Source organism: Phytobacter sp. MRY16-398 (genome assembly GCF_003925915.1).
GTDB classification, from domain to species: Bacteria; Pseudomonadota; Gammaproteobacteria; order Enterobacterales; family Enterobacteriaceae; genus Phytobacter; species Phytobacter diazotrophicus.
Genome location: NZ_AP018756.1, coordinates 1,953,302 through 2,009,369, shown reverse-complemented (window position 1 = coordinate 2,009,369; position 56,068 = coordinate 1,953,302). Strand labels below are relative to the sequence as shown.

Sequence of the window (56,068 nt, the reverse complement as noted above, 5' to 3'; positions counted from 1 at the left end):
GCTGTCGGCGCTCATCGGGAAATGGGTACAGCGGATTTCCGTCTGCTCGCCCAGATATTCCCGCACAATGGAAAGCGCCAGACTGTCGCCTCCTTTGCGCCCCGCCGGGGCATAGAGCACATCGAGTTTGCCGAGAATGCGCGCAGCACGAACGGTGAGAAGGTCGCTGGCGCCGGGGCCAATCCCTAATGCGTAGAGTCTGCCGCTCATGCCGCCACCTCCAGAGACTGGCTCAGCGCCTGATGCAGGTGCGCGACAAACATCGCGCGGATAGCCGGGTTTTCGCCCAGCCCCTGCAACCACGGCGTTGCGGCAATCCCGACCCGCTCAAACTGCGTTTTCCACGAGTCTTCTTCATCAGAGGCCATATCGTTAATGGCATGATCGCCTGCTACCAGCATTAGCGGCATCAGGTGTACCGCGCTGATCCCTTCGCGGCGCAGACTGTCGATCAGCACATCTACCTCCGGATAACTTTCCACCGCACCGACACGCGCCGGGAAACGGTGCGCCGCCATCATATGATCGAGACAGGCGTAAGCGGCGAAGGCGTGATGGCTGGCGCCGTGGCCCATAAACACCACTTTTTCACCGTCTGCCAGTACCGGCATCTGGCGGGCCAGCGCCTGCATCAGATGCATGTAGTCGTCGTGGCTGCTGAGCAGCGGTGCGCCGATCACCATGCGTTTGAACAGATGCCGCAGGGTTTGTACCTCACGAACAATTTTTTCGTATTCGTCACCGTTAATGATGTGCAAAGACTGGATCGCCACATCCTGATAGCCCAGGTCGGCCAGTTTTTGCAGTGCCTGCAAGGGGGTGTCGATGTGCAGGTTGTCGCGGCGTTTGAGCTTGCGAATGATCATTCCCGAGGTAAATGCCCGAAACAGCGTGCGATCGGGGCAACTGGCGGCCAGTTCCCGTTCACAGGCCACAATGTTCTTTTCACAGGTGTCGTGATAGCTGGTGCCGAAACTCACCACCAGAAGCGCTTTTTTCATGTTCTTTTCCTCACTGAGTAGCAAGCCAGCGCAGCAGTCGCTGCGAAAACGCATCCAGGCTTTCCAGTAGCTCCTCACCCGAAACCGCAGGCTGCGGGCGTGTAATAACAATGCAGGGGATCCCCGCGTCCAGACACGGCTGAACTTTTTCCTGATAGCCGCCTTCCGCACCGGAGGCTTTGGTGATCATCACGTCAGCGCGGCACTGTCGGTAGAAGGCGGCGTTGAACTCTGCGCTAAACGGCCCGCACATGGCGTAGATCTCGCCAACACCAAAACCGTTCTCGGCGCACTGCGCTATCACATCGGCAACCGGCAGCACCCGTGCCAGCAGGGTCTTCTCACCAAGCCCCGCACGCCAGAGCGCCAGGTCTTTACTGCCAGTGGTCAACAACACGCGCTGCCCGAGTCCGCGCGCGACTTTACAGGCTTCATCAATCGAGGCGACCTTGTGCAACAGGGGATGTTCCAGCTCCGGCAGTTGTTCGGGACGCTGGTAACGGCTCAACAGCACTTGTGCCTGCCGACAGGCCCCGGCAATGTTCTGGCTGACTACCTCGGCATAAGGGTGTGACGCATCCACCACCCAGCGGGTCTGGTTATCGGTAAGCCAGCGCAGCATGGCGTCAGGATCCATCCGCCCACAGCGCACCTCGCCGCGAATATCGCCCGCCAGATGCTGTCCGGTGGGGGTTGCCACCGACAGGGTGTAGCGCACCCCGGCGGCATCGAGTTGCTGGCAAATGGCCCGCGCATCGCTAGTCCCGCCGATTACCAGTACGTCGCCTGGCCTCACAGCTCGTAGCCTCGCGGTGTAATCATCAAGCCATCCGCTACGTAGGTGGCCTTGTTGCCGACAATCACCAGGCTGGTCATGTCGACCGGTTCAAAGTCCATCTCGCCGAGGGTGGTTAGCCACTTCTCTTCTTTTTTACGTCCGGCGGATTTCACAATCCCCACCGGGGTTTGCGGGCTTTTGCTGGCCGCCAGCAGTTCAAATGCGCGCGCAAGATGCCCTTCGCGGCCTCGGCTACGTGGGTTGTAGAAGCAGATAACAAAGTCAGCTTCCCCGGCGGCGACAATCCGTTTTTCAATGACCGGCCACGGGGTCAGTAAGTCGCTCAGGCTGATATGGCAGAAGTCATGCATCAGCGGTGCGCCGAGTAACGCCGCCGCGGCAATACTGGCGGTCATTCCGGGGATCAGACGCACTTCCACGTCCAGTTTCTGTTTACTGACCAGCTCAAGAACCAGCCCCGCCATGCCGTAAATCCCGGCATCACCGCTGCTGATAAGCGCCACATTATGCCCGGCCTGCGCCAGTTCAATCGCCGCCTGGCAACGCTCAATCTCTTTGCACATGCCGGTTTTGATCACCTGCTTGTCGCCCGTGAACGCTTTCACCAGATGGGTGTAGGTCTTGTACCCCACCACGATTTCCGCAGCCTGCAAGGCTTCGATCGCCTCCATGGTCATCATTGCCTGTGAGCCAGGGCCAATCCCGATAACGGTTAACATCAGTGTGAAACTCCCAAAGTAATAGTGACGCCCTGCTCACGCAGAGTCTCGCCAACCAGTTGCCCACGACTCATCAGCCAGGCTGCGGGTCCGGATACGCTTCCCACGCCGGTGGTCTGACGCACAAAGTCAGAGGCAGGGAAACGATGCTCATGCTGACGCAGGGCATCAGCGGTAAAAATTTCAAACGGCACATGCAGGCTTTCTGCCAGTTGCGTGAGCGCTTTCTCATGCTCTTTCAATGTGATGCTTCCTATCGCGCGCAGTGCCAGCGGGTCGAAAGCGTGTACCTGCAACTGTTGCTTAAGCAGCCCTGATACCACCGCAAACGGGGTATCGCGACGACAACCGATTCCTGCCACCACACGGCGGGGAACCAGTTTGTAGACCGGCACCGGGAGTTCGGGCAGCGCAGCGTGCACGGTCACACAGATCAGCGCCGTCAGCCCGGGCAGATCATCAAGAGATGTCACCGGAATAAACCCGCGCGTGTCGCAGCGTTCGACTTCTTCGCGCAAGGCGTCTTCACACCACAGGCCGATGCGTTCGCCGCTGACCAGCCAGTGGTTGATTGTCTTTACTGCTGCACGCAGATCCTCCATGCGCGCATCCAGTTGACAGGCCAGCGTATCGAGCGCTGCCAGTTCGTTAACATCCGTTGCCGTGGTGATCACCGGGTCTGCGCCCAGCACGCCCGCAAGATAGCGGGCCAGCGCATTTGCCCCACCAAAATGGCCAGAAAGCAGGCTGATGACGTGCTGTCCGCGCTCATCGATAACAATCACCGCCGGGTCGCTGAATTTGTCATTCACCAACGGGGCCAGCACGCGTACCGCAATCCCCGTCGCGCCGATAAATACCAGCGCGGAATGTTGGGTGAAGGCATCACGCAACGCAGGGGCAAAGCCGCCGTCGAAAGGTACAAACCCCTCTTCCAGCAATTTCTCACTGGTGTAGCAGGTCATGGGCAGCGCCAGTTTCAGCCGGTTCGCCAGGGCAACACCGCCTGGCGTCAGGCAGAACAGCGCAATGGATTCAGGCTTTACGGTATTCATGGCTAAAGTCCGCCGCATAAAGACGTGAGTAGTGGTACTCCTCGCCAAGAAATGCGCCAACGAGGATCAGTGCGGTTTTACGAATACCGGCATCGCGAACCTTGTCAGCAATGTCCGCAAGGGTCCCGCGCACCGTCTGGCTTTCCGGCCAGGTGGCTTTATAAATGACTGCCACGGGCGTGGTTGCCGGATAACCGCCTTCGATCAGACGCTCAGCAACCCGATTGATGCGTTGTACGGAGAGATAAATCGCCATTGAGGTCTGGTGGCTGGCAAAGGATTCCAGTTGTTCCAGCGGCGGGACCGGAGTACGCCCTTCGAGGCGAGTGATGATCAAACTCTGCGACACCTCCGGCACGGTGTATTCCACACCCAGCTCTGCCGCCGCCCCGAGGAAAGCACTCACGCCGGGAACGACCTTCCACTGAATACCACGCTCAGTCAGCACTTCTCCTTGTTCACGCACGGAGCCATAAAGGGAGACATCACCGGTTTGCAGGCGCACCACCACTTTGCCCGCTTTCACACCGGCTTCCATCAGGTCGATGATCTGCTCCAGGTGCAGTTCGGCGCTGTCGTGGCACTCGGCGCCCGGCGGGCAGTATTCGAGCAGTTCGGTATTAATGAGCGAGCCCGCGTAAATGACAACCTGTGCCTGCTGCAACAGGCGGTATCCTTTCAGGGTGATAAGCTCGCGGTCACCGGGGCCAGCACCGACAAACCAGACGGTTTGCGTATCAAATTGTTCAGCCATGAGACTCTTCCTTCTCGCAGGAAATCACAAAAACAGGGTTATTCGGTTTGAAGTAGTGGCCGCTGCCCAGCGCATGAAGAAGCGAAACCTGAATTTGCTGGCAGTCCAGCGCGGCGACCTGGCAGGTAGCGAGGTGGCTCAGCGCGCTGCTGAGGTTCTCCTGCAGAATAAAGGTCATCACCAGGCGGCCACCGGGGAGCAGTTGGGCCAAAGACCAGTCAATCAGTTGGGTCAGGTTGCCACCGCTGCCGCCCATAAAGACCGCGTCGGCGGGCTGTTCGACAAATAACGGCGCCACGCCCGGGACAATGGTGATATTGCGACAGCCAAAGTGCTGGCAGTTCTCTTCCAGCAGCCCCAGCGCCGCCGGATTGCGTTCAATGGCGGTCACCTGCAACTGCGGGTGGCAGACGGCAGCCTCAATCGAGACGCTGCCTGTGCCTGCGCCGATATCAATAAAATGGCGGGCAGCGGATAAGTTCAGCCGCGAGAGCGCCAGCGCGCGGACCACTTCTTTGGTCATCGGGACACTTTCACCGCGCAAAAACAGTTCATCTTTCATTGAGGATCACCACGACATTCATCTCATACTGCGCCTGGACATCACGGACGGGCAGCCAGTGAATGCGTTCGTTGTCCATCGCCAGATTTTCGCCAATCACCAGCCAGCGCTCTCCCGCACCGCGCGCCACCAGGGCGGCGGCAATTTCCCGCGGGCCACAGCGGGCATCAGTCACCATCGCGGTTTTAGGGGAACGGGCCAGGGCGTCAAAATCCACATCGCGCCCGTGGGAGCTGGTCAGCCAGATATCATTCATATCGATGCCGGTCTTCGCGCACAGATACTGCACAGCGCTGATGCCCGGAATAATGCGCACCTGTTCTATGCCGAACTCGGCCACCAGACGTTTGCCAATGCCGTAAAACAGCGGATCGCCGGATGCCAGCACCACGACGCGCTGATGCATCCGCTGCGCAATCCAGCGTATTAATCCGGGGATGTCGGCATCCAGCGCACGGCGTTCGCCAGCAAAATCAGGGAACTGCTCAAGATGGCGTTTACCGCCGACCAGGACATCCGCCTGCGCGACGGCATCCAGCGCCATGGGGGTCATTAAGGCCAGTGAGGCAGGCCCCATGCCTGCGACGGTCAACATTGCAAATCCTCCACAATGTCCTGGAACGGGCGGTTCGTGCCGAGGATGTGGTTATCAAACGAAAACATAATGGCGTCGCACTGGGGGGGATTTTTGGTAAAGCGCAGGTTCTGCATGACGCGCTGGCAGATACGCTGCGCCAGTTGGTTGTACAGATGGCCGAATCCCGCCGCGTCGATGTGCTCCATCGCCGCTTCGGTGGTGTCACACTCGCTGACTTTTTGCAACAACTCATGGGGTGCGCCAAGCAGCGCCAGATGCGCCACCAGCGTTTCCATGCGCGCATCGGCGATATGGCTGTGGGTGTGGAAAATCCCGGCGGCGATTTTTACCAGCTTGCCCGGATGACCAATCAGCACAATTTGCCGGAAACCGAGGCGAACAGCCTCTTCAATCATGTAGCCTACGAAGTTGCTCATGGTGACTACGATGTCGCTGGAAAGCCCCATTTGCTCGCGGACAAAGCGCTCCCCGTGATTGCCTGGCACCAGTACAACCCGCTCCAGCCCCGCTTCGCGTTTGATTTCCAGTTCCAGAGAAAGCGAGCGTTTCCAGCTCTCTTCGGACATCGGCGTGACGATACCCGTGGTGCCGATAATCGAGATACCGCCAAGTATGCCCAGCCGGCTGTTGTAGGTTTTTTGCGCCCGTTCTTCCCCTTCGGGCGCGAAAATTTCCACGTCGGCGCCACGCGAAGGACCGATCACTTCGCGTACAGCGGCTTCGATGGTCTGGCGCGGTGTGCGGTTAATGGCGGCGCTGCCAACCGGCAGTCCAATCCCTTTGCGGGTCACGGTGCCTACGCCTTCGCCGCCGGACAGCACAATCTCGCCGCCATCATTCAGCGTGACACGCGCAAAAATCAGCATGCCGTGGGTGGCATCTACATCATCGCCGCCGTCTTTACGGATAGCGGCAATCCCTTGCTGGCCTTCAATATGCGGCGATTCAACGTTAAGACGCAGCGTGACGCCAGAGGGCGTGACAATCGACACCTGATGGATAATGTGCTGGCGCAGGACCATCAGCGCAGCGACTTTTGCCGCCGCCGTTGCGCAGGAACCGGTGGTATAACCTTTGCGTAGCGCTTTGCCGTTGTGCCACACCGGGGCGTCGAATGTCTCTTCGCTCATTACGCCTCCCGCATGAAATATAAAAAGGCGTTAACGATCGCCGCCGCCACATTGCTGCCGCCTTTACGCCCCAGCGCGGCAATGCCCGGCAACCCGCTTTCCACCAGTGCATCTTTCGATTCTGCCGCACCGACAAACCCGACCGGGACACCAACCACGCCACGCACCTGAGCGTTTTGCTCCAGTAAGCGGAACAGCGCGGTGGGGGCATTACCGAAGACGAAAATTTTTTCGCCCTCTTCGCTGAGCGCCAGATCCACCGCCGCCATCGAGCGGGTGATCCCCGCCTCTTTTGCTTTGCGCACCACGCGCGGGTCGCTGATGTAGCACTTCACCTCGCCGCCAAATTTTGCCAGCAAAGTTTTGTTTATCCCGGAAAGGGCCATGGTGGTGTCGGTATAAAGCGTACAGCCGCTGCGAATCGCGCTGCCGAGGCTTTCAAGGGCATCCGGGGAAAACCACAGGATGTCCAGCCAGTCGAAATCGGCGGTGGTGTGGATCACTCGTTTGATGATGGCTTCGTGCAGAGGGCTGGCAAAACGGTAATCAGGCCGCGTTTCACGAATGATATCGCCAATAATGACAAAACTTTTGTCTTCAATGGCCTGGGGTTGCTGCAAATAATCCATTGTTTTCATCAGATTGCTGCTCCTGCGAGCGTAACATGCGTAAGCGCAAATACGGCCAGTGCCAGGGTGGAGGCTACCCACATCAGGCGTATGGTTTGCGTAATATCGTCAACGGTGATGGCGCGAGTCTCATCGCCAATCCAGGGTTTTTCGACGCGCTGACCGAAGTAGTCATTTGGGCCGCCAAGCTGCACGCCAAGCGCGCCCGCAACGGTGCCTTCCGGCCAGGCGCAGTTGGGGCTGCTGTGATTGCGGCGATCGCGCCAGCCGATACGCAATGCCCGTGCCGGGTTCAGGCGGCAAAACCAGGCGGCAACGCTCAGCAGTAGCCAGCTCAGGCGGGCCGGAATAGAGTTGGCCACGTCATCCAGACGCGCGCTCACCATGCCAATGGCACGATATTTTTCGTGTTTGTAGCCCACCATCGAATCGAGGGTATTTACCGCTTTGTAGGCCATCGCCAGAGGCGCGCCGCCCAGCAATAAAAAGAACAGCGGGGCGATAACGCCATCCACGGTATTTTCTGCCACGGTTTCCACGACCGCGCGGGTGATCTGCGGTGGCTGTAGCTGCGAAGTGTCGCGCCCGACTATCCAGGAGAGTTTCTCCCGGCTTTGGGCAAGAGTGCCGTGGCGCAAGGCGTGCTCTACTTCCCGTGCCGCATCTGCCAGGCAACGCGCCGCCAGCAGTGTGTAGATCATCCACACCTCCACACACCAACCGAGCCATGGATGGATGGCTTGCGCGCAGGCCAGCACGCCGTATGCCACGCTCCAGGTCACACCCACGACCACCAGCCACATCACCCCGCCACCAATACGCAAGGCGGTATCGGAATGGCAGACCCGGCGAACGGCACGCTGTGTCAGCGTAATCAGTGCGCCGATCCAGCGGACCGGATGCGGCCAGTGCGGAGGGTCACCCAGCCAGCGGTCAAGAAGCCATGCGACAAACCAGGCAAGGAGCGTCATAACACGCTCCTTGCGGCGGCGATCCAACGGCTCAACATGGTCGGGCGTTGAGCAAAATGGATGTGCAGATAGCTGGCGTAGGTGTTGCCCACCTGCCAGCCGCCCTGCCACTGGGATAACATCCTGCCATCGCGGGTTTTCCGGCACTGCATGACCGCATCCTGTTCAGGGGTAAAATCGGAGTAGTGGAATTCATGGCCGCGCAGCGTCTCGCCTGCATCGGCAAGCAGCATGGGCTGGCTGGCGGTGGCTTCACAATAGCCAAAGCGGGTCAGGCGTTTTCCCATCTCGCTGTGACCGGGTATCACCCCCGCCATAGAATGAATGTCACCTGCGGCATCGCGAAGCGTAGAGCCGAGATACATCAGGCCGCCGCACTCGGCGTAGATCGCCACACCACGCCGGTGCGCCGAACGGATAGCGTCAAGCATGGGCCTGTTAGCAGAAAGGGCGCGGGCGTAGAGTTCCGGGTAGCCGCCGCCGAGCCAGAGCATCTGGCACTCGGGCAATTTTGCGTCGTGCAGCGGGCTAAAGCGCACAATCTTCACACCCGTATTGCGAAGCAGTTCTATGTTATCGGGGTAATAAAAGTTGAATGCCTCGTCATCGGCCAGCGCGAGCGTTATCCCCTCCCCTTCGTCACGCGCCGGTAAAGCGGGCCATTGCCCCTCGGGTAATGACGGGAGCGTGCTCAGGGAAAGCAGCTTATCGATATCCAGCGTTTGCGCGATGTGCCCGGCAAAATCACGCCAGGATTGGGAATCAATGACAGATTCACGTGCGGTGACCAGCCCCAGATGCCGCTCCGGCAATGCAACGCCGGCCGTCACAGGCACATAACCCAGCGCAGGAATGCCGCAATAGTGTTCGATAGCGTGTTTGAGCAACTGGTAATGGCTGTCGCTGTTGACGCGGTTAACAATAACACCCGCAATAGTGAGCGCAGGGTCGAAATGTTGAAAACCCATCACCGTGGCGGCGATAGAGGTCGATACCGCTTTTCCGTCGACCAGTAAGATGACCGGTACGCCAAGCTGTTTTGCCAGTGCGGCGCTGCTGCAATAATCAGGGTCAGTGCCATAGCCATCATAAAAGCCCATGACGCCTTCAATTACGGCGATATCGGCGGCTTGCATTTGCTGGTTAAACAAGGCGTTCAGCGTCGGGGCAGGCAGCATAAAGCTGTCAAGATTGCGGGATTCCACGCCCGTTACGGCGGTATGCCAGGCGGTATCGAGATAGTCCGGGCCGACTTTAAATGGCTGTACCCGCATACCGCGCTGCTGTAAAACGCGCAGCAGGCCGAGGGTGACGGTGGTTTTACCACAGCCACTTCCGGTACCGGCAAGGATGAAGGCGCGACGCCCGTCAGACATACCTTAAAGCCCCGTTCAGGGTGGAAAGGCTGTGCCAGGCTGTGCGTAGTCCCAGTCAATGACTGTACGCGTCTGAGCAACCGACTTCCCACCGAAGTTGTTGAGAGTAACCATCAGGCCGGTCTTCTGGCTTAGCGTCGTCCTCGCCCGTCCTTCCCAATCTTGCGATCAGTGGTGATTACGGGGTCGTCAGCATCACAGCAGCGGGGGCTGCGGGGGATTCTCACCCCCTTCCCAGCCGCGATAATTTGCGGCAAACCTGTTGGCTTCATTGTTCGTTTCACTCATACAGCATATTGCTGAAAAAGTGATTTTGCTCCTGACTGCAATCTATCGCATCAGGGAAATAAAAACTGGTTCAGTTTATCCCTGCATCGGCAATAATTTGTTGCGCTATAACAATTTATTGTCCGGCCTTTTCTCTAATCTCTTATTTTGACGGTCTTTCAGGCAATTTTATTGGTTTTAGGAATAACAAAATATTGTTATCGGAAATTTAATCACCGTCATAGTTTGCATTATTCTGCAGGCGGAAAACTTGTGGCGTCACCTGATATGTCTGGCGAAATACTTTGCAAAAATAACTTGTTTGAGAAAATCCTAAATTGCGCGCGATGCTGGCGATACTCCAGTCACTGTGACACAGCATTTCTTTTGCGCTGGCCATACGCTGGCGATTGACCCAGGCATTAAAGCCAATTCCCTGATATTTTTTGAACAGCTTACTGAAATAATACGGGCTGAGATAAACATGTGCCGCCACGTCTTCCAGGCGCAACTCATCAGAGAGATGGGCATCAATATAGCGCAACGCCTTCTTCATCTTACTGTCATGCGGCCCCTGATTTCGACTCGTTCGCCCCGCCTCCTGAGCCTGTTGCTGATCTTTGATGACAACGAAATTGAGCTGTTTTTTAAGGCAATTTTCGACTATCAGCTTAAGCAGATCGGCTGATGCAATGACCCGCGAGTAATCCATCTCTGGTACATTCAGAAACTCATCCATCAATTTCTGATCCGCCTGCCAGCGATCGTCAATGTTAAGGATATTAATGAGTTCAACACTATCGCCTTCACGCAAACGTACCTGCCCACACAGTACAAACCCGACCAAGTGCCCGGCAATGACCAAAGGAATAGAAAAATCGGTAAGTCCGGCATGGCAACGGTAGATGCAGGGTTGGTTGGATTTAGAGGCTTCGAAGCCGCCACAACGATCGCTCATACGACACCGCGCGCTGTGTTGCGGGTTCTGACGCATCAGCTGGCAAAAGGGTGTGAAGTTGAAAAGCTCGGAAATTTCTTCGCCGTGGATATTAACGACAACAACGGCCAGACCGGTGGCTTGTGCAAAATCCTGGGCGATTTTATTAATGAGTTCGGAGTTTAGTGCACTCGCAGAAATCATGATAAAACCTCTCAGTTAATTTTAATTTATTGTTATAAACAAACCTATAATTTTTACATATCATTCATATTAAATGGCAACCAATAACACTGAATGACCATAGGCTGAATTCAAGATAACAAAAGTCTCCCATCCCTGGGAGACGATTTCGTGCGTTCGTGAAAGCAGATCACGAAATAAATAATCGTCGGACATTTATTTCAAGACGCTATTTCGAGGAGGCGTCAGCTTTTGCTCTCTTCCAGCTTACAGGCATTACAAGGGAGGTTTTTGCCAATCAAGTAACGGTAGCAGGCTGCCCCTCCGCAAGCCCCAATAATGGGTGCAATAATCGGTACAAGGAAATACGGAATATCGCGGCCCCCCGTAAACGCAATGTTTCCCCAACCCGCGAAGAAAGTGAACAATTTCGGACCAAAATCACGCGCCGGATTCATCGCAAATCCTGTTAATGGCCCGGTAGCCGCACCAATCACCGCCACAAGCACACCAATCAACAGCGGTGCTAAAGGACCACGTGGCACACCATTGCCATCATCGGTCAGCGCCATGATCATACACATCAAGATTGAGGTAATGATAATTTCAACCAGGCCCGCTTCCCAGATACTCAGCGCGGCAGCCGGATAAGTGCTGAATAACGATGCCAGTTGCAGGCTTTCCACACTGCCTTTAACGATATGATGAGCGGTTTCATATTCAATAAACACACTGTGATAGAGCAAATAGGCGACCGCGGCCCCACCGAACGCACCCGCAACTTGCGCCACAATGTATGGCACCACCTTACGTGCAGGGAAGCAGGCAAACAGCCACAAGGCGATGGTAACCGCGGGGTTCAGGTGCGCACCGGACACTGCAGCGGTCAGATACACGGCCAGCGAAATGCCCAGCCCCCAGATAATGCAAATCTCCCATAGCCCCAGCGTAGCCCCGGCAACTTTCATGGCGCACAGACAGCCGATTCCGAAGAACAAGAACAGCCCTGTGCCTAAAAACTCGGCAATGCATTGTGCCTTAAGTGAATCATTCATTTGTGTCACCTTCCAGGTAGAGTCACGATCTCACCAGCACGCCTGAAGCTGGCAGCAGAGTACAACGCCGCTCACTATAGGAATGCGATATTGAAAAGTGTTGGCAACCTCAGGGTAAAAACGCCAAAAAAATCGCCTCTCAATAACAATATTTTGCCATTCAGACTAAATGAATATGGGGCTGAGCCCTATTTCACTCACAATTATTCGTCTTATTGAAATAACAAATTATTGTTATTTTCCGTGTGTCGTTTTACAGCATTGCTCACAGAATGATTTCGCCCGCGCAAATATCACATCGCTTTTATAAAGTCATTATCAAAAATGTAAATGTGAAATTGACATAGCAATATTTTGCCATGCCAACACCAATAAAATATCATTAAAAATCATACGCATAACAATTATCAAAGCAATTATTTTACTTAATTAAACCAGGAAGTTCCGAATGTAATTTAAAGACAGCCATTCTTTTTCCTCGCTTATTTGTATAGTCCAAAAATCGGGACAACCTTATCGAGGTCTTTATGCAACAAGAAGCATTAGGAATGGTGGAAACCAAAGGCTTAACGGCCGCAATTGAAGCCGCAGATGCAATGGTGAAATCCGCCAATGTCATGTTAGTGGGCTACGAGAAAATAGGTTCTGGCCTGGTGACAGTCATTGTTCGCGGCGATGTTGGCGCCGTGAAAGCAGCAACGGATGCAGGTGCTGCCGCAGCCGCTCAGGTGGGTGAAGTGAAAGCCGTACACGTCATCCCGCGTCCGCACACTGATGTTGAAAAAATCTTACCTAAGGGAATTAGCCAATGAGTAGCAATGACCTGGTGGAACAGATCATGGCTCAGGTGATCGCCAAAGTGTCTTCACCGACACCCGCGACCTCCCCCACTGTAACCCATCCCAAACGAGAGACGGCTATGGCAGAAAAAAGCTGCAGTTTAACGGAATTTGTTGGTACGGCGATTGGCGACACCGTTGGTCTGGTGATCGCGAACGTCGATAGCGCATTACTTGATGCAATGAAGCTGGAAAAGCGCTACCGCTCAATCGGTATCCTCGGCGCGCGTACTGGCGCAGGTCCGCACATCATGGCGGCGGATGAAGCCGTCAAAGCAACCAACACCGAAGTGATCAGCATCGAATTACCGCGTGATACCAAAGGCGGTGCGGGCCACGGCTCACTGATCCTGTTCGGCGGTAATGATGTCTCCGACGTCAAACGCGCCATCGAGGTTGCGCTGAAAGAACTCGACCGTACCTTCGGCGATGTTTATGCCAATGAAGCTGGCCACATCGAAATGCAATACACCGCTCGCGCCAGTTACGCGCTGGAAAAAGCGTTCGGCGCGCCGGTTGGCCGTGCCTGCGGCGTGATTGTTGGCGCTCCAGCCTCCGTCGGCGTGTTAATGGCCGATACGGCACTGAAATCTGCCAATGTGGAAGTGGTGGCGTATAGCTCCCCGGCAAAAGGCACCAGCTACAGCAACGAAGCCATATTGGTCATCTCCGGTGACTCCGGCGCTGTACGTCAGGCCGTCATTTCTGCCCGTGAAATCGGTAAAACCGTACTGGGCACAATGGGCTCTGAGCCGAAAAACGACCGCCCGTCCTACATCTGATAACAGAGAGGCTGTTTCATGAGATCGAAACGATTTGAAGCGCTGGCGAAACGCCCTGTTAACCAGGACGGCTTTGTGAAGGAGTGGATTGAAGAAGGCTTTATCGCAATGGAAAGCCCGAACGATCCCAAACCCTCTATTCGCATTGTCGACGGCGTGGTTACTGAACTGGACGGTAAACCCGCCAGTAAATTTGACCTGATTGACCACTTTATTGCCCGCTACGGTATCAACCTGGATCGCGCGGAAGAAGTGATGGCGATGGACTCAGTCAAGCTCGCCAACATGCTCTGCGATCCTAACGTTAAGCGCAGCGACATTGTGCCGCTCACCACCGCGATGACGCCGGCAAAAATCGTCGAAGTGGTGTCGCACATGAACGTGGTGGAAATGATGATGTCGATGCAGAAAATGCGCGCACGTCGTACCCCATCACAGCAGGCACACGTCACTAACGTTAAAGACAACCCGGTGCAAATTGCCGCCGATGCCGCCGAAGGTGCGTTCCGTGGATTCGACGAACAGGAAACCACCGTCGCGGTCGCCCGTTATGCCCCCTTCAATGCCATCGCACTGTTGGTCGGTTCACAGGTTGGTCGCCCTGGCGTATTAACCCAATGCTCACTGGAAGAAGCAACCGAACTGAAACTGGGGATGCTCGGCCACACCTGCTATGCGGAAACCATCTCGGTTTATGGTACCGAGCCTGTGTTTACCGACGGCGATGATACCCCGTGGTCAAAAGGTTTCCTGGCATCTTCCTATGCCTCACGTGGCCTGAAAATGCGCTTCACCTCCGGCTCCGGGTCAGAAGTTCAGATGGGTTATGCCGAAGGTAAATCCATGCTGTATCTGGAAGCACGCTGCATTTACATCACTAAAGCCGCCGGTGTTCAGGGTCTGCAAAACGGCTCGGTAAGCTGTGTGGGTGTGCCTTCTGCCGTGCCGTCAGGGATTCGCGCCATTCTTGCCGAAAACCTGATTTGTGCCGCCCTGGATCTGGAGTGCGCCTCCAGTAATGACCAGACATTTACCCACTCGGATATGCGCCGTACCGCCCGTCTGCTAATGCAGTTCTTACCGGGTACTGACTTTATCTCCTCCGGTTATTCCGCTGTGCCGAACTACGACAACATGTTCGCAGGCTCCAACGAAGATGCGGAAGACTTTGATGATTACAACGTTATCCAGCGTGACCTGAAAGTTGACGGCGGTTTACGTCCGGTGCGTGAAGAAGATGTCATCGCCATTCGCAATAAAGCGGCTCGTGCTTTGCAGGCCGTCTTCGCAGGAATGGGATTACCCCCTATCACTGACGAAGAAGTGGAAGCGGCAACCTACGCCCACGGCTCAAAAGATATGCCAGAGCGCAATATCGTCGAAGACATCAAATTCGCCCAGGAGATCATCAATAAGAACCGTAACGGTCTCGAAGTGGTGAAAGCCCTGGCACAGGGCGGCTTTAAAGATGTCGCGCAAGACATGCTGAACATTCAAAAAGCCAAACTGACCGGTGACTACCTGCATACCTCGGCCATCATCGTCGGCGATGGGCTGGTGCTCTCAGCGGTAAACGATGTAAACGACTATGCCGGTCCGGCAACAGGTTATCGCCTGCAAGGTGAACGCTGGGAAGAGATCAAAAATATCCCGGGCGCACTCGATCCGAACGAATTGGGCTAAGGGGTGAATGATGGAAATCAACGAAAAATTGCTGCGCCAAATCATCGAAGATGTGCTGGCAGAGATGCAAACCAGCGATAAAAAAGTCTCGTTTAGCGCCCAATCTGGCGGTACCGCAAAACCTGCAGTAACGGCTGAGGGCGGCTTTCTGACGGAAATTGGCGAAGCGAAACCCGGCACCCAACAAGATGAAGTGATCATCGCCGTTGGTCCTGCTTTTGGTCTTTCGCAAACCGTGAATATCGTCGGTTTACCGCACAAGAGCATTCTGCGCGAGGTGATTGCCGGCATTGAAGAAGAAGGCGTGAAAGCACGCGTGATTCGCTGTTTCAAATCGTCTGACGTGGCGTTCGTCGCCGTGGAAGGTAACCGTCTTAGCGGCTCGGGCATCTCTGTGGGTATTCAGTCAAAAGGCACAACGGTCATTCACCAACAAGGATTACCGCCGCTTTCTAACCTGGAACTTTTCCCGCAGGCGCCTTTGCTGACGCTTGAAACCTATCGCCAGATTGGCAAAAACGCCGCGCAATACGCGAAACGCGAATCGCCGCAGCCTGTGCCGACGCTGAACGATCAGATGGCGCGTCCGAAATATCAGGCCAAGTCCGCCATTTTGCATATCAAAGAGACCAAATACGTCGTGACCGGGAAAAACCCGCAAGAGCTGCGCGTTGCGCTTTAAAAGGACAACACCATGAATTCTGACGCAATTGAATCAATGGTTCGTGATGTGCTGAGCCGTATGAATAGCCTGCAGGGGGCAACCCCGGTAACGGCGCCAACCGCGCCATCAGGCGGCACCACGCACCAGGCCAAAGTTAGCGATTACCCGCTGGCGAATAAACATCCGGAGTGGGTGAAAACATCCACCAATAAAACCCTGGATGAGTTAACGCTGGAGAGTGTGCTGGACGGGAAAATCACCGCACAGGATATGCGTATCACCCCGGAAACCCTGCGTATCCAGGCGTCTATCGCCAAAGATGCAGGGCGTGACCGGCTGGCTATGAATTTCGAGCGCGCGGCGGAACTGACCGCCGTACCGGATGACCGTATCCTGGAGATTTACAACGCGCTGCGTCCCTACCGTTCAACCAGGCAAGAGTTGCTGGATATCGCAGAGGATCTGGAAAGCCACTACAAAGCAAAAATCTGCGCAGCATTTGTACGTGAAGCGGCAGTGCTTTACGTCGAACGCAAGAAACTTAAAGGCGACGATTAATCACAGGGATGACTTATGCGTTATATAGCTGGCATTGATATAGGTAACTCGTCAACCGAGGTGGCACTGGCCACCATGGATGAGACTGGCGCACTGAACATTGTGAGCAGTTCGCTTGCGGAAACGACGGGTATTAAAGGCACACTGCGCAATGTATTCGGCATTCAGGAAGCGCTGAACAAAGTTGTCGCCGATGTGGGTATCTCTGTCAGCGATATTTCGCTTATACGTATTAACGAAGCGACACCGGTGATCGGTGATGTAGCGATGGAAACCATCACGGAAACCATCATTACCGAATCAACAATGATAGGCCATAACCCGAAAACACCTGGCGGTATCGGGTTGGGGGTTGGTATCACTATCACACCGGAAGAGCTTCTGACGCGTCCAGCGGATCAACCTTATATTCTGGTTGTTTCCGCTGCATTCGATTTTTCCGATGTTGCGCGCATGGTTAACGCCTCAACGCAAGTCGGCTATAACATCAACGGCATCATTTTACAGCGCGACGATGGCGTACTGGTCAATAACCGCCTTGAGCGCCCTGTCCCCATCGTTGACGAAGTGCTGTATATCGAGCGCATTCCGATGGGGATGCTCGCCGCTGTTGAAGTGGCAATGCCGGGCAAGGTTATCGAAAGTCTCTCTAACCCTTACGGCATCGCCACTGTCTTTTCCCTGAGCGCCGATGAAACACGCAACATCGTGCCCGTGGCCAGGGCGCTGATTGGCAACCGTTCCGCCGTCGTCGTGAAAACACCGTCCGGTGATGTCAAAGCCCGCTCAATCCCCGCAGGGAATATTGAGTTAGTCGCCAAAGGCAGAACGCTCAAGGTCGATGTTGCCGCCGGGGCCGATGCCATCATGAAAGCGGTGAATGAATGTCCAACACTGGATAACGTCACCGGCGAGGCTGGCACCAATATCGGCGGCATGCTGGAACATGTCCGCCAGACCATGGCTGAGCTCACCAACAAACCCAGCAGCGATGTATTTATTCAGGATCTCCTCGCTGTCGATACCGCTGTCCCGGTCAACGTGACCGGGGGGCTGGCGGGTGAGTTCTCCCTCGAACAAGCCGTTGGCATCGCCTCGATGGTCAAGTCGGACCGCCTACAGATGGCTATGATTGCCCGCGAAATTGAGCAAAAGCTACACGTTGATGTGCAGGTGGGCGGAGCAGAAGCAGAAGCCGCTATCTTTGGTGCGCTCACCACGCCGGGCACATCGAGGCCGCTGGCCATTCTCGACCTTGGCGCCGGTTCTACCGACGCCTCCATTATTACGCCGCAGGGGCAGATTACCGCCACCCATCTGGCCGGAGCCGGAGACATGGTGACGATGATCATCGCTCGCGAACTGGGGCTCGAGGATCGCTACCTTGCGGAGGAAATCAAAAAGTACCCGCTGGCGAAAGTCGAAAGCCTTTTTCACCTGCGCCATGAAGACGGCAGCGTGCAGTTTTTCCCGACCCCTCTTCCACCTGCGGTGTTTGCACGCGTGTGTGTTGTGAAACCCGATGAGTTGGTACCGCTGCCGGGAGACATGGTGCTGGAAAAAGTACGCATTATTCGCCGCAGCGCCAAAGAACGCGTGTTTGTCACCAATGCCCTGCGCGCGCTGCGCCAGGTAAGCCCTACCGGAAACATCCGCGATATTCCATTCGTGGTGCTGGTTGGCGGCTCCTCACTCGACTTCGAGATACCGCAACTCGTCACCGATGCCCTTGCCCACTACCGACTGGTGGCCGGGCGGGGAAATATCCGGGGCGTTGAAGGTCCACGCAACGCGGTGGCAACGGGGCTAATCCTCTCCTGGCAGAAGGAGTATGCCAATGGACGTTAAGCAGGACAGTCCGGTCATCGTTATCACCGCGCTCGCAGAGTGCCAGCCGCAGTGGCAGGAAGTGCTGTGGGGAATTGAAGAGGAAGGTATTCCCTGGCGCTGGCAACAGGCCTCCGGGCTTGATGTCGTCGCCCATGCCTGGCAGGCGGCCAACCAGTCAGCACTGCTGGTTGGCATCGCCTGCGATAACCAGCAACTGGTTATCCATTACCGAAATTTACCCGCATCAGCGCCGCTTTTTACGCTGATGCTTCATGAAGACCTCCAGTCCAGGCGCAAGGCAGGTAATAACGCCGCCAGACTGGTGAAGGGGATACCGTTCCGGTAACCACTTTTATCCATAAACAGGAGAAACGCAGTATGAACAACGCATTGGGACTGGTTGAAACAAAAGGTCTGGTGGGTGCAATCGAAGCCGCCGATGCCATGGTGAAATCCGCCAACGTGCAATTGGTAGGTTACGAAAAAATTGGTTCGGGTCTGGTCACCGTCATGGTGCGCGGTGACGTGGGTGCAGTGAAAGCCGCCGTTGACGCAGGCGCTGCGGCAGCCAGCGCGGTGGGTGAAGTGAAATCTTGTCACGTAATCCCGCGTCCGCACAGCGACGTCGAAGCCATTTTACCGAAATCAGCCTGACTGGCAGATAAAGGAGCACAGCGTGAAGCAATCACTCGGATTACTTGAAGTTAGCGGTCTGGCGCTGGCTATCAGTTGCGCGGATGTTATGGCGAAAGCCGCTTCCATCACGCTGCTGGGTATGGAAAAAACCAATGGCTCTGGCTGGACGGTAATCAAAGTCGCTGGTGATGTGGCCTCTGTTCAGTCGGCCATCATCACTGGCGCCAACTTTGCGCAAACGCGTAACGGGCTGGTGGCACAAAAGGTCATTGCGCGGCCTGCTGAGGGGATTCTGGCCTCTGCGCCAACGCGTGCAGCCATCCCTGAAACGCCGCCTGTGTCGATAACAACAACGGAAAAACCGGTTCAGAGCATTGAGCACGAGCAGCCATTGCGTGAAGAAACATCCGCCGCTTCCGAATCGGCGGCGATTCAACTGGTGACCTGCAATCTTTGCCTTGACCCGGCGTGTCCACGCCAGAAAGGGGAACCACGCTCGCTGTGTATTCATAGCGGTCAGCGAGGGGAATAAACATGGATAAACAGTTAGTCGAAAATGTGGTCACTCAGGTTCTGGATGAGATGCGTGCGCGTCCCATCCCTCTGGGTATATCGAACCGACATATCCATCTTTCACCTGAGGATTTCGAGCGGTTATTTCCCGGTCAGACGGTGACGATTAAAAAAGCGTTGCTGCAACCCGGTTATTTTGCAGCGGAGCAAACCGTCACGCTGGTAGGACCAAAAGGGCAACTGAAAAATGTGCGCCTGCTTGGCCCGCTACGCGGCGCCAGCCAGGTCGAGATTTCACGTACGGATGCCCGTACGTTGGGTATCGCCGCCCCGCTGCGCATGTCCGGCAATCTGGCGGGTACACCAGGGATCAGGCTGGTGAGTCCGTATGCGGAAATCGACTTACCCAACGGCGTCATCGTCGCACAACGGCACATTCATATGTCGCCGCTGGACGCCCTGGTTCTGCGCGTTTCCCATGGCGACAACGTCTGCGTTGCAATTGAAGGCACTGGGCGCCGGGTGATTTTTGATGATGTCGCCATCCGCGTGGCGCCGGGTTTGCTTCTCGAAATGCATATCGATACCGATGAAGCGAATGCCTGTGGCGCAGACGAACCTGGCGCTCGCGCTCGCCTGGTACCACGCGCATGAACAACGAACAGTTAGCGCACATCGTCGGGGTGATCGTTGCCCGCCTGCAGGCCAGGCAGGGCAACACCCTCACGCTCAGTCAGGAAGAGCTGCGTCATGCTTCTGTGATGAAGTTTTTTCTGAACCATGACGCGCTCTGCGTGCAACAAACCGATCTGTGTTTTCTGGGGGCGCTGGCAGACGGCGATCAGGACAACACCGCCGTTGCACACCTGTTTGAAGCCCTGGCGTTGGGCATGTCCGTGAGCATTACGTTAAACAGCAGGCTGCTGCCCTGCTTACCCCTGAAAACACTGGCGAAACTGCCTGTGACGTTCATGGATGAGCAAGGCGTCACGGTGGTTATCCATCAGGCAAAAGTATTGAGCTATCGCGATGTCGCTGGCCTCAACGCGTGCTGGCTTGCTGTCTCACGTAAAACGGTTATCACGGCACTGGCCAGTGAAGCAGTGATTTCGCAACACATACGACTCGTGAAGCAGGAGTAAAGCATGCATCTCGCAAGGGTAACTGGCTCGGTGGTCTCGACACAAAAATCCGCTTCTCTGGTGGGCAAAAAATTGCTGCTGGTCCGGCGGGTTACGGCAGACGGTGAACTTCCCGCCAACCCATTACAGGGTGATGAAGTAGCCGTTGATTCCGTTGGTGCAGGTGTCGGCGAACTGGTTCTGCTCAGCAGTGGCTCCAGTGCGAGGCATGTTTTTTCCGGCCCGAACGAAGCCATTGATTTGGCGGTGGTGGGCATTGTCGACACCCTGTCGCGCTAAGGAGGAATAATGGCCATTTATACCCGCACTGGCGACGCTGGCACGACGGCTCTGTTTAGCGGCCAGCGCGTCAGCAAAACCCATCCGCGCGTCGAAGCATACGGCACGCTGGATGAACTCAACTCTCAGTTGAGTCTCTGTGCCTGCGCCGTGCAAGCCCTCGCCAGCAAGCCATTCCTGGAAGCGGTGCAACTGCAGATTTTCTGGTTTAGCGCAGAACTGGCGAGTGAAAGCGAAACACCCTCGCCAAAACAGCGCTATGTCAGTACCGAAGATATTGCTGCGCTGGAACAAGCAATAGACAACGCGATGTCCCAGGTCGACAACGTCCACAGCTTTGTGCTGCCAGGCCGCTGCGAAGCAGCAGCCCGTTTGCATGTTGCCCGGACACTGGCCCGCAAAGCCGAGCGTCGCCTGGTGGAGTTAAGTGAACAGGTAAACGTCCGTCAGGTGCTGATGCGCTATATCAACCGCCTTTCCGACTGCTTGTACGCGCTGGCCCGCCTTGAAGACCATCTGGCGCACCAGGAAAAAGTCATTCACGAAGTCGCGGCGCGTTATCGCGCTGCGGCACAAGCCATACCGGCGAAAGGCACCTCTATGTCACTTTCATTTCATGACCTTCATCAACTGGCCAAAGCCGCGATGACACGCGCTGGCGAGCTTAACGTGCCGGTGGTGATAAGCGTCGTGGACGCCCATGGCATCGGCATGCTGACCTGGCGCATGCCAGACGCGCTGCTAGTCAGTAGCGACCTGGCACCGAAAAAAGCCTGGACGGCGGTCGCGATGAAATCGGCCACACACGAACTTTCAGACGCCGTGCAACCAGGACGCGCGCTGTATGGGTTAGAGGCGCACATGGAAGGCAAAGTTGTCACTTTTGGAGGCGGTTTCCCCATCTGGCGTGACGGCAACATTATTGGTGGTCTTGGCATCAGCGGCGGTTCCGTTGAACAAGACATGGACATTGCTCAGACCGCACTTGCGGCGATTAACATGGGAAAAAAATAATGAATACGACCGAACTTGAAACCCTTATTCGCACCATCCTGAGCGAACAACTCACACCGACACAAGAGAAAAAAGAGAGCTGCACCAATGGGGTATTCGCCACGCCAGCAGAAGCTATCGACGCAGCACACCAGGCCTTCCTGCGCTATCAACAGTGTCCCTTAAAAACCCGCAGCGCCATTATTGGCGGTATTCGTGATGAGCTGGCTCCCTATCTGGCCGAACTGGCCGAAGAGAGCGCCACAGAAACCGGTATGGGCAACAAAGAAGACAAGTTTCTCAAAAACAAAGCCGCGTTGGAAAACACCCCGGGTATAGAAGATCTCACCACCACCGCGCTGACCGGCGACGGCGGCATGGTGTTATTCGAATATTCCCCGTTTGGCGTTATTGGTTCCGTTGCGCCGAGCACGAACCCGACCGAAACCATTATTAACAACAGCATCAGCATGCTGGCGGCAGGCAATACCATCTATTTCAGCCCGCATCCGGGTGCGAAAAAGGTTTCGCTCAAGCTGATCCGCATGATTGAAGATATCGCGTTTCGCCATACGGGTATTCGCAACCTGGTAGTAACCGTTGCCGAACCTACATTCGAAGCCACTCAGCAGATGATGGCGCATCCTAAGATCGCCCTGCTGGCGATTACCGGTGGCCCAGGCATTGTGCTGATGGGCCTAAAAAGTGGCAAGAAAGTGATCGGCGCAGGTGCCGGAAACCCACCCTGTATCGTCGACGAAACTGCCGATCTGGTGAAAGCAGCGGAAGACATCATCAACGGCGCATCCTTCGATTACAACCTGCCCTGCATTGCAGAAAAGAGTCTGATTGTTGTCGACTGTGTTGCCGACCGCCTGATGCAACAGATGCAGGCATTTGGCGCGCTGCGCATTACCGGTGTGGATATCGATAAACTGCGCGCCGTCTGTATCCAGGATGGGGTGGCCAATAAAAAACTGGTCGGTAAAAGCCCTTCACACATTCTGCAAGCGGCCGGTCTGAGCGTGCCGCCTAAAGCGCCTCGCCTGTTGATCGCCGAAGTGCAAGGCAACGATCCGTTGGTTACCGCAGAGCAATTAATGCCCGTACTGCCTGTCGTTCGGGTTAACGACTTTGATGCCGCCCTCGCCCTTGCCCTCGTTGTTGAGGAGGGTTTGCACCACACGGCGGTGATGCATTCACAAAATGTCTCCCGCCTGAACCTGGCCGCGCGCAGCCTGCAGACCTCTATTTTTGTGAAAAACGGACCGTCTTATGCGGGGATTGGCGTGGGCGGTGAAGGCTTTACCACATTCACAATAGCCACACCTACCGGCGAAGGCACGACATCAGCAAAAACCTTTGCACGTTCGCGTCGTTGCGTACTGACCAACGGTTTCTCCATTCGCTAATTGAGGCCGATATGAAGAGATTTTCGCTACAAACGCGACTCTACAGCGGAGCGGGAAGCCTTGAGGTGCTTAAACGCTTTCGTAACAAGCACATATGGGTTGTCTGCGACGGTTTTCTTGCCAGCTCTCCGCTTATAGAACTGCTGCGCAAGGCAATCCCGGCAGATAACCGCATCAGCGTCTTTAGCGACATTACACCTGATCCGACCATCGCCACGGTTGTGGAAGGCATTACACAGATGCATTCACTCCAGCCGCAGGTGGTTATTGGTTTCGGTGGCGGCTCCGCGCTGGATGCGGCGAAAGCGATCGTCTGGTTCAGCAAACAACAGGGCGTCAATATCGAAACCTGTGTCGCGATTCCGACCACCAGCGGCACCGGCTCGGAGGTGACCAGCGCCTGCGTGATAAGCGATCCCGAAAAAGGCATCAAATATCCATTGTTCGATAATGCGCTCTATCCCGATATCGCGATCCTGGACCCGACGCTTGTCGTCAGCGTCCCGCCCGCTATTACGGCGAATACCGGCATGGATGTGCTGACCCACGCCCTCGAAGCCTATGTGTCGCCTCGGGCCAGCGATTTTACCGATGCGCTGGCAGAGAAAGCAGCACAGTTAGTGTTCCAGTACCTGCCAACGGCGGTACGTAAAGGCGACTGCCTGGCGACGCGTGGCAAAATGCACAACGCTGCGACCCTCGCTGGGATGGCGTTCAGCCAGGCGGGGTTAGGTATTAATCACGCCATTGCCCATCAGTTGGGCGGGCAATTTCACCTGCCGCATGGGTTAGCTAATGCGCTGCTGCTGGGGGCGGTCATTCGCTTTAATGCCAGTGATAAACGTGCGGCGAAGCGTTATGCCCGGCTGGCTAAAGCCTGCCATTTTTGCCCGACAGGCGCGAATGAGTTGGTCGCCATTCATTCACTGATTCGCCAGATTGAGCAGCTTCGTCAGCAGTGTGAGATGCCGACGCTCTCGGTCGCGCTAAAAGCAGACAAAGATAAATTCCGTGAGCGGATCCCCGCCATGGTTCAGGCTGCACTGGCGGATGTCACGCTGAAAACCACGCCTCGCCCTGCCGATGGCAATGACATTCGACATCTTCTGGAGGAATTGCTGTGAGTGAAGCGGCCCTTCTCCCGTCCCCATGGGGCGAATTGAACCCGGCAACGGCAGAGACCATTCGCCAGCGCGTACGCGAAGCTGGCGTCGTTGGCGCTGGCGGCGCCGGGTTTCCAACCCATGTAAAACTGCAGGCACAGGTCGAGATTTTTCTGGTTAATGCCGCCGAATGCGAACCGATGTTGAAAGTCGATCAGCAGTTGATGGCGCAACAGGCGGCACGACTGGTGCGTGGCGTGCTTTATGGCATGACGGCAACGGGCGCGACAGAGGGCATTATTGCGCTCAAAGAAAAATATCGCGCCGCCATCGCCGCACTTACTCCACTACTACCTGCGCAGATTCGTCTGCATATTCTGCCTGACGTCTACCCCGCCGGAGACGAAGTTATCACTATCTGGATGGCAACAGGGCGTCGTGTACCTCCTGCCGCGCTGCCGGTCAGCGTGGGGGTTGTCGTCAATAACGTGCAGACCGTTCTCAATATTGCACGCGCGGTGGAACAGCAATATCCCGTGACCCGCAGAACCCTGACGGTAAACGGCGCGGTACGTCATCCCCTGACTGTAACGGTCCCGCTGGGTATGTCGTTACGGGAAGTGCTGGAAATGGCGGGTGGTGCCACGGTAGAGGAGCCCGGTTTTATTAACGGTGGCCCAATGATGGGCGGCCTGCTGCCATCACTGGATGTGCCGGTGACAAAAACTACGGGTGGTCTGCTGGTACTGCCGAAATCACACTCGCTGATTCAGCGCCGTCTGCAGGATGACCGCACCGTGCTGACCATCGCCCGTACCGTCTGCGAGCAGTGTCGGTTATGTACCGATCTCTGCCCCCGGCATTTAATTGGCCACGAACTCTCGCCTCATCTTCTGGTGCGGGCCGTCAATTATCAGGGCGTCGCTACGCCGCAAACGCTGCTCAGTGCCCTGACCTGTTCTGAATGCAACGTCTGTGAAAGCGTCGCCTGCCCGGTAGGCATCTCACCGATGCGGGTAAACCGTCTCCTTAAAGTTCAATTACGCGCCAGCGGCGCACGCTATGAGGGGCCGCTTCGCGAGGCTGATGAGATGGCGCGCTATCGCCTGATCCCTGTCAAGCGCCTGGTGGCCAGGCTTGGCCTGCGCGACTGGTATCAGGATGCGCCGCTGGAAGAGCACGTCATTACCCCTTCACAGGTCGTATTGCCGCTGCGCCAGCATATTGGTGCGCCAGCGATTCCTTGCGTAAAAGAAGGCGACGTCGTCATCCGGGGGCAGCGCATTGCCACTATCCCCGAAGGTGCGCTGGGCGTTCCCCTTCATGCCAGTATCGATGGCGTTATTGCGTCGGTCACAGATAAAGCCATTACGGTTGTACGAGGTTAACCATGTCACAGGCTATTGGAATACTTGAATTAACCAGCATCGCCAAAGGCATGGAACTGGGTGATGCCATGCTCAAAAGCGCCAATGTGACGCTTCTGGTCAGTAAGACGCTTTGCCCCGGCAAATTTTTGGTCATGGTGGGAGGCGATGTCGGCGCAGTCCAGCAGGCTATTGCCACGGGCGACAGCCAGGCCGGAGAAATGCTGGTCGACAGCCTGGTCCTTCCCAATATTCATGCCAGCGTGCTGCCTGCGATTAGCGGTCTCAATGCCGTCGAGCAACGTCAGGCAGTGGGTATCGTTGAAACCTGGAGTGTAGCCGCCTGCGTGAGCGCGGCCGACCGTGCAGTGAAGGCGTCGAATGTCACCCTGGTACGCGTTCATATGGCGTTCGGCATTGGTGGCAAATGCTACATGGTCGTGACCGGTGATATTTCGGATGTGGAAAATGCCGTCGCCGTTGCCAGTGAAAGTGCTGGCGAAAAAGGTCTGCTGGTGTACCGCTCGGTGATCCCGCGTCCCCATGAAGCCATGTGGCGACAGATTGTGGAGGGCTAATGGAGACACAACGCAGTACTGAACGCATGATTCAGGAGTATGTGCCCGGTAAACAGGTCACCCTGGCCCATTTGATCGCCAATCCAGGCAAAGATCTCTACAAAAAGCTGGGCTTAAGCGAGACGGCTTCTGCCATTGGCATTCTGACGATTACCCCCAGCGAAGCCTCAATCATCGCCTGCGATATCGCGACCAAATCCGGGGCGGTAGAGATCGGTTTTATCGATCGTTTCACAGGTGCCGTGGTCCTCACGGGGGATGTTTCCTCAGTGGAGTATGCACTACGTCAGGTGACGCGTTCACTCGGCGAAATTCTGCACTTTACGACCTGCCAGGTCACAAGGACCTGATGCGATGAAACGAATGATGTTAATTGGCCCAAGCCAGTGCGGTAAGACATCGCTAACACAACGCTTGCGCGGTGAGGCAATGCGCTATCAAAAAACGCAGGCCATTGTCTGGTCACCTGAGACCATCGATACGCCGGGGGAGTACCTCGAAAACCGATGTCTCTACAGCGCCTTACTCACCAGCGCCTGCGAAGCCGATGTGGTGGCGCTGGTACTGAATGCCGACGCCGAATGGTGCCCATTTTCACCCGGATTTACCTTGCCGATGAACCGCCAGACGATTGGCATCATCACCAAAGCCGACCTTGTCGCAGAACACAAGATCACGCAAATCGGCGAGTGGTTACGGCAGTCAGGTGCAGAGCATCTTTTTATCACCAGCGCGCAAACCGGTCAGGGTGTCGCTGAGGTCATCGCTTTTCTTCAACCCCAGGAGCACGCATGTCCCGAACAATAATGGCAATCAACGCCGGTAGTTCTTCGCTTAAATTTCAGCTTCTTATTATGCCTGCAGGCACGCTTCTCTGTCAGGGTCTGATCGAACGTATCGGGCTTTCCGATGCCATTTTCACCCTCAAGCAGGGGGAACAAAAATGGCAGGAGACACGTGCCATTGCCGACCACAAAGAGGCGGCGGAATTACTGCTGGAAAAATTGCTTTCACATAACATTATCTCCTCCTTATCGGCAATAGACGGCGTGGGGCATCGTGTCGCACACGGTGGAGAAACTTTTAAAGACTCGGCGTTGATTACTCATGACGCACTGGCAGAAATCGAACGCCTTGCGGAACTGGCACCATTACACAACCCGGTCAACGCAGCGGGCATTCGCATTTTTCGCCAGGCGCTGCCACATGCCCCAGCGGTTGCCGTGTTTGATACCTCATTTCATCAGACGCTGGAACAAAGCGCTTTCATCTACCCTCTGCCCTGGCGCTATTACGCAGAACTTGGGATTCGCCGTTACGGGTTCCATGGCACCAGCCATAAATTTGTCAGCCAGCAATTAGCCGAAAAACTGGGCGTTCCATTAAGCGCATTGCGGGTTATCTCCTGCCATTTAGGCAATGGCAGCAGCCTGTGCGCTATTAAAGGTGGGCGATCCGTCAACACCTCTATGGGGTTCACACCGCAGTCGGGGGTAATGATGGGTACCCGCAGCGGGGATATCGACCCCTCTATTTTGCCCTGGGTTGCGTTAAAAGAAGACAAGTCGCCGCAACAGCTTAACGCTCTGCTAAATAACGAATCGGGGCTGCTCGGGGTCTCTGGCGTATCGAACGATTTTCGCGATGTCGAACAAGCATCGAATGCTGGCAACGCGCGCGCAACACTGGCACTCACTCTTTTTGCCGAACGTATCCGCGCCACTATCGGCAGCTATGTAATGCAATTGGGTGGCCTGGATGTTCTGTTATTTACCGGCGGCATTGGTGAAAACTCCGCACGAGCCAGAGCGGCCATCTGTCGCAACCTGCATTTCCTGGGGCTGGACATTGATGCCGGGAAAAACGACCGCAATGCCACGTTTATCCAGACTGACCATTCTGTGGTGAAAGTCGCCGTGATCAATACCAATGAAGAACTGATGATTGCCCGTGACGTAATGCGCATCGGGCTGCCGGAATATGCGGAGGCAGAAGCATGACAGGTAAAGTCTGGCTGGTGGGCGCAGGCCCGGGCGACCCGGGTCTGCTGACCGTAAAAGGATTAAACTGCCTGCGTGAAGCCGAAGCCGTTGTTTTCGACAGGCTGGTTAATCCGCTTCTGTTACAGGAAGCCCCGGCGGGTTGTGAGTTGCATGATGTGGGCAAAGAGGCGAATCGCCACCCTATCCCGCAGCCACAAATCAACCAAATCCTGATTGATTGCGCCAGCAGAGGCCTCAGGGTTGTGCGCTTAAAAGGCGGTGATCCCTTTGTTTTTGGTCGCGGGAGCGAAGAGATGCAAGCATTACGGGAGTGTGGTATCGAGTGCGAGGTGGTACCAGGTATCACCTCCGCGATTGGCGGGCTTGCAGCAGCGGGTATCCCGGTCACGCACCGCGATTTTGCCTCCGGTTTTCATGTTGTGACCGGCCATTTACAGGACGGTAAAGAACCCCAGGACTGGGGTAAACTTGCGGTCCTGCCGGGGACGCTGGTGATCCTGATGGGGATGTCGCAGATACAGACCATCTGTGCCGCTTTGATGAGTGCAGGTAAACCAGCCGATACACCTGCAGCCGTGGTGATGCGTGCCAGCACACCGGAACAGAAAGTTCTCTGCGCACCGCTGTCTGCGCTGGCACAAGAGAGCGAAGCCGCCGGGTTTCACGCCCCCGCGCTGATCGTGATTGGCGGCGTGGTGTCGTTACGCGAAATTCTGGCTTTCAGCGGATCGGCATGACACTATCCTGACGTTACGCACCACAATGAGAGGTTGAACTTGGCGCTGGCACAGTGTCCCGCATCCTGCGGCGAAATCATTCAGGGATGGATCCTGGGCAGTGAAAAGCTGGTTTCCTGCCCGGTCGACTGGTATAGCGAGGTTGAAGTCACAGCCGGTACGCCTGTGCCTGCTGAACGCCCCCTGGTACGAGCGATGGTAAAACAGGTGCTGGCACACTGGCAGCTACCTGCTGCATTAAGTGATGAAATCCGCATTGACTGCCGCTCGACCATTCCCGTCGCCAAAGGGATGGCGAGCAGTACCGCGGACATCGCAGCCACAGCGGTTGCCACATCACGTCATCTTGGGTTTACGCTTGATGACGTCACCCTCTCTCAGCTTTGCGTCGCGCTGGAACCCACCGACAGCACTGTTTTTCGTTCGTTGACGTTATTTGATCACAACACCGCACAAACACGGATCTCCTGTGAGCGTGTTCCCACTCTCGATGTCTTATTACTGGAAAGCCCGTTAACGCTTCGCACAGAAGATTATCATCGCCTGCCCCGGCGGGCCGTGCTGATGGCCAACGCCGATGCTCTCGGCAGCGCCTGGCGTAAAGTGCAGCGAGCCTGCCTGACAAACGATCCGGCACTACTGGGCGAGGCGGCATCGCAAAGTGCCATGGCAAGCCAGACGCTGCTACCTAAACCGGGTTTTAATTCACTGATGGGGATAGTGGAACAGTGCGATTTGTACGGGCTGAATGTCGCCCATAGCGGTAGTGTTGTGGGCTTATTTCTGGACAGACAACGTCATGATCTTGCGAAAGTGCGCGCGTTACTGAGTAAACCTGCATTGCAACAGCACTGGCCGCAACAACATCTGTTGCGCATGGTGGAAGGCGGGGTAAGAGAACGGTGAGAGAGGCCCTCTCACCGTCAGAGTGATTACTCTTCTTTTGGCTCAACGGGTTTCTGCTCACCCATTGTTTTCAGTTTCTTGGAGATCTCACGGCGTTCTTTGGAGATCTCGGCGTTTTTGATGATGTAATCATCAACGCGGTCTTCGTAATCGCTTTTCATGCTGGCGATAATACCCTGGATAGCTTCAACGCTCATACCCGGCTTGATATAGTCGCTCAGGTTGTCCAGCAGCAGTACACGTTTCTGGTTATCACGGATCTTTTTCTCAACATCCTGGATTTCGCGCTGCAGTTTATTCTTACGACGGAACAGACGAACAAACTCCAGAACGTCCTGGAATGAAGGCTTACTTGTTTCCATTTTGATACCCCTGCTAATGTGAGATTCGGATTCGTTAAAGCAACCGCCTAAGACCTTACTTTTAGCCGTTGCTGATGACAATGATTTTATCCTTTTCTCTATCATAACCCCAAATTGGGCTGAATCGAAACAGCCTGACTGTTTTTCCGAATTGTGTGAAGCTTATTTGCGCAGCGCCCGACATATTAAATGTGACATCAACTCCAGTTGCCGTGCCAGTTCCATGCTCAGCCACACATAACCGTGAATCGAATTCTCCGCCAACGCATCGCCCTGATGATCGCGGAGCAGGTCGCGCAATTCCGTCACAATGTCAGTCAGTTTTTCCGTATTGGCCAGAATCGGTTGCGGATTTCCTTCATAGAGCGCATGGGCGATGGTCAACAACGTTTGCTGCGTCATTTGCTGCGTTTCACGCAACGTACTGGCGTTGAGCATAACGAAGTGGCTGGCGCGGGAAGCCCAGTGCGCGTTCATTTGCAGTTCCAGCACACACACCATATTGCGGCTTACGGTTTGAATCGCTTCAAAAATGGCTTTCTGGATATGCGTCTCTTTACTGGCGGGTGTAATCAGGCCGCGCATTTTCACCACATCATTGAGTATTTTTTGCAGGTGCCTTTCCAGCCGCGGGCGCTCAACGAGGTTACGCGAAAAACCGGCCTGATAGACCCGGTTAAAGGCGGTAACGTAGTTTGCCATTTGGATACGCCAGTGCAGAAAGGCTCGCTGCGGCCAGATACCGGTGAAGAGCATTGCCAGTAACGAGCCAAAAATGACGTCGCCACTTCGCCACAACGCCGTATTCATATCCCCGGCCGGCGCGCCAACCACCACCGACAGCGTGATACCGATAAGCAATGCCTGATAGGGCTTTTTACCCAGCGCCAGCCAGCCACAGAGGAACATGGCTCCCGCACACCACATCACCATCAGCGGAAGGGAGATCAGCTCAAGCTTAAGTGCGACAAGCCCCAACGCAGAGCCACAGATTGTGCCACCAATGCGCTCAAATGCTCTGGGAACCACATTTCCCCAGAACGAAATCGGCCCCATGATCACCACCAGGGTGATGAGTGGCCAGGTACCCTCGGGTACATTGAGCAGACGAACCAACAAAAAGGTCAGGATAAAAGCAAGCGCAATACGTACGCCGTGAACCACGCGATAATGTCGGTAAAGACGGATCTCAAAAGGACTGAGTGATTTGTCGGGACGCACACCCGCTCTCCAGTCAAAAAACAACGAAGGCGCAATTGTAGCGATCTTTCTGCGGCAAAGGTCACTGTTTAGAACAAAAAAGGGTTCACTGCTTAAAATCCGCGTGTACAGATTGAACAGTGAACCCTTTTAACGTTTACAATCAGAGCACTTTTGGTTCTACGGGAATGTACATATCGATTTCCCAGTAGCCATCCTCCTGCGCTGAATTCAGATAGACTTCAAAACAGGGGCGTAAAGCAATCTGATACTGCTCATCTGCCATCAATTCATCAAAAAAAGCATCCCACGCCTGTTCGAACTCTTCGTTATAGACGCGAGCGCGTGCCACTGCGTTCAGGCCTGCCGGAATCTCAGTACGCATCACCCCTTCACTGTTTTCAGGAATGACGAAATCAGCCGGAACCGAAACAACCACATCAGCACGCAACTTTTCCGCGGGAACTTCATCGGGATTGTCATAGTAAACCGTGATCCATTCCTGAGTCTGAATCTGTTTACCGTTAACCCACATCGCTAACTGCTCGAACCCTTTCTTGACGGTGACATCCCAGGGGCCAACCAGATGAAACCCGGCGATAGTGCGCTTATCAACCTGTCTTACGGTGTATGCCATGTTACCCTCCCTTTACTGTGTATTTGTACAGTGTAGTGAAATCATCGAAACCGGGCACTCACAACAGATCAATTATGTGAGCAGACTCGCGTCACAGCCAGTCCGCATCATCATCAGGCTTTGTGGTGCAGATAGTCGCTCAACCGCGAGAACAAGCCACCCTTACCGACATCATCCAGCGTCACCAGCGGCAAGTGCGCCACCACTTTGTCACGATCGTAAAGCTGGATTTCGCCCACGCGCTGATGAGCGGCAAGCGGGGCTTCGAGCTCTTTAGCGTCTATGACATAGCGTGCTTTGATATTCGGGAGTTCCGCTTTCGGCAGCGCCAACCAAAGATCCTGGTCGGTACCGACCGTCATCTGTTCCTTATCGCCATACCAGATACGCTCGCTGCCAACTTTTTTACCTTTTTGCAGAATCTGCACGGTATCAAAATTTTGCTGGCCCCAGTGCAGCAACTTCCGCGCCTGGTCTTCACGGCCTTTCGGGCTTTCCGCCCCCATCACAACCGCAATCAGGCGACGCTGCCCATCAACGCTTGATGCTATCAGGTTAAAACCGGCACCCGAGGTATGCCCGGTTTTCAGGCCATCAACATTCAATGATGAATCCCACAGCAGCCCATTACGGTTCTGCTGGGTGATACCGTTCCATGTCAGGCTTTTCTCACTGTACATATGATAAAAATCCGGCTCACCGCTGATAATGGCGCGGGAAAGCACCGCCAGATCATATGCCGAACTGTGCTGGCCGGGCGCGTCCAGGCCATGTACCGTTTCAAAATGGGTATCACGCAAATTTAGCTTTTGCACATAATCGTTCATCATGCTGACAAACTGCGGCTGGCTTCCCGCTACATAATCGGCCAGCGCGACGCAGGCATCGTTGCCGGAATCAACAATCAGCCCGCGGCTCAGGTCGCGCACCGTTACGCGATCCCCGGCTTTCAGGAACATTAACGAAGAGCCGTCAAAGACCGGATTTCCTCGCGCCCAGGCATCCTTACCTACCGTCACCACATCGCTGGCGCTGATACGGTGGCTGTCGATGGCGCGATCCACAACATAGCCAGTCATCAGCTTGGTCAGGCTGGCCGGATTACGCTGCTGATGTTCATTGCCTGCAGTGAGGATCTGCCCGGTGGTGTAATCCATTAAGACCCATGAGCCCGCCTGAATTTCCGGCGGCTGGGGAGAAATCGGCATATCATCTGCCAACGCGCAATGGATTGTCGCGGACAAAAGGGAGAAGGCAAAAAACAAACGGCATTTCAAAGAAATATCCTCATTTACGTGAAATTAGCCGTTCTTTTTACGCAACTTAATATGTCGATACTGGGACAAATTGCAAACAAATGTGACGAAAGTCATTTTTTTACGTCCCGGATCTTGCTCCGAATGACGCTCCGCAATGCGTTTTCCTTCGGAAGATGCGACGCAATGGTTTACCATAGGCAGGTTATTGATCAACAGGATGAGCTCAGGTGTCTGATTCAACGGCAACGCCCACATTTCTTTTCCATGACTACAAACATTATACCACGTTCATAATTTGCCCGGCTGGACGACCAGCCAGCGTGATCCGACTATATCCATACCGTCCTGGATGTTTACGGTGCAGGGTTAAAATCGGGCGCATGTAATCAATACATCTGTCTGATTTTTATCGCAGGCCAGTTGCCAGTAGAACGTACTTCTTGCCACCACTGCCGCTTTTAACAAGCTCGCAAAAGTAACTTCAGCCTTAATTCATTCACAACCTGCGTTTTGACGTGCTTTTTCCCTGACAAAGATCTACAGCATTATTTTTAAATTAGGCACTTCAGCGCACAGTTGCCCAAGTTCCTCAGAGTAATGAGAAGTTTGCAACAGGTGATGGCGTTACTTCCAAGGGATACTGTCATCGTTTTTCCCGGCGTCTGCTGTCAGTGAGTGTTTCAACTCCTCCGCCATCATACAGCCGCTCCCACTGGCAATACCCGGAGAAGGCACTGATAGTGAATTTTGCACAGGCTTCGCGAACAGACAAACGGTGCTCACGCACATGCCGGAAAAGGGACTATCTAAAGGCTTGGGAATACGTGTAGGTCAGGATTGTGTAAACCTGCTTCATCATGCAACTTCGTAGCAGTACACCATTTAAAAACGGCACGGTGTCGATACCAAACGCTTTGCTTTCGCTTTTTGCATTTCCTGTCCGGAAATGAAGTGCTATCCGACCTTCTGCTTAAAAGTGAGAGAAAACTTGCTCATTAAAAACGCACATTACCAGGTAAAGGAGCTCAACTTTTTGGGTACAGTTCAAAAATGACGTTTTTTAGATTGATAGCATGATAATTGGGAAAATTTAAACATGATCAAGATCATCATTTTTGGTAGTACGAAGTGAATTCTCTTAACCACGTCCTCATAAAGTGATAAAATTAATTTTTGCAAAAAAAATAACTTAACTTAAATTTTCCTTCTTTTAAAGAAAATGGAATGAAAAATGCGTAAAATAATCATTTTAACACCTTGCTCTATATTTCATCGTGTTTAAAAATGTTTGCAGCCATACGTTTACAGTAGCAAATAAAATAACAAAGCGTATAGTAGTGGTTTTAATATTCGTATACCAAAAAGAATTAGGATGTATATATTAAATGAAATCATTAAAGAAATTTGATTATGGAATAATGTTTTTTTTGTTATTTCTATCCGTTTTCTTGAGTAAGAAATCATATCCTTTTATAGGTACAGCGGATGGGTTCAAAAGACTATGGATTGCAGCACATAGTGAAATTGAAAGCACATTCTCTGTATTACCGCCTCTACAATCCTATATCTTTCGTGCATTTTTATTTATGACAGGAGATATTTGGTTTTATACAATATTGCAATCCTTTCTGTTTTATTTATGTACTTATATATCTATTAAATTCATATTTAGAAATTCACTTACGGCAATCTCATCACTAATATTATTAATTTCGTTTCCGGTATTTAGCATCTTCCCACTTATTTTGACTGACTCTTCTATTATTTATGCATTTATTGCCATTTTCCCTGCGCTTGTTTGCTTTTGTAACAATAATATCGGCGCAAAAAAATATTTAGGATACGCTATTCTTTTTTTTGTAACGACTGCAATTTTTGGTTTCAGATTTAATTCGGTTATAGTTGCACCGGTAATGTTATGTGTAATATTCCTTTACCATAAACAAAAACTTTACATTCCGTTATCTATAATATTAGCATCGATAGTCTTTACATCATTAATTAATAAAGACGTCAGGAAAGATTATAAACCAGAAGCTTTAGGTATGGCTTGGGAGCTTGTTTCTTTAGCTAGAAACAATCCCAATGAGGAGTTTATTCATAAGCTGGATTTTTGTGGTGATACAAAAGCCGCTTTGACCAGATTTAACCCAATGGCGTTAAATTCAATCTTTTGGGATGCAAACCCTCCACTTCCAGTAGAATGCATAGTTTCAGATGAAGGAAGTGAAAAAGTGAAACAATCTTACAGCCTTGCATGGAAGAATAATTTCTCTGAAATTTTCAAAGTAAAACTTGGAATGTGGAGTAATATTTTTGGGATTTCTCAACCTCTAATGCAAATAGAACATGGTATTAACTCTGTAGAAAAAAATGCAATTGAGTGGGGGGCGAAAGATAATGAAGATAATACCCAAATTCGCTATTATTTTTCCAAAGCAGGAAATGAAACAAGAAATATAACATTAAGGCCTGTAGTTTCTTTTGTATTGCTGGGGATGTCTATATTATTAATTCTTTTTTTTAATAAAAAAGCATTCATTCCTACTGTTATAATGTCTTCATTCTCTTTATTTTATTATTGCGGGTTTATGATATCAGCTCAATCAATGGAGTTTAGATATTTTGCCCCATCATTTTTCATTAACTGCCTGATAACAGTCAGCTCTATAGTATATATCTCAGGACATTTAATGAAGAAAAAAATATTAAAATACCAAAGTGTTTAATAAAACATGGCGCTATTTATAATAGCGCCAAAAAAATAACTCATATTATAAAATGCAAGCCAGATATTTATTCCCGAGATACGAACTGCGAATTTAAAAATATTCTTTCAGAGTAACGCTGGTTAAAGTTGTATAGTACAAACATTCAATAATCAAGGGCGTGCAGTTATTGCAGATAGTTATCACAAGTTCTTTGTATATTAAAATAATTTTTGAGGGAAAATAAGATAAGCACAATATCCAAATATACCCTTTTCAGACTGACAAATAAAAATGTCTTGTGCAAATATAAGAATATTAGATATGTAAGAAATTCAGCAAAAAATCACCTATAATTATACCAGGTGTACAGAGATGACTGGCTTATCTCACTGAGCATGTTAGCCCACCCGTTAACGATGATGTCATCAGATGATGATATACCAATAACTGAATGGGTCTGCACCGATTATGCTCATGCTCGCATCGAAAGGAGTAATAATCCCATTAACCGTTACAATAACTTTCAAAGGCCTGATTCATTTCTTATCCAGTACAGTGCCCATTGACTGAAAAAACACGTCTTGTATGTCGTTAACGTTAAGTGACGTTACTGCAAAATGCAGTTGACATAGGAAATAGCATTTTCTGACCCTAGGTTGGGAACTTTCGCATTACTTTGAAGTAAGGCGGTCTTTTATTATAAGCTGGTTTTCTTCTGCTAACTCAAAATATATACGTCAATCTGTGCGATTAAATAAAGATTGCTCAGGTCTGATCCTTATTTGTAAAACACAGAGGAGTAACGCCCAAAGTTGATGCTCTGAGGTTGCTGCTTCCATCAATAGTGATACTGGTACGGGCGATTATCCGCGAAGGCCATCACCATTCGGCGCTTCTGATGGACCTGTATTTGTGTCGCTGATAGCCATGATAGTTTTTGGTACACCCTGAAAAATGATATTGATACACTTCTGGTACGCAATATCACATGTACAATCTCTATCAGTAAACAACAATATTTAACTATTGTGGGCAAACAAAGGTAAATCAGTGACTTTTTTCCTTTTGAAACAGCACATTAACAAAAAACCTGGACAAAACTAGACAATGAGTGACGACGAAAGACAACCTACCTTCCTTTTCCATGACTACGAAACGTTCGGTACCAGCCCCTCGCTGGATCGCCCCGCACAGTTTGCTGCGATTCGTACCGACGCCGATTTCAACATCATTGGCGAGCCGGAAGTCTTTTACTGTAAACCGGCAGATGACTATTTGCCTCACCCAGAGGCAGTGCTGATTACCGGCATTACGCCACAGCACGCCAGAGCGAATGGCGTCAATGAAGCTGACTTTGCCCGCCGCATCCATGATTTGTTCACCGTCCCCAAAACCTGCGTACTCGGCTATAACAATGTCCGCTTCGATGACGAAGTGACGCGGAATATCTTCTATCGCAACTTTTACGATCCCTATGCCTGGAGCTGGCAAAACAACAACTCGCGCTGGGATTTGTTGGATGTGATGCGTGCCTGCTATGCCCTGCGCCCGGACGGCATCAACTGGCCGGAGAATGACGATGGGCTGCCGAGTTTCCGCCTTGAGCATCTGACAAAAGCGAACGGTATTGAACACAGCAATGCCCACGATGCAATGGCCGACGTTTACGCCACTATCGCCATGGCGCAACTGGTGAAAACCCACCAGCCGAGGCTGTTTGATTATCTGCTGAGCCACCGTAATAAGCATAAACTGGCGGCCCTGATTGATGTCCCGCAGATGACGCCGCTGGTCCATGTTTCCGGCATGTTTGGCGCCTGGCGCGGCAATACCAGTTGGGTTGCTCCGCTGGCCTGGCACCCGGAAAACCGCAATGCCGTGATCATGGTGGACCTCGCGGGCGATATGTCGCCGTTGCTGGAACTGGATGCTGACGCGCTGCGCGAGCGCTTGTATACCGCAAAAGCCGAGTTAGGTGACAATGCTGCCGTGCCGGTGAAGCTGGTACATCTGAATAAATGCCCTATCCTGGCACAGGCGAAAACGCTGCGTCCTGAGGATGCTGAACGGCTGGGGATTGACCGCAAACAGTGTCTGGATAACCTGAACGTTCTGCGCAATAACCCGCAGGTACGCGAAAAAGTACTGGCTATCTTTGCCGAAGCCGAACCGTTTGTACCCTCTGAGAATGTGGATACACAACTTTATAACGGTTTTTTCAGCGACGCAGACCGTGCGGCAATGAACATTCTGCTGGAAACCGAGCCACGTAATCTCCCGGCGCTGGATATCACCTTTGTCGATAAACGAATCGAGAAACTGCTGTTTAACTACCGGGCGCGTAACTTCCCCGGAACGCTCGATTATGACGAACAACAGCGCTGGCTGGAGCATCGCCGTCAGGTGTTTACGCCTGAGTTTTTGCAGGCCTACGCCGATGAGCTACAGATGCTGTCCCAGCAGTACGCCGACGATAAAGCGAAGCTGACACTGCTGAAATCGCTCTGGCAGTACGCCCAGGAGATTGTGTAGCCGCCAGAGTGCAGGCAATAAATATCCTCCGGCATAGCCGGAGCTTTTTCAAATGCGCCTAAAAGGTTGTTTTACCAGCCGTGCCCTACAGACGCATCCTAATCCGACATTTGCATTTATGGATTACTTACAGCTCGTAAACGGGCTGCCCGGATAAGGGATTGATAACTGCTATCTCATTTTATCCACTTGAAACTGGTGCATAATATATTCCTTTATCTTCGCCGCGTTCTTACCCGCTGTATTGACGTAGTATCCGCTACACCAGTATCCCCTGTTCCTGTATTTGAATTCCAGGCCCCCAAACTGCGCATAAAACATCAGGCTGCTTGTAGCTTCCTTATATCCCATAAAACCAGACACACTCACCTTCGATGGGATCTCCATAAGCGTATGAATATGATCCACACAGCATAAGTCTTCCAGAATATTCACTTTTTTCCACTCACATTGCTTACTTACGATGCTGCCTATTGCCTGATTTTTCTACCTATAAAACTCCTGTCTTCGGCATTTGGGTGCAAAAACTATGTGATATTTGTAGTTCCATTGGGTGTGCACTAAGCACTTTTGTCCCTGATTGGGCCCCCTTTACTTGTTGTTTGACTTTTGCTGTTGCCAGACCGCAAAGTTTTTTAACAAATGAAAAAGGGTGTTAATTATTGGTTAAAAGCTAAAAGGTTTGCTGAATGCCCAGCCTGGCTGGGGAGTACTATACACAGAAAGCGCTTGACATTACGCTCGATGGGGGCTTGGATTTATGTTAAAGACGTGGTCATATAAGCTATGGACTTATGAAATTCTTTGCTGTGATTAAACATATGAGAACGAAAGATTTGACTTGTTCATCCCAAATGAGCGCCTAATCTCAATGCTAGCAAACTTTTCCACTCACCATGCCTGATACTTCAAACTCTGTGCTATGGACATCGAAAACGATGATCCCTTTGCTTGCGTTGATTACGACGTTACAATCTTTGCCGTGCGAATCTGTAAAGCACTTCTTTTGAGCAGGAGAGGGAGCAATCCTTTCCTTTAAAATAGCAGTGATATTTCATCAACTGATGCTGCTAATGCGCTGGTTGATATGCAGATAAAAATCGCAGATATCAATACATTAATTTTCATTTTAGTACGTTTTTGGTGTGCTATCAGCCGATGACACACCAACGAATAGGGGTAGTCATGGATCGTCTGGAGAGGTTTTCTCTCGTATCTTATCTGGTCGTCATGACCATAATAGGGCTATTTTTCGTTTTCAAAAATACACCGCTTACCGGTCTTGATGAAAGATTTCATTTTTTCAGGTCATATCAAATGGCACAGGGAACCATGTTGCCAAAGCTGATAAATGGAGAGAAAGGCGCATGGGGTGGCTGTGTAGAAAGAAAAGCTTTGCAATATGTCTGGCCGTTTTTTATCTCGCAGGATCAGAATCAGCCAGCCAGTAAAGAGGATGCCATTAAGCGCGCCAAAGAAATTGATGCCTCAAATGATACCGTGAGTACCTGTTTCAATTTCGCGCCGTCTGCCGCCTATTCTCCGTTGTTATATGCACCGTCAGCAATTGGTATAGCCATCACTAAATACACGTCGTTTGGAATAGACACTCAGATGTATGCAGGGAGGGTGATGAACCTGGTATTTTTCATTGCAATGGTTTATGCCGCAGTAATGATGATGCCAATCATGCGCATCCCAACGCTGATGATCCTGTCTTTTCCTACCCTGCTAAATCTGGCATCGTCGTACAGCCCGGATCCGGTAACTAATCTAGTCACTGTGATGTTTATAGCGTGCTGCCTACGAATGGCAATTCTAAAAGAAAAAATATTCTGGCAGACGTTTGTACTGGCTTGTTTGGTTGGCCTGCTGAAAATGACGAACATTGCATTTCTTCCGTTCGTTTTACTCATTCCGTCATCACTGTTTTCCAGTCGTATCAAATGGCTGGCATACATGGCAGGAAGCATTGCCGCAGGATGTGCTGTCGCGCTGGCATGGAACGGTTACTACTCGTGGGTACCCAGCCAGTTCTGGCATTCAGGAGGCGATATAAAAGCAGCTAAAGAGATGCTGTTGACTCAGCCGTTCGCAACAGTAATCTTCCTGATTAAAAGCGTGATTATTCAAACGCCTGATATGTTTGACAGGATGTTCGCTACGTTCGGCGGTGGCCCGGCTGCGTATACATGGACTTTTGGCGGTAAATATTGCTACCTGGCGATTTTTTCAATATTCATGGCAACACTTAGCAGCGTTAGCCAGTCACAGATAGCGTTTAATAAATTAAAATTGTATTTACTTCCAGTTATGAGTATTGGAAGTGTGCTGCTGATTTTCCTTGCCTTGTGGGTCGGTTTTTCACCGTTGAATATACCTTTCGTAGGTGGCGTTCAGGGCCGTTACTTCATAATCAGTTTCATGACTGCAATGATTTTCATTGTGATGATGCTTTCAAGAAGCGAGACTTTTGCTAAATCATGGCTTGGCGTTGCGCTGATTGATAAACCAGTACTTGCATTCTCAACGTTCACTTACCTGATGATAATTTCTCATGTATGCTATTTGAGCATTGTTAAATACTGGCCTATGTATAATTAAATAATTATCCTCCGGCATAGCCGGAGGTTTTTCTGATGTGCCTGGTAAGGCTCTGTGACCAGCCGCGCCTTACCAGGCAAATCGCAGTCGGACATTTGCATTTATGGATTACTTCCGGCCCGTAAACGGGCTACCCGGATAAAGGAGCGACAACTGCTCGCCCATATTATCCTCTTCAAGCGGGTGCTTTATGTATTCCTGTATCTTCGCCGTGTTCTTCCCTACCATATCTACGCAGTATCCCCGGCACCAGAATTCCTTGTTCCTGTATTTGAATTTCAGATCTCCAAACTGCTCTTAAGGCATCAGACCGCTTTTCCCTTTCAGATATCCCATAAAGCCGGATACGCTCATTTTGGGCGGGATTTCCATAAGCATATGGATATGATCTGCGCAGCATTCCGCTTCCAGAATACGTACGTCTTTCCACTCACACAGCTTTCTTAAAATACTGCCTGTCGCCAGGCATTTGGGTGAAAAAACCATGTGATATTTGCAGTTCCATTGGGTGTGCACCAAGCTCTTTTCGTCCGCGATTGGCCCCCCCCTTTTGTTTTCTTGTTGAACTTGTGCAGTAGCCAGACCGCAAGATGGTTTAACAAATCAAAAGGGGTTTTAATAACTGACTTAAAGCTGAAAGCTTTCCGGAACGCCCAGCCTGGTAGGGGGCTTTCTATAGGCAAAAAAAACCGGAGGCCATGGCCTCCGGTTTTTTTATTCAGTCATTCATTACTGCGCGATATCTTCGTACTGTGGCACCGGGTTGCGGAAACTTTTCGTCACGCAGGCCAGATAGACCAGACCGATCCCCCCCCAGATCAGGCCCAGAATCATTGAGCTCTGCTCCAGGTTAATCCACAGTGCGCCTACGGTCAGCGCGCCACAGACCGGCAGTACCAGATAGTTGAAGTGATCTTTCAGCGTCTTGTTACGCTTTTCACGGATCCAGAACTGCGAAATCACTGACAGGTTAACGAAGGTAAACGCCACCAGTGCGCCGAAGTTAATCAACGCTGTCGCCGTCACCAGGTCGAATTTAATCGCCAGCAGTGCAATCGCGCCAACCAGCAGGACGTTCCATGCCGGAGTACGCCACTTCGGATGAACATAACCAAAGAAACGGGTCGGGAAGACGCCATCACGGCCCATCACGTACATCAGACGCGAAACGCCCGCATGTGCCGCCATACCCGATGCCAGAACGGTCACGCTGGAGAAAATCAGCACGCCCCACTGGAAGGTTTTACCCGCCACATACAGCATGATTTCCGGCTGAGACGCATCCGGATCTTTAAAGCGAGAGATATCCGGGAAGTAGAGTTGCAGGAAGTAAGAAGCAACGATAAATACCAGGCCGCCAATCAACGCCGTCAGGAAGATAGCCTTCGGAATCACGCGCTCTGCATCTTTGGTCTCTTCTGACAGAGAAGAGATACCGTCGAAGCCGAGGAACGAGAAGCACAGGATAGTCGCGCCGGTAATCATCGGCACCACGTGTGCGCCTTCGGACCAGAACGGACGCGTGCTTGTCAACGTACCTGCGCCTTCACCGTGAGAGACGCCGTAAATGATCAGACCAACGATAACGGCCACAATGCCCATCTGCAGAATCACAATCAGGGTATTGAAGTTGGCCACGGTCTTGATGCTGCGCAGATTAGAGATGGTCATAAAGGCCACCAGCGCGACAACAAAGATCCACGATGGAATAGAAGGCACCAGCGCTTCAAAATAGATTTTCGCCAACAGAATGTTGATCATCGGCATGAACAGGTAGTCCAGCAGCGAAGACCAACCCACCATAAAGCCAACCGCCGGGCTAATGGATTTCTGGGCGTAGGTGTATGCGGAGCCCGCAGACGGGAAACGGCGAACCAGTTTACCGTAGCTCAGCGCCGTAAAAAGAATGGCCACCAGCGCAAAGGCATACGCCGTTGCAACATGGCCGTCGGTCAAGCCAGAGACGATACCAAACGTATCGAACAGCGTCATAGGCTGCATATAGGCGAGGCCCATCATAACAACCGGAATCAACGTAAGTGTTTTACGCAATTCCACGCGAGAGGTCTTTGGAGTAGCGTTATGCGACATAGTTATCCCCTTTTACGGTGAACGCCAGCGCGTAAGCAAAAGATTGCCCCATTTCTTTATATTCCTCAGCGACAACGACTGTCGGTTTTTAGTAAATATCTATCCGGTACGAAGCCCGGCCTCTTGGATTGAATGACGTTTCTAAAGTGCAAAAAAATAACCGACGTCTGATTAACGTCGGTTAGTTTCAATTTTTTGCAGCGACATATTTTGCACCAAAGTGAGGCGTTTTGACAAGCCTGTGCAATGGCGCTCACAAAGCGGTAACACCTAACTTACTGAATTTAAATAATTCACTTTGAACCAGAGCAAATTAATAGCACTTTTTGCTAAAATGTTTCTGCACTGTTTCAGGGAAATGACAGATTTCCCCCGTGTTTATGGCATTAAACTGTTTAAAATCAGTCCAGTGGCATGGTCATCGGATTCGGATATTCATACTCAAATCCCAGTTCGTGGCAAATGCGGTTACCGTCAACCACTTTCCCTTTTTCGCCGGGCGCAGAGTCGAGGAATTGTGGCTCAGGCAGGCCAAGCTTGCGTGCCATGGCCGGGTAAAACTGCGCTCGCGCCGGGTGCTCAGGTGCACATAAATTATAGATATGCCCGCCCTTTGGCGCCTGAAGCAGCAACGTGATGGCGGAAATAACATCCTCCAGATGGACCAGGTTGACCCCCTGTTGACCGTCTGGCGCCGTCTTCCCGGCAAAAAAACGCCCCGGATGGCGGGCCGGCCCTACCAGCCCTGCCAGACGCAGAATATCCACCGATGTCCCCGGCAAATTATGCAGCCAGTCCTCAAGCTCTTTCAGGACTCGTCCGCTCGCCGTTGACGGATTACGCGGTGAGTTTTCTTTTACTGTGCCGCTGGTGTCGCCATACACCGAGGTGGAGCTGGTAAAAATGATGCGCGGGATATGATAGGCCAGCGCGCTATCAACAATTTCCTGCATCGCCTGCAGGTAGAAAGCCTCGCCAGGACCACTGCGTCTGGCGGGCAAAGTGATAACCAGCGCGTCGACATTCATTAATGCATCCAGATCGTCTGGCTCGCAGAACAGCTCCGGTTCGAGTTTCAGCACGTAGCTTTCAATGCCGCACATACGAGCCGCCTCCACGCCATCCTGAGTGGTTTTGCTGCCGGTGACCTGCCAGCCGCGCGCCGTTAATGACAGCGCCAGCGGCATGCCCAACCATCCTAATCCGACAATAGCGACCTTTTTCATGTGTCTCTCCCGACATTTCGCAGATTCCATTTTAAGGCTACGCCAGCCCGACGAAACTGACAATTCATAGAGCGAATATGAAATGATTTAATGATTAAAAAAAGCCCTTGCCTTTGGTGGTGAAAGTGGTTTAGGTTAAACGACATCAAATGAATAAACATTCATCGAGAATTTTATGACAGGCGTTCAATTTAAACTTCACCATCATCACCATCATCCTGACTAGTCTTTCAGGCGATGTGTGCTGGAAGACGTTTGGATCTTCCAGTGGTGCATGAACGCAAGAGAAAGCCCCCGGAAGATAATCTTCCGGGGGCTTTTTTTTGGACCAAATTCAGCAGGATAATGAGGAAAACAGAATGTTAGACAATACCCGTTTACGCATAGCTATTCAGAAATCAGGCCGCCTGAGCGATGACTCACGCGAATTACTGGCCCGTTGCGGCATTAAAATCAACCTGCACACACAGCGTCTGATTGCCCTGGCCGAAAATATGCCGATTGATATTCTGCGCGTGCGTGACGACGACATTCCGGGGCTGGTCATGGACGGCGTGGTCGACCTGGGTATTGTGGGCGAAAACGTCCTGGAAGAAGAGTTACTGACCCGCCGCGCACAGGGGGAAGACCCGCGTTATTTCACCCTGCGCCGCCTTGATTTCGGGAGTTGCCGCCTGTCACTGGCGACCAACGCCGACGAAGAGTGGAAAGGCCCGGCGTCACTCGACGGCAAACGTATTGCCACCTCTTATCCGCACCTGCTCAAACGCTATCTCGACCAGAAAGGTGTCGCCTTCAAGTCCTGCCTGCTGAACGGTTCTGTTGAAGTGGCGCCACGTGCCGGTCTGGCGGATGCCATCTGTGATCTGGTCTCCACCGGCGCCACCCTGGAAGCGAATGGTCTGCGCGAAGTGGAAGTGATTTACCGCTCCAAAGCCTGCCTGATTCAACGTGACGGCGATCTGCTGGATGGCAAACAAGAGCTGGTCGATAAATTGCTGACCCGTATTCAGGGCGTGATTCAGGCACGTGAATCAAAATACATCATGATGCACGCGCCAACCGAGCGTCTGGATGAAGTGATTTCTCTGCTGCCGGGCGCCGAACGTCCGACCATTCTGCCCCTGGCTGGCGATCAGCAACGTGTCGCCATGCATATGGTGAGCAGCGAAACCCTGTTCTGGGAAACGATGGAAAAACTGAAAGCGCTGGGCGCCAGTTCTATTCTGGTGCTGCCAATCGAGAAGATGATGGAGTAATCCACCTTACGATTCGCCCGGTGGCGCTATGTCTGCCGGGCCTGGACATCCAGGCCGGATAAGCGAAAGCGTCACCCTGCCTATAAAGGAAAACGATTATGAGCTTTAACACTATCATCGACTGGAACAGTTGCAGCCCTGAACAGCAACGCGAGCTGCTGATGCGCCCGGCGATCTCCGCCTCAGAAAGTATCACCCGTACCGTTGTGGAGATCCTCGACAACGTGAAAAGCAATGGCGATAACGCCCTGCGCGAATACAGCGCGAAATTTGATAAAACTGACGTTACCGCGCTGAAAGTGACCGCGCAGGAAATTGCCGATGCCAGCGCCCGTCTCGGTGACGACATCAAGCAGGCGATGGCCGTGGCGGTTAAGAATATCGACACGTTCCACGTCGCACAGAAACTGCAAACGGTTGATGTCGAAACAGTGCCAGGCGTGCGTTGCCAGCAAGTCACCCGCCCTATCGCCTCCGTCGGGTTGTATATCCCAGGTGGCTCCGCGCCGCTGTTTTCCACCGTACTGATGCTGGCCACTCCGGCACGCATTGCAGGCTGCAAAAAAGTGGTGCTCTGCTCCCCTCCCCCTATTGCGGATGAAATTCTCTATGCGGCGCAACTCTGCGGTGTACAGGAAGTCTTTAAAGTGGGGGGCGCGCAAGCGATTGCGGCTCTGGCATTTGGCACGGAATCAGTGCCAAAAGTCGACAAAATCTTTGGACCCGGCAACGCCTTCGTGACCGAGGCCAAGCGTCAGGTAAGCCAGCGTCTGGATGGCGCTGCTATCGATATGCCAGCGGGTCCGTCAGAAGTGCTGGTGATTGCCGACAGCGGCGCCACGCCTGATTTTGTCGCCTCCGATCTGTTGTCGCAGGCGGAGCACGGCCCGGACTCGCAGGTGATCCTGCTGACGCCGGATGCCGACATGGCCCGCGCCGTTGCCGACGCCGTTGAACGTCAGTTAGCCGACCTGCCTCGCGCGGAAACGGCGCGTAAAGCGCTCTCCGCCAGCCGCCTGATTGTAGCGAAAGACCTGGCACAATGCGTACAAATCTCTAACCAGTATGGTCCGGAGCATTTGATTATTCAGACCCGTAGCGCGCGTGACCTGGTGGATGATATCACCAGCGCCGGCTCGGTCTTTTTGGGCGACTGGTCACCCGAGTCCGCCGGTGATTATGCCTCCGGCACTAACCATGTCCTGCCAACATACGGTTATACCGCAACCTGCTCCAGCCTGGGGCTGGCCGATTTTCAGAAACGGATGACCGTCCAGGAATTATCGCGCGAAGGCTTCGCGTCTCTCGCTTCTACTATTGAAACGCTGGCGGCCGCTGAACTGCTCACCGCCCACAAAAATGCCGTCACCCTGCGTGTTAACGCCCTTAAGGAGCAAGCATGAGTATTGAGGAACTGGCTCGCGCCAACGTACGTGCCCTGACCCCGTATCAGTCTGCCCGTCGTCTTGGCGGTAAGGGCGATGTCTGGTTGAACGCCAACGAATTCCCGACGGCAGTGGAATTTAATTTCACTCAGCAAACGCTGAACCGCTACCCGGAATGCCAGCCAAAAGCGGTCATTGAAGGGTATGCGCAATACGCCGGGCTTAAGCCGGAACAAGTGTTGGTGAGTCGCGGCGCTGATGAAGGCATTGAGCTCCTTATCCGCGCGTTCTGCGAACCGGGTAAAGACGCCATTCTGTTCTGCCCGCCGACCTACGGTATGTACAGCGTCAGCGCAGAAACCTTTGGCGTTGAGTACCGCACGGCCCTGACGCTGGACGGCTGGCAACTGGATCTGCAAAACATTGCCGACCAGCTTGAGAACGTCAAACTGGTGTATGTCTGCAGCCCGAACAACCCCACCGGTCAAATCATCAATCCGCAGGACATTCGCGCCGTGCTGGAGATGACGCGCGGCAAAGCGCTCGTAGTGGCCGACGAAGCGTATATTGAATTTTGCCCTCAGGCGACGCTGGCGGGCTGGCTTGAAGAGTATCCGCACCTGGTGATACTGCGCACACTGTCCAAAGCCTTTGCGCTGGCAGGCCTGCGTTGCGGCTTCACCCTGGCAAATGAAGAGGTGATCAACCTGCTGATGAAAGTGATCGCCCCCTATCCACTTTCTACACCAGTGGCCGATATCGCAGCCCAGGCTCTGAGCCCGGAAGGGATTGTGGCGATGCGTGAGCGTGTCGCCCAGATCGTGGCCGAGCGCGAATATCTGTCAACATCACTTCGTGACATTCCCTGCGTGGAGACGGTGTTTGATTCAGAGACCAACTACATTCTGGTACGCTTCAAAGCCTCCAGCGCTGTCTTTAAATCTCTGTGGGATCAGGGCATTATCCTGCGTGACCAAAATAAACAACCGACCTTGAGCGGCTGCCTGCGTATCACTATCGGCACCCGCGAAGAGAGCCAGCGCGTCATCGACGCTTTACGTGCGGAGTCTGTATGAGCCAGAAGTACCTTTTTATTGACCGTGATGGAACCCTGATTTCCGAGCCGCCATCTGATTATCAGGTCGATCGTTTTGACAAGCTGGCCTTTGAACCGGACGCGATTCCGGTTCTGCTCGCACTCCAAAAAGCCGGTTTTAAACTGGTGATGATCACTAATCAGGATGGTCTGGGCACCAGCAGCTTCCCGCAGGCCGATTTTGATGGCCCGCATAACCTGATGATGCAAATTTTCACCTCTCAGGGTGTGGTGTTTGAAGAGGTGTTGATTTGCCCGCACTTCCCGGGCGATGAGTGTGATTGCCGCAAACCGAAAGTAAAAATGGTTGAGCGCTGGCTGGTTGAGCAAGCGCTGGATAAAGCGAACAGCTACGTCATTGGCGATCGCGCAACGGATATTGAACTGGCGGCCAACATGGGCATTGCCGGGCTGCGTTACAACCGCGAAACCCTTAACTGGGCAGCCATTGGCGAGCAGTTGACCAAACGCGATCGTTACGCCCACGTTGAGCGCAAAACCAAAGAGACGCAGATTGACGTCAAAGTGTGGCTGGATCGCGAAGGCGGCAGCAAAATCCGCACCGGCGTGGGCTTCTTTGATCATATGCTCGATCAAATTGCCACCCACGGCGGCTTTCGCATGGAAATCGACGTCAAAGGCGATCTCTACATTGACGATCACCATACGGTTGAAGATACCGGCCTGGCGTTAGGCGAAGCGTTGAAACTGGCGCTGGGCGACAAGCGCGGTATCAACCGTTTCGGTTTTGTGCTGCCGATGGACGAATGCCTGGCACGCTGCGCGCTGGATATTTCCGGGCGTCCGCACCTGGAATATAAAGCTGAGTTTACCTATCAGCGCGTGGGCGATTTGAGCACCGAGATGGTTGAGCACTTCTTTAGTTCTCTTTCTTACACCATGGGTGTGACGCTGCATTTGAAAACCAAAGGGAAAAACGATCACCACCGCGTGGAGAGCCTGTTCAAAGTCTTTGGTCGTACGCTGCGCCAGGCCATTCGCGTCGAAGGCGATACCCTTCCCTCCTCGAAAGGAGTGTTGTGATGAATGTCGTTATCCTGGATACCGGGTGCGCTAACCTCAACTCTGTGAAATCGGCCATTTCGCGTCACGGCTACGAGCCGCTGGTGAGCCGCGATCCGGACGTGGTGCTGCGCGCCGACAAACTGTTTCTGCCCGGCGTAGGCACGGCGCAGGCCGCCATGGATCAATTGCGTGAACGCGACCTGATTGAACTGGTAAAAGCCTGCACCCAGCCGGTGCTGGGCATCTGCCTGGGTATGCAGTTACTGGGACGTTTCAGCGAAGAGAACAGTGGCGTGGATTTACTGGGTATCATCGACCAGGACGTGCCGAAAATGGAAGATGTTGGTTTACCACTGCCGCACATGGGCTGGAACCAAGTCTATCCGAAAGCAGGCAATCGCCTGTTTCAGGGGATAGATGACGGCGCGTACTTCTATTTTGTTCATAGCTACGCCATGCCGGTTAACCCTTACACCATCGCCCAGTGTCAGTACGGCACGCCGTTTACTGCTGCGGTGCAAAAAGACAATTTCTATGGCGTGCAATTCCATCCGGAACGTTCAGGGCGCGCGGGTGCACAACTGCTGAAAAACTTTCTGGAGATGTGATGATTATTCCGGCTTTAGATTTAATTGATGGAACGGTAGTGCGCCTGCACCAGGGGGATTATGGTCAGCAGCGCGACTACGGCACCGACCCGTTGCCGCGCCTACAGGATTACGCCTCCCAGGGTGCGCAAGTGCTGCATCTGGTGGATTTAACCGGTGCGAAAGATCCGGCGCGTCGCCAGATCCCATTGCTGAAAACACTGGTTGCCGGGGTGAATGTGCCGGTACAGGTCGGCGGCGGTGTACGTACCGAAGAGGATGTCGCCGCGCTGCTTGATGCCGGTGTCGCCCGTGTGGTCGTTGGTTCAACAGCCGTGAAATCACCTGAGGTGGTTAAAGGGTGGTTCGAGCGTTTTGGCGCCGATGCGCTGGTCCTGGCGCTGGATGTACGTATTGATGCCGCAGGCAATAAACAGGTGGCGGTAAGCGGCTGGCAGGAAGATTCCGGCGTTTCGCTGGAAGAACTGGTAGAAACCTATCTCCCGGTTGGCCTCAGGCATGTGCTGTGCACCGATATCTCCCGCGATGGTACGCTGGCAGGTTCGAACGTGTCGCTGTATGAAGAAGTGTGCGCGCGATATCCGCAGGTTGCGTTTCAGTCTTCCGGTGGTATCGGCGATATCAATGATATCGCGGCGCTGCGTGGAACAGGCGTGAAAGGCGTGATCGTGGGTCGCGCGCTGCTGGAAGGTAAATTTACTGTAACGGAGGCCATCCAATGCTGGCAAAACGGATAATTCCTTGTCTCGACGTACGCGATGGTCAGGTGGTGAAAGGCGTTCAGTTTCGTAATCACGAAATCATCGGTGACATCGTGCCTCTGGCGAAACGCTACGCCGAAGAAGGCGCAGACGAACTGGTTTTTTACGATATCACCGCCTCCAGTGACGGGCGCGTGGTCGATAAAAGCTGGGTCTCTCGCGTCGCGGAAGTGATCGACATTCCGTTCTGTGTGGCGGGCGGGATCAAGTCTGCTGACGATGCGCACAAAATTCTCTCTTTCGGCGCGGATAAGATTTCCATCAACTCCCCGGCGCTGGCGGATCCGGAGCTTATCACCCGCCTCGCCGATCGTTTTGGCGTGCAGTGTATTGTGGTGGGTATCGATACCTGGTTTGATGCGTCGACCGGCAAGTACCACGTCAATCAGTATACCGGTGATGAAAGCCGCACCCGCGTGACCACCTGGGAGACGCTGGACTGGGTGCATGAAGTGCAGAAACGCGGAGCTGGTGAGATCGTGCTTAACATGATGAACCAGGACGGCGTGCGTAACGGTTATGACCTTGAGCAACTGAAAAAAGTGCGCGAGGTTTGCCACGTCCCGCTTATCGCTTCCGGTGGCGCGGGTACAATGGAACACTTCCTTGAGGCCTTTCGCGACGCCAACGTCGACGGCGCGCTGGCGGCATCGGTGTTCCATAAGCAAATTATCAATATTGGTGAGTTAAAAACGTTCCTGGCAGGCCAGGGCGTGGAGATAAGGGTATGTTAACAGAGCTGCAACTGGCCCAACTGGACTGGGAAAAAACCGACGGACTGCTGCCCGCCGTGGTGCAACACGCGGTCTCCGGCGAAGTATTGATGCTGGGGTACATGAACAAGGACGCGCTGGCGAAAACGCTGGAAAGTGGCAAAGTCACGTTCTTCTCGCGGACCAAAGGACGTTTGTGGACCAAAGGCGAAAGTTCTGGCCATTTTCTGAATGTGGTGAATATTGCGCCGGACTGTGATAACGATACCCTGCTGGTACTGGTGAATCCCATTGGTCCAACCTGCCACACGGGAACGTCCAGTTGCTTTGGCGACAATGCCCATCAGTGGCTGTTCCTCTACCAACTGGAACAACTGCTCGCCGAACGCAAAACGGCAGACCCGGCCAGCTCATATACCGCGAAGCTGTATGCCAGCGGCACCAAGCGTATCGCTCAAAAGGTGGGTGAAGAAGGCGTGGAGACCGCACTGGCGGCCACCGTTCACGATCGTGAAGAACTGACCAATGAAGCGTCAGACTTGATGTATCACCTGCTGGTCTTGTTGCAGGATCAGAACCTGGATCTGACCACAGTTATCGAAAATCTGCGTAAGCGTCACCAGTAATTGCTATGGGGAGTGCCCGCACTCCCCCTCTTCCCCACTGAATTAACAGTTATCATTCTGCTTCTCAACAGGTATGATCCGCCTCATGGTTCAGCGCCGCACCTGCCGCGCTGCATGTTTTGCATCACCAGACATTGAGGTTGAAGATGAAATTTTTGGTCACCGGCGCAGCCGGCTTTATCGGCTTTCACGTCAGCGAACGTCTGTTACAGGCGGGCCATCAGGTCACAGGGATAGATAACCTTAATGATTATTATGAAGTCAGCCTGAAAGAAGCACGCCTGAACTTACTGGCAAACGAAAACTTTCGTTTTGTGAAACTGGACCTGGCAGACCGTGAAGGGATGACACAATTATTTGCCGAAGAGAAGTTCGACCGCGTTATCCATCTTGCCGCTCAGGCGGGCGTACGTTATTCACTGGAAAACCCACATGTTTACGCCGAAGCTAACCTGATTGGTCATCTGAACGTGCTGGAAGGCTGCCGCCACAATAAGGTCCAGCATTTGCTGTATGCCTCCTCCAGTTCTGTTTACGGCCTGAACCGCAAGATGCCTTTCTCTACAGAAGATTCGGTTGATCACCCGGTATCGCTTTACGCCGCAACCAAAAAAGCCAATGAGCTGATGTCGCATACCTATTCACATCTTTATGGTTTACCGACCACGGGACTGCGCTTCTTTACGGTTTATGGCCCGTGGGGACGCCCGGACATGGCGTTGTTTAAATTCACGAAAGCCATGCTCGAAGGCAAAAGCATCGATGTCTATAACTACGGCAAGATGAAACGCGACTTTACCTATGTGGATGATATTGTTGAAGCCATTATCCGTATGCAGGATGTGATTCCGCAGGCTGACCCGAACTGGACCGTTGAAAGTGGCTCCCCGGCCACGAGTTCAGCGCCATATCATATCTACAACATCGGCAATAGCTCGCCGGTCGAGTTGATGGATTACATCACAGCGCTGGAAGAGGCGCTGGGTATTGAAGCGCAGAAGAATATGATGCCGATTCAGGCGGGAGATGTGCTGGAAACCAGTGCCGATACGCAGCCGTTGTATGACACCATCGGTTTTAAACCGCAGACATCGGTTAAAGAAGGCGTGAAGAAATTTGTCGAGTGGTACAAGTCGTATTACAAAGCGTAAAAAAACGGCCCTGACGGGCCGTTTTCATTTCTGTGGTTAGTCGTTACCGAACAGATCGCGGGTATAAACTTTGGCTTCAACATCCGCCAGCTCCGGCGCCATACGGTTCGAAATAATCACATCCGATTCTTTCTTGAAAGCTTCCAGGTCGCGGACAACGCGAGAGTGGAAGAACTCGTCTTCCTGCATTACCGGTTCATAAATGATGACCTGTACACCCTTCGCCTTGATACGTTTCATAATCCCCTGAATAGAGGATGCGCGGAAGTTATCCGAACCGCTCTTCATAATAAGACGGTAGACACCCACCACCTTCGGTTTACGGGAAAGAATGGAGTCAGCAATGAAGTCTTTGCGCGTGCGGTTCGCATCCACGATAGCCGCAATAATGTTATTCGGCACCGATTGGTAGTTCGCCAGCAATTGCTTGGTATCTTTTGGCAGGCAGTAGCCGCCATAGCCAAATGACGGGTTGTTGTAGTGATTGCCAATACGCGGGTCAAGGCAAACCCCTTCAATGATCTGGCGCGTATTCAGCCCCAGCGCTTCGGCATAGCTGTCCAGCTCGTTGAAATAGGCCACGCGCATTGCCAGATAGGTATTGGCGAACAGCTTGATGGCTTCGGCTTCGGTGGAATCGGTGAACAGCGTTGGGATATCTTTCTTGATAGCCCCTTCCTGCAGCAGGCCCGCAAAACGCTCTGCGCGTGCGGAACGTTCGCCAATGACAATACGTGACGGATGCAGGTTGTCGTAAAGCGCCTTACCTTCGCGCAAGAACTCCGGCGAGAAGATGACATTGTCGATGCCGAGCTCATCTTTGATGGACTGAGTGAACCCCACCGGAATGGTAGACTTGATAATCATCACCGCATCGGGGTTGATTTCGTGCACATCGCGGATGACCGACTCAACGCTGGAAGTATTGAAGTAGTTGGTTTTCGGGTCGTAATCAGTCGGGGTGGCGATAATGACATAATCGGCGCCCCGATAGGCATCTTGCTTATCCGTGGTGGCGCGAAAATTCAGCTCTTTTGTCGCCAGATACTCTTCAATTTCTTTATCAACGATCGGCGATTTTTTCTGGTTCAGCATATCGACTTTAGCCTGCACGATATCCAGTGCGACCACTTCATGATGCTGCGCAATCAGAATACCGTTCGATAAGCCAACGTAACCTGTTCCGGAGATTGTTATTTTCATTCGATAAGCAACTTTTGTCAGTGTTTAGAACCGAAGATGGCACTACGCCGCCATCACGCTAGATCAATAACTGTTGGGGTTTTTACCTCTTCTGTTGATAGCCTGTCAAGGCAGGTCCCCACTGAAACAGCCGCGTTCTGTTAGCAAATTATTCCATCGTTGCAGGATTGTTTAGAAAAATGCACTGCTATAACCGGGATTAAGGCAAAAAAAAGCCCGGTTATCGCTACCGGGCTCTCATGAGGTAACCACCAATTATCGGATAAATCCCGCACCAGAGTGAATTGCAGAATATACCCGTCCGTTATCTCTTTATTTTAACGTCAAAGGTCGTTGCAGGTTCCGGCAGACAAAGATCTGGTCACCCGTGCGTCCACTCAGACTCACCGTGTAATCGCCGTGCAGCCCGGAGGTATCGACATTTGCTGTAAAGCCTGCATTTTCGAGATCGGGTTTACCAAACACCGCAATCAAATCACCCCGGCTGTTTTTGCTACTTGCAACAAAACGATGATGTTGATTTTTGTCGGTTAGCGAGACGTAGATTGCATCAAACAGCGTCCCTTGCCCGGTAGATTTCGCTAACCATCCTTTAAGTACCAAAGGCGTTATAACATCATCAGTGATAGCAGGTTCAGTGAGTAGATCAATACTGCCATCACAGTCAATATCCTTCACAGAAACGGACGGCGAGACGGTAACGGGGTCGTTGTATTTTATTTTACGGCGTTGATAGTGGATTAACGGTACTGCAGAAGTCGCAATTTTCGCATCAAATTCCGGTTCAAAATAATAACTGGAATCCGTTTCGAACATAATATCGGTAACATCTTCCCCGGTAAAACCATTTTCATCAAAGCCATCAAGCAGCGGTGAAGCCCAGACACCACTATGGGAATTTATGATATTTAGCCGGTACTCTTTTTGCAGACCAGATTTAAGTTTATATCTAACCTTAACAATATCTCCCCTAAAGAGGAAATTTTTAATTTTTCCTACAAGAGAAATTTTAAAATCAGGAAATACTTTCACAATACTATTTTTAGCCTGAGGTAGAGGATACCAGACACCAAATTGCATTCGTTCATTTTTGCGGGTCACGAAATCAGCTGCCAGGGTTTGATCTCTTGACGTCAATAACAATAGCGGCTCACTGTTTCTACCATGAGTAAACTCACTGACTTTGTAATTCTCAAAAATGGCCATCGAAGTTAACGGGTCTTCATTTAAGATAAATTTATTATCCAGTCCAATGAAGCTATCACAGTCCGCATCGCCACAACCAAGACCGCTGTTCCATATTATTTTTTTAGGTTTACCGGCACCACGCAAATAATCCGAGTTAGCTTGATCTAAAACTGGCGTCAATGTCATATAGTTTTGAAATAATGGTCGCGGTTTATAGTTCAACTGATTCGCATACATATACTCGTTATTATATGGATAGACATCAACCGAGTCCGTGCCTATTTTTCCCAAAAACGTTTTGTCTAACTTGTACTGACTATAGGCCTGTACCATTCTCTCTTCATAAGTCTCATCGTTGTTAAAGGGTAA

General features: G+C 52.7%; 59 protein-coding genes, 2 pseudogenes, 1 riboswitch and 1 other annotated feature (2 of these 63 cut by a window edge). Of the genes and pseudogenes, 35 read left to right on the top strand and 26 right to left on the bottom strand.

What is annotated here, in order from left to right; genetic code table 11:
* The 14 genes from MRY16398_RS09565 to pduF all read right to left on the bottom strand — a co-directional run.
* Positions 1-210, bottom strand: the start of a protein-coding gene (locus MRY16398_RS09565) for a cobalt-factor II C(20)-methyltransferase (protein WP_125124228.1). It extends 501 nt beyond the left edge of the window; the window shows 210 of its 711 coding nt (coding positions 1-210); the start codon lies at positions 208-210; its stop codon lies off the left edge, out of view.
* Positions 207-1,001, bottom strand: coding sequence for a sirohydrochlorin cobaltochelatase (cbiK, locus tag MRY16398_RS09560; protein WP_041851892.1), 795 nt, complete (start codon positions 999-1,001; stop codon positions 207-209). Before cbiK ends, MRY16398_RS09565 begins: the two co-directional genes overlap by 4 nt.
* A 10-nt stretch (positions 1,002-1,011) precedes the next feature.
* Positions 1,012-1,797 (bottom strand): cobalt-precorrin-6A reductase, encoded by a 786-nt coding sequence (locus MRY16398_RS09555; protein ID WP_125124227.1) that lies wholly within the window; start codon positions 1,795-1,797, stop codon positions 1,012-1,014.
* Complete coding sequence (locus MRY16398_RS09550; RefSeq protein ID WP_041851894.1) at positions 1,794-2,519, bottom strand: precorrin-3B C(17)-methyltransferase; 726 nt, start codon at positions 2,517-2,519, stop codon at positions 1,794-1,796. The genes MRY16398_RS09555 and MRY16398_RS09550 overlap by 4 nt, the downstream gene beginning before the upstream one ends.
* The gene (gene cbiG / locus MRY16398_RS09545; protein WP_041851895.1) at positions 2,519-3,574 is read right to left on the bottom strand and encodes a cobalt-precorrin 5A hydrolase; all 1,056 of its coding nucleotides are present in this window, start codon (positions 3,572-3,574) and stop codon (positions 2,519-2,521) included. The genes MRY16398_RS09550 and cbiG overlap by 1 nt, the downstream gene beginning before the upstream one ends.
* The gene (locus tag MRY16398_RS09540; RefSeq protein WP_107224085.1) at positions 3,555-4,328 is read right to left on the bottom strand and encodes a cobalt-precorrin-4 methyltransferase; all 774 of its coding nucleotides are present in this window, start codon (positions 4,326-4,328) and stop codon (positions 3,555-3,557) included. The genes cbiG and MRY16398_RS09540 overlap by 20 nt, the downstream gene beginning before the upstream one ends.
* Positions 4,321-4,890, bottom strand: coding sequence for a decarboxylating cobalt-precorrin-6B (C(15))-methyltransferase (locus MRY16398_RS09535; RefSeq protein ID WP_041851897.1), 570 nt, complete (start codon positions 4,888-4,890; stop codon positions 4,321-4,323). Before MRY16398_RS09535 ends, MRY16398_RS09540 begins: the two co-directional genes overlap by 8 nt.
* Entirely contained in the window at positions 4,880-5,485 is a 606-nt protein-coding gene (locus tag MRY16398_RS09530; RefSeq protein WP_125124226.1) for a cobalt-precorrin-7 (C(5))-methyltransferase, read from the bottom strand. The genes MRY16398_RS09535 and MRY16398_RS09530 overlap by 11 nt, the downstream gene beginning before the upstream one ends.
* A complete protein-coding gene (gene cbiD, locus MRY16398_RS09525) occupies positions 5,479-6,618 on the bottom strand; it encodes a cobalt-precorrin-5B (C(1))-methyltransferase CbiD (RefSeq protein WP_125124225.1) in 1,140 nt (379 codons plus the stop codon). Before cbiD ends, MRY16398_RS09530 begins: the two co-directional genes overlap by 7 nt.
* The gene (locus MRY16398_RS09520; protein ID WP_041852043.1) at positions 6,618-7,247 is read right to left on the bottom strand and encodes a cobalt-precorrin-8 methylmutase; all 630 of its coding nucleotides are present in this window, start codon (positions 7,245-7,247) and stop codon (positions 6,618-6,620) included. Before MRY16398_RS09520 ends, cbiD begins: the two co-directional genes overlap by 1 nt.
* A gap of 8 nt (positions 7,248-7,255) precedes the next feature.
* The gene (gene cbiB, locus MRY16398_RS09515; protein WP_125124224.1) at positions 7,256-8,218 is read right to left on the bottom strand and encodes an adenosylcobinamide-phosphate synthase CbiB; all 963 of its coding nucleotides are present in this window, start codon (positions 8,216-8,218) and stop codon (positions 7,256-7,258) included.
* Positions 8,215-9,594 (bottom strand): cobyrinate a,c-diamide synthase, encoded by a 1,380-nt coding sequence (locus tag MRY16398_RS09510; RefSeq protein WP_125124223.1) that lies wholly within the window; start codon positions 9,592-9,594, stop codon positions 8,215-8,217. Before MRY16398_RS09510 ends, cbiB begins: the two co-directional genes overlap by 4 nt.
* 99 nt (positions 9,595-9,693) lie before the next feature.
* A riboswitch (cobalamin riboswitch) is annotated at positions 9,694-9,872 on the bottom strand.
* 218 nt (positions 9,873-10,090) lie between these two features.
* Positions 10,091-11,002, bottom strand: coding sequence for a transcriptional regulator PocR (gene pocR / locus MRY16398_RS09505; protein WP_041851902.1), 912 nt, complete (start codon positions 11,000-11,002; stop codon positions 10,091-10,093).
* A 224-nt stretch (positions 11,003-11,226) separates the two neighbouring features.
* Positions 11,227-12,036 (bottom strand): propanediol diffusion facilitator PduF, encoded by an 810-nt coding sequence (gene pduF / locus MRY16398_RS09500; RefSeq protein ID WP_041851903.1) that lies wholly within the window; start codon positions 12,034-12,036, stop codon positions 11,227-11,229.
* A gap of 527 nt (positions 12,037-12,563) precedes the next feature.
* Here pduF and pduA point away from each other — a divergent pair.
* From pduA to MRY16398_RS09390, 22 genes are read left to right on the top strand one after another with little or no spacing between them, the layout of a single operon-like run.
* Positions 12,564-12,848, top strand: coding sequence for a propanediol utilization microcompartment protein PduA (gene pduA / locus MRY16398_RS09495; protein ID WP_041851904.1), 285 nt, complete (start codon positions 12,564-12,566; stop codon positions 12,846-12,848).
* On the top strand, positions 12,845-13,657 hold the full coding sequence (gene pduB, locus MRY16398_RS09490) for a propanediol utilization microcompartment protein PduB (RefSeq protein WP_071196325.1): 813 nt from the start codon (positions 12,845-12,847) through the stop codon (positions 13,655-13,657). The genes pduA and pduB overlap by 4 nt, the downstream gene beginning before the upstream one ends.
* Before the next feature lie 18 nt (positions 13,658-13,675).
* Positions 13,676-15,340 (top strand): propanediol dehydratase large subunit PduC, encoded by a 1,665-nt coding sequence (pduC, locus tag MRY16398_RS09485; protein ID WP_041851906.1) that lies wholly within the window; start codon positions 13,676-13,678, stop codon positions 15,338-15,340.
* 10 nt (positions 15,341-15,350) lie between these two features.
* A complete protein-coding gene (locus MRY16398_RS09480) occupies positions 15,351-16,022 on the top strand; it encodes a propanediol/glycerol family dehydratase medium subunit (RefSeq protein ID WP_125125645.1) in 672 nt (223 codons plus the stop codon).
* Positions 16,023-16,034: 12 nt separating this feature from the next.
* Positions 16,035-16,562: a propanediol dehydratase small subunit PduE gene (gene pduE / locus MRY16398_RS09475; RefSeq protein WP_041851908.1), complete on the top strand. Its 528-nt coding sequence runs from the start codon at positions 16,035-16,037 to the stop codon at positions 16,560-16,562.
* A gap of 15 nt (positions 16,563-16,577) precedes the next feature.
* Positions 16,578-18,410 carry a diol dehydratase reactivase subunit alpha gene (locus tag MRY16398_RS09470; RefSeq protein WP_125124222.1) on the top strand — a complete coding sequence of 611 codons (1,833 nt, stop codon included), beginning with the start codon at positions 16,578-16,580 and terminating at the stop codon, positions 18,408-18,410.
* Entirely contained in the window at positions 18,400-18,738 is a 339-nt protein-coding gene (locus MRY16398_RS09465; RefSeq protein ID WP_041851910.1) for a glycerol dehydratase reactivase beta/small subunit family protein, read from the top strand. The genes MRY16398_RS09470 and MRY16398_RS09465 overlap by 11 nt, the downstream gene beginning before the upstream one ends.
* 32 nt (positions 18,739-18,770) lie before the next feature.
* Positions 18,771-19,046, top strand: coding sequence for a propanediol utilization microcompartment protein PduJ (gene pduJ / locus MRY16398_RS09460; protein ID WP_041851911.1), 276 nt, complete (start codon positions 18,771-18,773; stop codon positions 19,044-19,046).
* A 22-nt stretch (positions 19,047-19,068) separates the two neighbouring features.
* Positions 19,069-19,560, top strand: coding sequence for a BMC domain-containing protein (locus tag MRY16398_RS09455; protein WP_079496352.1), 492 nt, complete (start codon positions 19,069-19,071; stop codon positions 19,558-19,560).
* Between the two features lie 2 nt (positions 19,561-19,562).
* Complete coding sequence (locus tag MRY16398_RS09450) at positions 19,563-20,195, top strand: phosphate propanoyltransferase (RefSeq protein WP_041851913.1); 633 nt, start codon at positions 19,563-19,565, stop codon at positions 20,193-20,195.
* Positions 20,192-20,683: a microcompartment protein PduM gene (pduM, locus tag MRY16398_RS09445; protein ID WP_125124221.1), complete on the top strand. Its 492-nt coding sequence runs from the start codon at positions 20,192-20,194 to the stop codon at positions 20,681-20,683. The genes MRY16398_RS09450 and pduM overlap by 4 nt, the downstream gene beginning before the upstream one ends.
* 3 nt (positions 20,684-20,686) lie before the next feature.
* Positions 20,687-20,962 carry a EutN/CcmL family microcompartment protein gene (locus tag MRY16398_RS09440; protein WP_041851915.1) on the top strand — a complete coding sequence of 92 codons (276 nt, stop codon included), beginning with the start codon at positions 20,687-20,689 and terminating at the stop codon, positions 20,960-20,962.
* Positions 20,963-20,971: 9 nt separating this feature from the next.
* A complete protein-coding gene (pduO, locus tag MRY16398_RS09435; RefSeq protein ID WP_125124220.1) occupies positions 20,972-21,976 on the top strand; it encodes a two-domain cob(I)yrinic acid a,c-diamide adenosyltransferase PduO in 1,005 nt (334 codons plus the stop codon).
* Positions 21,976-23,367: a CoA-acylating propionaldehyde dehydrogenase PduP gene (gene pduP, locus MRY16398_RS09430; RefSeq protein WP_125124219.1), complete on the top strand. Its 1,392-nt coding sequence runs from the start codon at positions 21,976-21,978 to the stop codon at positions 23,365-23,367. The genes pduO and pduP overlap by 1 nt, the downstream gene beginning before the upstream one ends.
* Before the next feature lie 11 nt (positions 23,368-23,378).
* Complete coding sequence (locus tag MRY16398_RS09425) at positions 23,379-24,491, top strand: 1-propanol dehydrogenase PduQ (RefSeq protein ID WP_108700995.1); 1,113 nt, start codon at positions 23,379-23,381, stop codon at positions 24,489-24,491.
* 35 nt (positions 24,492-24,526) lie between these two features.
* Positions 24,527-25,858, top strand: coding sequence for a 4Fe-4S dicluster domain-containing protein (locus MRY16398_RS09420; RefSeq protein WP_125125644.1), 1,332 nt, complete (start codon positions 24,527-24,529; stop codon positions 25,856-25,858).
* Between the two features lie 2 nt (positions 25,859-25,860).
* Positions 25,861-26,415, top strand: coding sequence for a propanediol utilization microcompartment protein PduT (gene pduT / locus MRY16398_RS09415; RefSeq protein WP_041851919.1), 555 nt, complete (start codon positions 25,861-25,863; stop codon positions 26,413-26,415).
* Positions 26,415-26,765 carry a propanediol utilization microcompartment protein PduU gene (gene pduU / locus MRY16398_RS09410; protein ID WP_125124218.1) on the top strand — a complete coding sequence of 117 codons (351 nt, stop codon included), beginning with the start codon at positions 26,415-26,417 and terminating at the stop codon, positions 26,763-26,765. Before pduT ends, pduU begins: the two co-directional genes overlap by 1 nt.
* 4 nt (positions 26,766-26,769) lie before the next feature.
* Positions 26,770-27,222: a EutP/PduV family microcompartment system protein gene (locus MRY16398_RS09405; protein WP_041851921.1), complete on the top strand. Its 453-nt coding sequence runs from the start codon at positions 26,770-26,772 to the stop codon at positions 27,220-27,222.
* The gene (locus MRY16398_RS09400; protein ID WP_071196316.1) at positions 27,207-28,415 is read left to right on the top strand and encodes an acetate/propionate family kinase; all 1,209 of its coding nucleotides are present in this window, start codon (positions 27,207-27,209) and stop codon (positions 28,413-28,415) included. The genes MRY16398_RS09405 and MRY16398_RS09400 overlap by 16 nt, the downstream gene beginning before the upstream one ends.
* Complete coding sequence (gene cobA / locus MRY16398_RS09395) at positions 28,412-29,155, top strand: uroporphyrinogen-III C-methyltransferase (RefSeq protein WP_125124217.1); 744 nt, start codon at positions 28,412-28,414, stop codon at positions 29,153-29,155. Before MRY16398_RS09400 ends, cobA begins: the two co-directional genes overlap by 4 nt.
* 39 nt (positions 29,156-29,194) lie before the next feature.
* Complete coding sequence (locus MRY16398_RS09390) at positions 29,195-30,061, top strand: GHMP family kinase ATP-binding protein (RefSeq protein ID WP_125124216.1); 867 nt, start codon at positions 29,195-29,197, stop codon at positions 30,059-30,061.
* A 26-nt stretch (positions 30,062-30,087) separates the two neighbouring features.
* Here MRY16398_RS09390 and MRY16398_RS09385 read toward each other — a convergent pair whose 3' ends face one another.
* The 5 genes from MRY16398_RS09385 to MRY16398_RS31250 all read right to left on the bottom strand — a co-directional run bounded on the left by MRY16398_RS09385 (position 30,088) and on the right by MRY16398_RS31250 (position 34,306).
* Complete coding sequence (locus tag MRY16398_RS09385; RefSeq protein ID WP_041851925.1) at positions 30,088-30,423, bottom strand: DUF496 family protein; 336 nt, start codon at positions 30,421-30,423, stop codon at positions 30,088-30,090.
* A gap of 162 nt (positions 30,424-30,585) precedes the next feature.
* Positions 30,586-31,644 (bottom strand): FUSC family protein, encoded by a 1,059-nt coding sequence (locus tag MRY16398_RS09380; RefSeq protein ID WP_071196314.1) that lies wholly within the window; start codon positions 31,642-31,644, stop codon positions 30,586-30,588.
* Between the two features lie 142 nt (positions 31,645-31,786).
* Positions 31,787-32,260, bottom strand: a complete 474-nt coding sequence (sbmC, locus tag MRY16398_RS09375; protein WP_079496345.1) for a DNA gyrase inhibitor SbmC — start codon at positions 32,258-32,260, stop codon at positions 31,787-31,789.
* A gap of 113 nt (positions 32,261-32,373) precedes the next feature.
* The gene (dacD, locus tag MRY16398_RS09370; RefSeq protein ID WP_041851928.1) at positions 32,374-33,537 is read right to left on the bottom strand and encodes a serine-type D-Ala-D-Ala carboxypeptidase DacD; all 1,164 of its coding nucleotides are present in this window, start codon (positions 33,535-33,537) and stop codon (positions 32,374-32,376) included.
* A gap of 625 nt (positions 33,538-34,162) precedes the next feature.
* Positions 34,163-34,306: a helix-turn-helix domain-containing protein gene (locus MRY16398_RS31250; RefSeq protein ID WP_110294474.1), complete on the bottom strand. Its 144-nt coding sequence runs from the start codon at positions 34,304-34,306 to the stop codon at positions 34,163-34,165.
* 598 nt (positions 34,307-34,904) lie between these two features.
* On the opposite strand from MRY16398_RS31250, the gene MRY16398_RS09360 reads away from it, so the two are divergent.
* Together MRY16398_RS09360 and sbcB are read left to right on the top strand one after the other, a co-directional pair.
* Complete coding sequence (locus tag MRY16398_RS09360) at positions 34,905-36,248, top strand: hypothetical protein (RefSeq protein WP_125124215.1); 1,344 nt, start codon at positions 34,905-34,907, stop codon at positions 36,246-36,248.
* Between the two features lie 1,089 nt (positions 36,249-37,337).
* A complete protein-coding gene (gene sbcB, locus MRY16398_RS09355; protein WP_125124214.1) occupies positions 37,338-38,762 on the top strand; it encodes an exodeoxyribonuclease I in 1,425 nt (474 codons plus the stop codon).
* A gap of 171 nt (positions 38,763-38,933) precedes the next feature.
* On the opposite strand, the pseudogene tnpA (MRY16398_RS09350) reads toward sbcB, so the two are convergent.
* Positions 38,934-39,323, bottom strand: a pseudogene (gene tnpA / locus MRY16398_RS09350) (IS200/IS605 family transposase).
* 624 nt (positions 39,324-39,947) lie between these two features.
* Between tnpA (MRY16398_RS09350) and MRY16398_RS09345 the strand changes: the two are divergent.
* Positions 39,948-41,366, top strand: coding sequence for a DUF2142 domain-containing protein (locus MRY16398_RS09345; RefSeq protein WP_172600634.1), 1,419 nt, complete (start codon positions 39,948-39,950; stop codon positions 41,364-41,366).
* A 108-nt stretch (positions 41,367-41,474) separates the two neighbouring features.
* Here the strand turns inward: MRY16398_RS09345 and tnpA (MRY16398_RS09340) are convergent.
* From tnpA (MRY16398_RS09340) to MRY16398_RS09325, 4 genes and pseudogenes are all read right to left on the bottom strand, one after another.
* A pseudogene (gene tnpA / locus MRY16398_RS09340) lies at positions 41,475-41,903 on the bottom strand (IS200/IS605 family transposase).
* 192 nt (positions 41,904-42,095) lie between these two features.
* Positions 42,096-43,457, bottom strand: coding sequence for an APC family permease (locus MRY16398_RS09335; RefSeq protein WP_071196264.1), 1,362 nt, complete (start codon positions 43,455-43,457; stop codon positions 42,096-42,098).
* Entirely contained in the window at positions 43,447-43,509 is a 63-nt protein-coding gene (gene yoeI / locus MRY16398_RS31245; protein ID WP_103245917.1) for a membrane protein YoeI, read from the bottom strand. Before yoeI ends, MRY16398_RS09335 begins: the two co-directional genes overlap by 11 nt.
* 349 nt (positions 43,510-43,858) lie before the next feature.
* Entirely contained in the window at positions 43,859-44,683 is an 825-nt protein-coding gene (locus tag MRY16398_RS09325; protein WP_071196263.1) for an SDR family oxidoreductase, read from the bottom strand.
* 175 nt (positions 44,684-44,858) lie between these two features.
* On the opposite strand from MRY16398_RS09325, the gene hisL reads away from it, so the two are divergent.
* The 10 genes from hisL (at position 44,859) to MRY16398_RS09275 (ending at position 53,308) form a co-directional block, all read left to right on the top strand.
* Positions 44,859-44,909 carry a his operon leader peptide gene (gene hisL / locus MRY16398_RS09320; protein WP_103245916.1) on the top strand — a complete coding sequence of 17 codons (51 nt, stop codon included), beginning with the start codon at positions 44,859-44,861 and terminating at the stop codon, positions 44,907-44,909.
* Positions 44,885-45,008 (top strand) — a sequence feature (His leader region). It overlaps the preceding gene by 25 nt.
* Before the next feature lie 34 nt (positions 45,009-45,042).
* The gene (gene hisG, locus MRY16398_RS09315) at positions 45,043-45,942 is read left to right on the top strand and encodes an ATP phosphoribosyltransferase (RefSeq protein WP_041851935.1); all 900 of its coding nucleotides are present in this window, start codon (positions 45,043-45,045) and stop codon (positions 45,940-45,942) included.
* A 98-nt stretch (positions 45,943-46,040) separates the two neighbouring features.
* A complete protein-coding gene (gene hisD, locus MRY16398_RS09310) occupies positions 46,041-47,345 on the top strand; it encodes a histidinol dehydrogenase (protein WP_110294477.1) in 1,305 nt (434 codons plus the stop codon).
* Positions 47,342-48,403, top strand: coding sequence for a histidinol-phosphate transaminase (gene hisC / locus MRY16398_RS09305; RefSeq protein WP_041851937.1), 1,062 nt, complete (start codon positions 47,342-47,344; stop codon positions 48,401-48,403). The genes hisD and hisC overlap by 4 nt, the downstream gene beginning before the upstream one ends.
* The gene (gene hisB, locus MRY16398_RS09300) at positions 48,400-49,467 is read left to right on the top strand and encodes a bifunctional histidinol-phosphatase/imidazoleglycerol-phosphate dehydratase HisB (protein WP_041851938.1); all 1,068 of its coding nucleotides are present in this window, start codon (positions 48,400-48,402) and stop codon (positions 49,465-49,467) included. The genes hisC and hisB overlap by 4 nt, the downstream gene beginning before the upstream one ends.
* Positions 49,467-50,057 (top strand): imidazole glycerol phosphate synthase subunit HisH, encoded by a 591-nt coding sequence (hisH, locus tag MRY16398_RS09295; RefSeq protein WP_041851939.1) that lies wholly within the window; start codon positions 49,467-49,469, stop codon positions 50,055-50,057. Before hisB ends, hisH begins: the two co-directional genes overlap by 1 nt.
* Entirely contained in the window at positions 50,057-50,794 is a 738-nt protein-coding gene (hisA, locus tag MRY16398_RS09290) for a 1-(5-phosphoribosyl)-5-[(5-phosphoribosylamino)methylideneamino]imidazole-4-carboxamide isomerase (RefSeq protein WP_107223902.1), read from the top strand. The genes hisH and hisA overlap by 1 nt, the downstream gene beginning before the upstream one ends.
* The gene (gene hisF, locus MRY16398_RS09285) at positions 50,776-51,552 is read left to right on the top strand and encodes an imidazole glycerol phosphate synthase subunit HisF (protein WP_125124212.1); all 777 of its coding nucleotides are present in this window, start codon (positions 50,776-50,778) and stop codon (positions 51,550-51,552) included. Before hisA ends, hisF begins: the two co-directional genes overlap by 19 nt.
* On the top strand, positions 51,546-52,157 hold the full coding sequence (hisIE, locus tag MRY16398_RS09280; protein ID WP_047369632.1) for a bifunctional phosphoribosyl-AMP cyclohydrolase/phosphoribosyl-ATP diphosphatase HisIE: 612 nt from the start codon (positions 51,546-51,548) through the stop codon (positions 52,155-52,157). Before hisF ends, hisIE begins: the two co-directional genes overlap by 7 nt.
* Before the next feature lie 146 nt (positions 52,158-52,303).
* Positions 52,304-53,308, top strand: a complete 1,005-nt coding sequence (locus tag MRY16398_RS09275; RefSeq protein WP_125124211.1) for an NAD-dependent epimerase — start codon at positions 52,304-52,306, stop codon at positions 53,306-53,308.
* A gap of 36 nt (positions 53,309-53,344) precedes the next feature.
* Here MRY16398_RS09275 and ugd read toward each other — a convergent pair whose 3' ends face one another.
* Together ugd and MRY16398_RS09265 are read right to left on the bottom strand one after the other, a co-directional pair.
* Complete coding sequence (gene ugd / locus MRY16398_RS09270; RefSeq protein ID WP_041851944.1) at positions 53,345-54,511, bottom strand: UDP-glucose 6-dehydrogenase; 1,167 nt, start codon at positions 54,509-54,511, stop codon at positions 53,345-53,347.
* Between the two features lie 312 nt (positions 54,512-54,823).
* Positions 54,824-56,068: the 3' portion of a hypothetical protein gene (locus tag MRY16398_RS09265; protein ID WP_125124210.1), read on the bottom strand. 1,092 nt of this gene lie beyond the right edge of the window; 1,245 of the gene's 2,337 nt are visible here — the last part of the coding sequence; its start codon lies beyond the right edge, outside the window; it ends in the stop codon at positions 54,824-54,826.

What these genes read in the sequence shown, in the direction of transcription:
- cbiK (WP_041851892.1), bottom strand. Translation starts at nt 1,001, where the DNA reads ATGAAAAAAGCGCTTCTGGTGGTGAGTTTCGGCACCAGCTATCACGAC.
- MRY16398_RS09550 (WP_041851894.1), bottom strand. Translation starts at nt 2,519, where the DNA reads ATGTTAACCGTTATCGGGATTGGCCCTGGCTCACAGGCAATGATGACC.
- cbiG (WP_041851895.1), bottom strand. Translation starts at nt 3,574, where the DNA reads ATGAATACCGTAAAGCCTGAATCCATTGCGCTGTTCTGCCTGACGCCA.
- MRY16398_RS09540 (WP_107224085.1), bottom strand. Translation starts at nt 4,328, where the DNA reads ATGGCTGAACAATTTGATACGCAAACCGTCTGGTTTGTCGGTGCTGGC.
- MRY16398_RS09535 (WP_041851897.1), bottom strand. Translation starts at nt 4,890, where the DNA reads ATGAAAGATGAACTGTTTTTGCGCGGTGAAAGTGTCCCGATGACCAAA.
- MRY16398_RS09530 (WP_125124226.1), bottom strand. Translation starts at nt 5,485, where the DNA reads ATGTTGACCGTCGCAGGCATGGGGCCTGCCTCACTGGCCTTAATGACC.
- cbiD (WP_125124225.1), bottom strand. Translation starts at nt 6,618, where the DNA reads ATGAGCGAAGAGACATTCGACGCCCCGGTGTGGCACAACGGCAAAGCG.
- MRY16398_RS09520 (WP_041852043.1), bottom strand. Translation starts at nt 7,247, where the DNA reads ATGGATTATTTGCAGCAACCCCAGGCCATTGAAGACAAAAGTTTTGTC.
- cbiB (WP_125124224.1), bottom strand. Translation starts at nt 8,218, where the DNA reads ATGACGCTCCTTGCCTGGTTTGTCGCATGGCTTCTTGACCGCTGGCTG.
- MRY16398_RS09510 (WP_125124223.1), bottom strand. Translation starts at nt 9,594, where the DNA reads ATGTCTGACGGGCGTCGCGCCTTCATCCTTGCCGGTACCGGAAGTGGC.
- pocR (WP_041851902.1), bottom strand. Translation starts at nt 11,002, where the DNA reads ATGATTTCTGCGAGTGCACTAAACTCCGAACTCATTAATAAAATCGCC.
- pduF (WP_041851903.1), bottom strand. Translation starts at nt 12,036, where the DNA reads ATGAATGATTCACTTAAGGCACAATGCATTGCCGAGTTTTTAGGCACA.
- pduA (WP_041851904.1), top strand. Translation starts at nt 12,564, where the DNA reads ATGCAACAAGAAGCATTAGGAATGGTGGAAACCAAAGGCTTAACGGCC.
- pduB (WP_071196325.1), top strand. Translation starts at nt 12,845, where the DNA reads ATGAGTAGCAATGACCTGGTGGAACAGATCATGGCTCAGGTGATCGCC.
- pduC (WP_041851906.1), top strand. Translation starts at nt 13,676, where the DNA reads ATGAGATCGAAACGATTTGAAGCGCTGGCGAAACGCCCTGTTAACCAG.
- MRY16398_RS09480 (WP_125125645.1), top strand. Translation starts at nt 15,351, where the DNA reads ATGGAAATCAACGAAAAATTGCTGCGCCAAATCATCGAAGATGTGCTG.
- pduE (WP_041851908.1), top strand. Translation starts at nt 16,035, where the DNA reads ATGAATTCTGACGCAATTGAATCAATGGTTCGTGATGTGCTGAGCCGT.
- MRY16398_RS09470 (WP_125124222.1), top strand. Translation starts at nt 16,578, where the DNA reads ATGCGTTATATAGCTGGCATTGATATAGGTAACTCGTCAACCGAGGTG.
- MRY16398_RS09465 (WP_041851910.1), top strand. Translation starts at nt 18,400, where the DNA reads ATGGACGTTAAGCAGGACAGTCCGGTCATCGTTATCACCGCGCTCGCA.
- pduJ (WP_041851911.1), top strand. Translation starts at nt 18,771, where the DNA reads ATGAACAACGCATTGGGACTGGTTGAAACAAAAGGTCTGGTGGGTGCA.
- MRY16398_RS09450 (WP_041851913.1), top strand. Translation starts at nt 19,563, where the DNA reads ATGGATAAACAGTTAGTCGAAAATGTGGTCACTCAGGTTCTGGATGAG.
- pduM (WP_125124221.1), top strand. Translation starts at nt 20,192, where the DNA reads ATGAACAACGAACAGTTAGCGCACATCGTCGGGGTGATCGTTGCCCGC.
- MRY16398_RS09440 (WP_041851915.1), top strand. Translation starts at nt 20,687, where the DNA reads ATGCATCTCGCAAGGGTAACTGGCTCGGTGGTCTCGACACAAAAATCC.
- pduO (WP_125124220.1), top strand. Translation starts at nt 20,972, where the DNA reads ATGGCCATTTATACCCGCACTGGCGACGCTGGCACGACGGCTCTGTTT.
- pduP (WP_125124219.1), top strand. Translation starts at nt 21,976, where the DNA reads ATGAATACGACCGAACTTGAAACCCTTATTCGCACCATCCTGAGCGAA.
- MRY16398_RS09425 (WP_108700995.1), top strand. Translation starts at nt 23,379, where the DNA reads ATGAAGAGATTTTCGCTACAAACGCGACTCTACAGCGGAGCGGGAAGC.
- pduT (WP_041851919.1), top strand. Translation starts at nt 25,861, where the DNA reads ATGTCACAGGCTATTGGAATACTTGAATTAACCAGCATCGCCAAAGGC.
- pduU (WP_125124218.1), top strand. Translation starts at nt 26,415, where the DNA reads ATGGAGACACAACGCAGTACTGAACGCATGATTCAGGAGTATGTGCCC.
- MRY16398_RS09405 (WP_041851921.1), top strand. Translation starts at nt 26,770, where the DNA reads ATGAAACGAATGATGTTAATTGGCCCAAGCCAGTGCGGTAAGACATCG.
- MRY16398_RS09400 (WP_071196316.1), top strand. Translation starts at nt 27,207, where the DNA reads ATGTCCCGAACAATAATGGCAATCAACGCCGGTAGTTCTTCGCTTAAA.
- cobA (WP_125124217.1), top strand. Translation starts at nt 28,412, where the DNA reads ATGACAGGTAAAGTCTGGCTGGTGGGCGCAGGCCCGGGCGACCCGGGT.
- MRY16398_RS09385 (WP_041851925.1), bottom strand. Translation starts at nt 30,423, where the DNA reads ATGGAAACAAGTAAGCCTTCATTCCAGGACGTTCTGGAGTTTGTTCGT.
- sbmC (WP_079496345.1), bottom strand. Translation starts at nt 32,260, where the DNA reads ATGGCATACACCGTAAGACAGGTTGATAAGCGCACTATCGCCGGGTTT.
- MRY16398_RS09360 (WP_125124215.1), top strand. Translation starts at nt 34,905, where the DNA reads ATGAAATCATTAAAGAAATTTGATTATGGAATAATGTTTTTTTTGTTA.
- sbcB (WP_125124214.1), top strand. Translation starts at nt 37,338, where the DNA reads ATGAGTGACGACGAAAGACAACCTACCTTCCTTTTCCATGACTACGAA.
- MRY16398_RS09345 (WP_172600634.1), top strand. Translation starts at nt 39,948, where the DNA reads ATGGATCGTCTGGAGAGGTTTTCTCTCGTATCTTATCTGGTCGTCATG.
- MRY16398_RS09335 (WP_071196264.1), bottom strand. Translation starts at nt 43,457, where the DNA reads ATGTCGCATAACGCTACTCCAAAGACCTCTCGCGTGGAATTGCGTAAA.
- MRY16398_RS09325 (WP_071196263.1), bottom strand. Translation starts at nt 44,683, where the DNA reads ATGAAAAAGGTCGCTATTGTCGGATTAGGATGGTTGGGCATGCCGCTG.
- hisG (WP_041851935.1), top strand. Translation starts at nt 45,043, where the DNA reads ATGTTAGACAATACCCGTTTACGCATAGCTATTCAGAAATCAGGCCGC.
- hisD (WP_110294477.1), top strand. Translation starts at nt 46,041, where the DNA reads ATGAGCTTTAACACTATCATCGACTGGAACAGTTGCAGCCCTGAACAG.
- hisC (WP_041851937.1), top strand. Translation starts at nt 47,342, where the DNA reads ATGAGTATTGAGGAACTGGCTCGCGCCAACGTACGTGCCCTGACCCCG.
- hisB (WP_041851938.1), top strand. Translation starts at nt 48,400, where the DNA reads ATGAGCCAGAAGTACCTTTTTATTGACCGTGATGGAACCCTGATTTCC.
- hisH (WP_041851939.1), top strand. Translation starts at nt 49,467, where the DNA reads ATGAATGTCGTTATCCTGGATACCGGGTGCGCTAACCTCAACTCTGTG.
- hisA (WP_107223902.1), top strand. Translation starts at nt 50,057, where the DNA reads ATGATTATTCCGGCTTTAGATTTAATTGATGGAACGGTAGTGCGCCTG.
- hisF (WP_125124212.1), top strand. Translation starts at nt 50,776, where the DNA reads ATGCTGGCAAAACGGATAATTCCTTGTCTCGACGTACGCGATGGTCAG.
- hisIE (WP_047369632.1), top strand. Translation starts at nt 51,546, where the DNA reads ATGTTAACAGAGCTGCAACTGGCCCAACTGGACTGGGAAAAAACCGAC.
- MRY16398_RS09275 (WP_125124211.1), top strand. Translation starts at nt 52,304, where the DNA reads ATGAAATTTTTGGTCACCGGCGCAGCCGGCTTTATCGGCTTTCACGTC.
- ugd (WP_041851944.1), bottom strand. Translation starts at nt 54,511, where the DNA reads ATGAAAATAACAATCTCCGGAACAGGTTACGTTGGCTTATCGAACGGT.